This is a genomic window from Erwinia sp. S43 (assembly GCF_016624745.1).
Taxonomy (GTDB): Bacteria; Pseudomonadota; Gammaproteobacteria; order Enterobacterales; family Enterobacteriaceae; genus Erwinia; species Erwinia coffeiphila.
In genome coordinates this window covers 1-52,157 of the sequence record NZ_JACVTX010000034.1, presented here as the reverse complement: position 1 = coordinate 52,157, position 52,157 = coordinate 1, and the positions used below count along the sequence as shown (strand labels likewise).

Below are 52,157 nucleotides of genomic sequence, written 5' to 3'. Positions count from 1 at the left end.
GGCACGTCCTCTGCGGCGGCCGGGCAATCCGCAGCGCTGAGGTGCAGGCTGCGGGGCCGAAGAGACCAGCAGAGATAAACTCCCCACCACCACGATTCAATAAACTGGCACTACGGATATAAGATCCATCACAAAGTCTGAAACAGGCTTTAGAGTTTTTAGGGCAGCGAACAATTAGCCAAAAGGGGCACGTCCTCTGCGGCGGCCGGGCAATCCGCAGCGCTGAGGTGCAGGCTGTGGGGCCGGAGAGACCAGCAGGGATGCTGGGCTCAGGCGCGGCGCGGGCAGGACGCCCGCTCTGCGCCGATCCGTAAGACCCGCAGCTGTAACCGAAGGTATCGCGTAGCGACGTGAGGACCGCCCGGACGCCGCAGAGGACATGCCCCGATCGCCAATCCCAACGCAACGCAAACCAGCCGTAAGACCCGCAGCTGTAACCGAAGGTATCGCGCAGCGACGTGAGGACCGCCCGGCCGCCGCAGAGGACGCGCCCCGATCCCTAATCTCAACGCAAACCAGCCGCCAACACAAATCGCTAATCCCACAGCAAATAACACCGCGTACTCAGCAGCTAATCCAGCAGCCCCCCACCCCATTGCTATACTTATCAATCACCCGGAGCACATACCCTCTCAGCCCCTGGACAACAAGGAATACAAATGCTCGTGCTGTGGAACACCCTGATTGTCCTGGCGACCGTCGCCGCAATGGAAATTATCGCCGCGCTGACGCACAAATACATCATGCACGGCTGGGGATGGGGCTGGCACCTCTCGCACCATGAACCGCACAGCGGCAAATTCGAAGTGAATGACCTGTATGCCGTGGTTTTTGCCGCGCTGGCGATCGCGCTGATCGCCACCGGCGCGGCGGGTGTATGGCCATTACAGTGGATTGGTGCGGGAATGACGCTGTACGGCCTGCTCTACTTTATCGTTCACGATGGCCTGGTCCACCAGCGCTGGCCGTTTCGCTATATTCCGCGTAAGGGGTACTTAAAACGCCTGTACCTGGCCCATCGGCTTCATCATGCGGTGCGGGGTAAAGAGCACTGCGTGTCGTTCGGTTTTCTCTATGCGCCGCCGGTGGCAAAGCTACAGGCGACGCTGCGCAGCCGTAATAAACAGGCACACACCAGCAGCGACAGAACCGACAAAACAACAGCGGCTAGCGGGGACGCTGCCACAGATCGGGCGGGCGAGGCATCGGCTTCGCGAGGCGAGAACTGAGCGCCTGCGCAGCGCCCTTCGCCAGCAGCCCGAGCTTCTCCGGCCGAGTGGTCCCCTGACGAACATCCCAGGCGCGGGGACCAGCAGCGCTAACCTTCACGCCAATTTCGCGATAAACACCGTGCGCCGAGGCAATCGCCCACGCGCTGCGTAAAGGCAGGCCGGGCAGCCCCGCGCGGGCAGAGGCGTAGTAAGGTTCCGCTGCCGCCACCAGCCGCTGTGCCAGGCGCGCCAGTTTGTCTCGATAAACCGGATCGGCGATCTGAGCAGCGATTATCCCTTCCTCAGCCAGCCACTGCGCGGGCAGATAACAGCGCCCCACCTGCGCATCTTCCACGATATCGCGGGCGATGTTGGTCAACTGAAACGCCAGCCCAAGATCGCAGGCGCGATCCAGCACCGATTCGTCGCGCACGCCCATCACTCGCGCCATCATCAGACCCACCACGCCCGCCACGTGATAGCAGTAGCGCAGCGTATCCTCAAACGTGACGTAGTACGTTTCCCGCACGTCCATCGCGAAGCCTTCAAGATGTTCAAAGGCCAGGCGAGGGGGAATGCCGTGGCTTAGCGCCACCTCCTGCAACGCGGCGAAGGCCGGGTCGTCCATTTTTATGCCGTCAAAAGCACGCTGCGTCTGCATTTTCAGGCAGTCCAGCCGCTGTGCCGCACTGTCGACGTCTGCTGCGACCTGGTAAAAGCCCAGCACCTGGCCGTCAATCACGTCATCGCAGTGGCGGCACCAGGCGTAAAGCATCAGCGCACTGCGCCGGGTCGGAGCATCAAATAGCTTTGATGCGGTGGCAAAACTCTTTGATCCTGCCGCCATCGTTTCGGTAGCGTGATCCATCAGCGTGCTGTTCGTCATTGGAAATCCTCCAGCATCAGACGCGCGGTGGCTTTTGCCGAACCGATGACGCCGGGTATGCCCGCCCCCGGATGTGTGCCCGCGCCAACCAGATAGAGGTTGCTTATCCGGCTGTCGCGGTTATGCGGCCGGAACCAGGCGCTCTGCCGCAGGATCGGTTCGATGGAAAATGCCGATCCCTGCCAGGCACCCAGCCGATCGCGGAAATCGAAAGGGGTAAACATGCGGTGCGTCACCAGCTGCTCGCGCAGGCCGGGCATGTAGTGCTGCTCCAGATAGGCGAAAATGCGGTCGCGCAGGCGCGGGCCTTCCACCGTCCAGTCGAGATCCGCCGTGCCAAGATGAGGTACGGGCGCTAACACGTAGTAACTGCCGCAGCCCGGCGGAGCCAGGGACGGATCGGTCACGCAGGGCGCGTGCAGATAAAGGGAAAAGTCTTCCGACAGCGTGGGGGAGTGAAAGATCTCATCAATCAGCGCTTTATAGCGCGGGCCAAAACAGACGGTGTGGTGCGCCAGCTGGCTGTGATGCTTATTCAGCCCGAAATAGAGTACAAACAGCGAGTTGCTCAAGCGCTTACGCTTTAGCGATGCGCCGCGTGCCGCGCCGATGGGGTGGTGCCCCAGAAGTTTTGCATAAGTCTGTACCACATCGGCATTTGAAGCCACCGAAGCCGTTGCGATCCGCCGCCCGTCCTTCAGCTGCACCGCACAGATGCGCTCGCCTTCCGCCTCCAGCCTGGTCACTTCGGCGTTCAGCTCCAGCGTGCCGCCGAGATCCTCAAACAGCTTCACCAGCCCCTGCACCAGCGCCCCGGTGCCGCCACGCGCAAACCACACGCCCCATTCCCGCTCCAGCGCGTGGATCAGCGTGTAAATGGACGAGGTGGCGAAGGGATTGCCGCCGACCAGCAGCGAGTGGAAGGAGAATGCCTGGCGCAGCTGTTCGTTTTCAATAAACGCCGATACCCTGCCGTAGACGCTGCGCCACGCCTGAAGCCGTGCCAGCTGTGGCCCGGCGCGCAGCATATCGCGGAAGGATAAAAACGGTACGCTGCCCAGCTTCAGATACCCTTCTTTAAACACCGCTTTCGAGTAGGCCAGAAACTGGCGGTAGCCTTCCACATCGCGCGGGTTGAGGCGGTGGATCTGTGCTTCCAGCCTTGCCTGATCGTTGTCGTAATCGAAGACTTTACCATCTTCCCAGCAAAGCCGGTAAAACGGCGTGACCGGCAGCAGTTCGACGTAATCCTCAATACGCTTACCGGCCAGGCTGAACAGCTCTTCGATCGCCGTTGGATCGGTAATCACCGTCGGTCCGGCGTCAAAAGTGAATCCTTCGTCCTGATAAACATAGGCGCGGCCGCCCGGTTTATCTCGCTGCTCCAGCAGCAGCGTGGGGATACCTGCGGCCTGCAGGCGGATCGCCAGGGCAAGGCCGCCGAAGCCAGAACCGATAACGACTGTTTTATTCATCGTGAAAAACTCGCAGCCGGGGGGAGTAGTTCAGTGCGGCGCGCAGGGCCTCGCCAACCGGAACCGGTGGCTTACCTGCCAGAATCCGCACCCTGTCTTGCAGCGTTAGCTGACCCGCGTAGAAGCGGGCAATCAGTCCGTGGTTCAGTTGATAAAATCGCTGCATCACCTGCCAGCGCGCCTGCGGCGGCCCGGCGAGAAACAGCATGCGGTTAAGCAGGCGAAAGAAGCGCTGACGCCGCCACTGCGCCAGCGCGTAATTCTGAATCAGCCTGAACAGCGCAGCGGCGTTCAGATCGGGGGCTGCGGCGATTAAATCCGCCAGCGCCACCGCCTGCGGCAGTGAATAGCCGGTGGTGGCGTGAAACAGCCCGACGCGCAGCCCGCTGCCCGGCTGCCCCGTCTGTGCCTGCCAGAACGCGCGAACATCACCTGCCAGCGCGATTGGCAGATTGCCCTGCTCTTCTCGTTCCAGCCGTTCAAGCATCCAGCCCTGACGCGCCGCGTACTGGCGGATCTGCTGCCGTGCGAGATCGCCGCTCAGCGTAGCGCGATCGATGTAGTGCGTATCTTCAATCAGCAGCCGATGTTCGGAAAGCGGCAGAGTGTAAACAAAACGGTAGCCCGCCGACTGGTCAACGGTGGCATCCATCAGTATCGGCCGGGTCAGACCGTGCGGCTGGCTCAGGCTCCACTGCTGGCCTAAAAAAGCCTGGCAGCCGGTAATCAGATAGGGACTGGGACGGTAGCCGCGCCCGTCAATCACTGCCGCCGCGCTCAGCGTTTGTCCATTATCCAGTGTCACCGTTTCCGGCGTCAGGCTAACGGCTCGAGCCCCGGTCCACAGGTTGTCCCCCAGCGCCTGACGGATCGCGATGACAAAGTGTTCTGAGGTCACGCTGATATACTCGCCCGCCAGGGTGCGGTTCAGCGCCGGGAAGCGCACGTCGTAGCCCGCCCAGCGGTGTGCCACCAGCGGAGCCAGCCAGCGATGCTGTTCCGGCAGCAGATCGCGCTGGTGAAAGGACCAGGTATGATTACCGCCCGGTTCAGCATCCGACTCCAGCAACAGCACGCGCAGCCCTGGCTGCAATTGACGCAGCCGCCAGGCAATCAAACCATTCGCCAGCCCGGCACCCACCAGTATCAGATCCCAGCGAGGTGCACTCATTCAGCGGGGACCAGTTTAGCCTGACGGAGATCGCGAAGGCTGCCGCTGCCGGAGCAGAAGCAGGCTATGCGCAGTTGTTCAATCATCACCTGAAAATGGTCAACCACCGCCTCGCCGGAGACCGTTGCGCAGCTCAGTACACCTGCGGCCTGGCCGACTAAATTGGCTCCCAGGCGCAGCGCTTTCGCCGCATCTATGCCATCGGCGATACCGCCGGAAGCAATCAGCGGCACATGCGGCAGCGCCTGATGCAGCTCTGTCAGCGCCTGCGCGGTAGGGATACCCCAGTCGGAGAAAGCCATCGCCACCGCACGGGCCTGCGGCGATACGGCCCGCTCCCCCTCCACCGCTGCCCAGCTGGTGCCGCCCGCGCCGGCGACATCCAGCATCGCCACACCCACGTCAACCAGTTGACGCGCCACCGGTACGGACAGCCCCGCGCCAACTTCTTTGACAATCACCGGCACCGGCAATGCTTCAACCGTATGGGCAATGGCGGCCAGCACCCCGCGCCAGTCGCGGTCACCGCCGTGCTGCAGGGCTTCCTGCAGCGGATTAAGATGGATAATCAACGCATCGGCCTCAATCATCCCGACCGCCCGCCGGGCATATTCCGTACCGCTTTTTCCGGCGATTTGTGCCGCGCCAAGATTTGCCAGCAGCGGAATATCCGGAGCAAGCTGGCGCAGTTCGCGCGTCAGCCCCCAGTCCTGTTCGCTTTCCAGTGCCACGCGTTGGGAACCCACGCCCATTGCCAGCCCAAGCGCCTGAGCGGCCTCCCCCAGGTGACGATTAATACTTTTGGCGCGCCGGGTCCCGCCGGTCATCGAACTAATCAGCAGCGGAGCCCGCAGCGTTTTGCCGAACAGCGTCGTGTGAAGATCGATGCGATCGAGGCTCAGCTCCGGCAGCGCACAGTGCTCAAAGCGCCACCGTTCAAAACCGGTTGTACGGGTTTTCACCCTGCGCGAAGGGTCAAGAATGATATCGAGGTGATCGCTTTTTCGCTGGGTAAGATCGCTCATTAGCACCCCGGCTGCGTGCTGTTTTTGCCAAACTGCGCCATCTGCTTGTCAAACCAGGCATGCATAAAATGCCGGGTAGAAAGGCCGCGATGGCAGGCGCTGGCGATATGTTCATCCGCGCTGCGCAGATGTTCACGCAGCTTCTGATGGACGGCTTCAGCCCCCAGCAAGGCAACCAGCGTCGATTTGCCACTGTCCTGATTCGCATCTTTGCCGGTATTGCTGAGCCCGTCGGAGAGATCGTCCATCAGCTGGAATGCCTGCCCCAGATCCTGAGCGAAACAGCGCAGGCGCTGGCGCGTTTGCAGCGAGGACCCGGCAACAATCGCCGCCATCTGCAGTGAGGCATCAAATAAGCGACTGGTTTTAAGATCGTTGGCCAGCAGGATCGCTTCGCTGCTTCTCGCCCGGCTGCCTTCGCTGAGATCGAGATACTGGCCCTGCACCAGCCCCTGCGAACCCACCGCCAGCGAAAGTTCTGCAACGGCCTGGGTTTTGCAGGCGGGAGTCAACGATTGTGCTTCCACCACCACGCCAAAAGCGCGGCTAAGTAGCGCAACGGCGGCAAGGATAGCGACACTCTCGCCATACTGAGTGTGGATAGTCGGACGACCGCGGCGCAGTAACGCATTGTCCATACAGGGGATATCATCCAGCATCAGCGACGCGGCATGCACCATTTCAACCGCGCAGGCGAGGTCGAGCAGGCCGGGCTGTTCTACTGCACAGCCCAGATCGCGGGCGGCAAGGATCAGCAGCAGAGGGCGAACACGTTTACCGGACGCCAGCGTGCCTTCGCGCATGGCGGTAAACACCAAATCCTGCTGTTCTCCGGCGGGCAATAGCTGGTCCAGGCGGTTCTGCAGGGCTTCCCGTAGCCTTTTCAGTTCGTCTTCATGATTGTTCATCGTTGCAGGCTACCCCTGACATTTACATGGCTTTATTTGCAAAGCCTAGTGCAATATCCAGAAATTTCTCAGAGGATCGGGGGATGCGACAAACTTTTACAAAAAATAGATCATATGTACAGGTTTATGGTCGTTTTCACGCCGGATTGAACTCTGTAGTGGCAAGACTAAGTTGATAATCTGCCGGACCGGTGGGGATGCGCATTTTCGCTGTGTCGTCTGCAAGGTCTGGGATGGCGCTGGCGGGTTGTGCCCCCGGTCGGGCGTCCTCGCGCCGCTGCGCGGTTCCTTCACTTCGCTCGTCAGCCGGACGGATCGGCACAGTCGGTTGTTTGCAAAGTCTGAGTTGGCGCTGGCGGGTTGTGCCCCCGATCGGGCGTCCTCGCGCCGCTTCGCGGTTCCCTCTCTGCGTTCAGCGCTGTGGATTGCCCGCCCGGGGGCACAACCAGCCTGCTTTCTGACTTCAGTGTTGCCTGAAAAACCCATCAGCTCTTCCTTCTTTCACCATACTGGCGAGATTCCCACATTCGGTGCTAATTAACGTTCTTCAAACAGCGAACACTTAACCATACGGGGCACGTCCTCTGCGGCGGCCGTACAATCCGCAGCGCTGAGGTTCAGGCTGCGAGGCCGGAGAGACCAGCATGGCTCAATTCCCCGCCGTCACGCTTTAAAAAACTGGAACTACGATACTGGGCCAAATGCAAAGTCTGAAGCAGACTTTAAGATTCCAGGAGCAGCGAGCACTTAGCCAAAAGGGGCACGCCCTCTGCGGCGGCCGGGCAATCCGCAGCGCTGAGGTGCAGGCTGCGGGGCCGGAGAGACCAGCAGGGATGCTGGGCTCAGGTGCAGCGCGGGCAGGACGCCCGCTCTGCGCCGATCCGCAAGACCCGAAGCCGGAACCGAAGGGACCGCGCAGCGGCGCGAGGACCGCCCGGCCGCCGCAGAGGACGTGCCCCGATCGCCAATCCCAACGCAACCCAGCAGCAATCCCATCCCCACCCCGCATCTGCAACCCTCGTCTCTTTCTCCACCCGCCGATTAGTGTATGTTCTCAATCGTCATTTATTTTTAAGCGGTAAAGAGATGAAACGGATTGAAATCATACTTGGGGAGCTGGAACGGTTAACGCAGGGACTCAGCCTGACCGATCTGGCGGAGGAAAAAGCCTGCACCGCCGAAGCGATGGGATTTAACCTCGGACTGGCGCGCAACTCGGTGAGCAAGGACCTGAATCAGCTGTGGAATGATGGCCTGGCGATTAAAAGCCGCGGCCGTCCGGTGTTCTTTCTGCACCGCCGGGCGGCGGAAGCGCTGCTGGGCCGTTCGCTGGATGAGTCCGAGCGCGAAGTGCGATCGATCGCCGACCTGCTGCCGCGCCGGGAAAATCACGCTACCGACGATCCCTTCACCGCGCTGACCGGATTCGATCGCAGCCTGCGCGATGCCGTGGAAAAAGGCCGTGCCGCCGTGCTCTACCCGCACGGGCTGCACGTGTTGCTGACCGGCCCTTCCGGCGTGGGCAAAACCTTTTTCGCCGAGCTGATGCATCGCTTTGCCTGCAAGCACGCGGCCGGAACTCCGCCGCCGATGGTCTACTTTAACTGCGCGGAATACGCCCACAACCCGGAGCTGCTCTCTTCCCATCTGTTCGGGCATCGCCAGGGCGCGTTTACCGGTGCCAGCGAAAATAAAATCGGGCTGGTGGAGCAGGCGGACGGCGGCTATTTACTGCTGGATGAAGTGCATCGCCTGCCGTATGAAGGCCAGGAAAAACTGTTCTCTATCCTTGATAAGGGCGAGTATCGCCCGCTGGGAACCAGCAGCACGCCGCGCCCGATTGCCATCCGGCTGATTTGTGCCACGACCGAACCGGTCAGCTCCGCCCTGCTGCGCACCTTCCAGCGACGAATTCAGGTCTGCATCGATCTGCCGGGCATCCGTCAGCGATCGGTTGAGGAACAGATCGAGCTGATCGTTGGCTTCTTACAGCGGGAAAGCCGCAAGATCGAGCGCACCGTCAGCATTGATAAAACGCTGCTGCTCTGGCTGCTGAATAAGCCGCTGGAGGGCAATATCGGCCAGCTGAAAAGCGATATTCAGTTCCTGTGTGCGCAGGCCTGGGCGGCGGGGATGACGGAACATAATGATACGCTCCAGCTGGATAAGCAACTGGTGGAAATGCCGTTTCACGCCACGCCAGAACAGCGCCAACTGGTGGATGGTCTGTTTGCCGGCAGGGAACACCTGAACGTGGATGCACGCACCCTGCCCGCGTTAAAAAACTCGCTTGCCAGCGGGATGGAGGCGGAAGAGAGCGATTTGTTTTACAGCTTCCTGACCCGCGAATACGTCAACCTGCGCAACAGCAATGTGCCGCCCGCGGAAACGCTGGCGATCCTGAAAAACAAGCTCAGCTCGATTTTTGAATACGGACTCTACAGCCGCGACAGTACCGCGCATCCACCGCGCTACGGCGATCGGATCGAAGAGCGGGTCACGCTGCTGATCGGCTGCGTGGAACAGGTGCTGGGCTTTGCCCTGCCGGAAAACCTGCTGAACCCGCTGCGCAAACACTTCCTCGCGCTGATTGGTTACGTACAGCGTGGACTGATCCCGCAGCTTTATTCATCGAATCTGATCCTCGACCGCTGTAAGGATGAATACGAAAACGCCACCCTGCTGTGCCGCAAAATTAACGAGCTGCTGCACATTCATTGCCCGGCGACGGAGGTCGTCTGGCTGTGCCTGTTCCTCAAGGAGTGCCGCCATTACCGCCAGCGGATCGACGCCAGCCCCGACTGCGGGGTGATCCTCATTGCCCACGGCGCGACTACCGCCACCAGCATGGCGCAGTATGTGAACCGGGTGCTGGAACGCGAGCTGTTCAGCGCCATTGATATGCCGTTTGAGCAGTCGGTGCACGACACGCTGGAAACGCTGACGCAGATGATTGAGGCCCGCCAGTACAGGCGATTGATCCTGATGGTGGATATCGGTTCGCTGGTCCATTTTGGCAGCACCATCAGCAAACTGTTCCAGATCGATGTGCTGCTGATGCCGAATATCACTCTGACCAGCCTGCTGGAAGTGGGGCTGGATCTCAGCTATGAAACCAGCGATCTGCCGCAGCTGGCCCAGCTGATGCAGGATAAAGGCATTGCCAGCCAGTTCTGCACGCCGCAGCAGGAGCACGGCGGCAAGGTGCTGGCCATCTCCTGCATTACCGGCATGGGCACGGCAGAGAAAATCAAAAAGGTGCTGGAGGAAAGTTTCGGCGAGCTGATGTCGCAGGATACCCGGCTGGCGATCCTCGATTACAACGAGGTACGCAGCCTGGAACGCGTGCAGCAGGCGCTGAAGCCCGGTGAACGACTGGCGGGCATCGTCGGTACTTTCCAGCCGGGGCTGCCGGATATTCCCTTTATCTCGCTGGAGGAGCTGTTCTCCGAGCAGGGGCCGGAGCTGGTGCTGAGCCTGCTGACGCCGGATCTCTCCAGCGCCGAACGTCGGCTGGAAATGGAGCGCAGCGCGATGCGTTTTATCAGCGCGTTAACGATGGAAAGCATCATCAACCACATTTCGGTGCTCAATCCCCAGCGTATTCTGAAAGAGATGGAGAGCGTATTTGACCATCTCACCACCGCCCTTTCGCTTAAACCGAGCCGCCAGGTGACACTGCGCTTCCTGATCCACTGCTGCTGCATGGTCGAGCGTATCGTGATTAATCGAAAACCGTTACAGATGGCGCTGGAAAACCGGCCCGATCTCGACGTCCGCGCGCTTAGTGTCATCAAAACCGCGTTTCTGCCGATTGAAGAGGCCTACGCCATTAGAATGTCCGACGCGGAATATTTTTATATCTACGAACTGCTTTACGGTTAATCCCTTATCCGGCGGGGCCCTGCGCTCCGCCGTGCCTGCCCCCTCCCCCGCGTGACACAAACTCTGGCACAGCCCTTGCTCTATGTACGTCTGTAAACGTAATTGAGCCAGGAGGCCACTTTGACTACCGCTGTCCCTACTGAACCCTTGCCCCAGATCCTGCTGCTGACCCACGGCGGCTGGGGAGAACAGCTTTGCAACAGCCTGCGCATGGTGACCGGCGAAATCCAGGGCGTGATGGAAATCGCTCTGATGCCGGTGGATACGCTCGGCGAGTTTTATCAGCGGGTGGAAGCCGTGGTGAAAGCGATGCCGCACGGCTCGCTGATCCTCACCGATTTTATCGGCGGCACCACCTCTAACGTGGCGGCGCGGCTCAGCGCGGACTACCCGGTAGCGGTGATTTGCGGGCTGAACGCCTCCCTGCTGCTGGAAGCGCTGGACCGCCGCGATGCGGGCCCGCTGACCGACTGCGTGGCCGATCTGGTCGATGCCGGGCGCAGCAGCTGCCTGGACGTGGTCGCCCACGTTCGTCAATTACAACAACCACAATAAAAAGGAACACAGCATGGCAACGATCGTTTTATGCCGCATTGACAGCCGCCTGATTCACGGCCAGGTGGTCACCAAATGGGTTGGGCAGTCCCAGGCCAACCGCATCGCCGTAGTCAGCGATGAGCTGGACGCCGATCCGTTTATGAAAAACATCTACCTGATGGCCGCGCCGCCGAACATCAAAGTGGACTGCTACAGCAATCAAAGCTTTGCGGCATCGTGGAAAGAGAACCAGCTGGGCGACGGCAAAGTGCTGGTGCTGTTCCCGTCGCTGGCGGCGATCCAGGATGCGGTACAGCAGGGTTTTGATGTGACCAATGTGCAGGTCGGCGGGCTGGGCGGTGGACCTAACCGCAAAGCGGTCTTCCAGAACATCACCCTGGACGAGAAAGACGTCGGCATTTTGAAAGATCTGCGAGATCGCGGCGTGCAGGTGTTCTTCCAGACCATCCCGGAAGATAAGCCGCAGTCGCTGGACGATATCCTGAAAAAATTCTAACTCACTCACTGCACCCCTCTTTCAGGCGCAGCCCGCCTGAAGGATAAGGTGTAAAGGATAACATTATGGATACTCTACTCTTTGCAAGCCTGATGGGCCTGTACTACTGGTTTGCCCGTTTACGCCTCGGATATACCCTTTCCGCCATGCTGCTACAGCCGGTGGTGATCGCAGTGTTTGTCGGCCTGCTGCTGGGCAATATGCATACGGCGATGATTATCGGCGCGGGCATGCAGCTGGTGTACCTCGGCGTGACCTCCACGCCCGGCGGTAACGTGCCGTCGGACCCGGCGCTGGCCGCCTGTATCTCGCTCCCTATCGCCGTGAAGGCCGGGATGGACCCGAATCTGGCAATTGCCCTGGCGATTCCGTTTGGCGTGATCGGCGTGTTCCTCGATCAGCTGCGCCGCACGCTGAACGCCGCGTGGGTGCATATGGCCGATAAGCACGCCGAAACCGCCAATATGTCCGGCATTATGCGCTGCGCCTTTCTCTATCCGGCCCTGCTCGGGCTGGCGCTGCGCTTCCCGGTGGTGTTTGCCGCCAACTACTTCGGTCAGAACGTGGTGGAAAGCTTCCTCAAGCTGATGCCGCACTGGCTGACCCACTCCTTTGAAATCATGGGCGGTATCCTCCCGGCGCTCGGCTTCGCCATCACCATTATGGTGATTGGTAAAAAGAGCCTGCTGCCGTGGTTTATCGGCGGATTCTTTGCAGTGCTGTACCTCAAGTTAGGCATCATGGCGATGGCGATCTTCGGTACTTGTGTGGCCTTCCTGATTAAGGGCCTGGCGAAAAATGAAGGAGCAGCATGATGAGCAGCGACGTAATGCAGCATGAACTGGTGGAGCGCGCACGGGAGAGCCGGGCGCTGACCAAGGGCGATATCACCAAGGCCTGGTTTATTTACTGGCTGGGCGCGGAGGTTTCCAGCTCCTACGAGCGTTTGCAGAGCCTGATTTTCTGCGCCTCGATGACGCCGATTATCAAAAAGCTGTATCCGCAGAAAGAGGAACAGGTCGAAGCGCTGAAACGCCACCTGAACTTCTTTAACTCGGAGCAGACCTTCGGCGCGGTGATCCAGGGGATCGCCATCGCCATGGAAGAGCAAAAAACGCGGGGCGAACCGATCAGCGATGCGTCGATCACCGGGATCAAAACCGGCCTGATGGGGCCGCTGGCCGGGATGGGTGACTCGATCATCTGGGCGGCGGTGATGCCACTGCTGATCGCCATCTTTATCCCCTTCGCCGCCGGCGGCAGCGCGATGGGCGGGATTATTCCGCTGATCCTCTATCCGGCGATCACCCTGGCGGTGAGCTACGGCATGATCCACAAAGGCTACACCCTGGGCCGCGACTCGATAATCGGCCTGCTGCAGGGCGGGCGGATCAAAGAGCTGATCTACGGTGCCAACGTGCTGGGGCTGATTATGATGGGCGCGCTGTCCGCCAGCTACGTGAAGATCACGACCCCGCTGAAGATCAGCGCGCTGGAAGGATCGGAAGTGGTGGTACAGCAGATCCTGGATTCGATCGCCCCCGGCCTGCTGCCGCTGGCGGCGGTGTTCTCGGTCTACTTCTATCTGGTGAAAAAAGGGCCGCGCTACACCACCATTCTGCTGTCGATTGTCGCGCTGAGCGTGGTCTGCTCGCTGCTGGGGGTACTGTAAATCATGACGCAAAATATCTATCAACGTCTGGGGCTTAAACGGGTGATCAACGCCTGCGGCAAGATGACCATTCTGGGCGTATCCAGCGTGGCCCCGGAAGTGATGCAGGCCACGGCGCAGGCGGCCTCTGCCTTTGTGGAGATTGACCGGCTGGTGGACCGCAGCGGCGAGCTGGTTTCCCGCTATACCGGCGCGGAGGCCAGCTATATCACCTCCTGCGCCTCGGCGGGGATTGCCATCGCCGTTGCCGCGGCCATTACGCGGGGCGATCCGGCCCGCGTGGCGATGATGCCCGACAGTACGGGCATGGCGAACGAGGTGGTGATGCTGCGCGGGCACAACGTGGACTACGGCGCACCGATTACCAGCGCCATCCGCCTTGGCGGCGGACGGGTGGTGGAGGTCGGCTCCAGCAATCTGTCTGCCCGCTGGCAGCTGGAAAGCGCGGTTACCCCGCGCACCGCCGCGCTGCTGTATGTGAAATCGCACCACTGCGTACAGAAAGGCATGCTGAGCATTGCGGACTTTGTGGCGGTCGCCCGTCAGCACGAGCTGCCGCTGATTGTCGATGCCGCCGCCGAAGAGGATCTGCACGCCTGGGTCGCCAGCGGGGCCGATATGGTGATTTACAGCGGCGCGAAGGCGTTTAACGCGCCGACTTCCGGCTTTATTACCGGCACAGCGCGCTGGATCGACGCCTGCAAAGCCCAGCACGAGGGCATTGCCCGGGCGATGAAAATCGGCAAGGAGAATATGGTCGGGCTGGTATACGCGCTGGAGAACTACCACCAGGGGCAGACCGTGGTGACCGCCGAACAGCTCCAGCCCACCGCCGAGGCGATCTCCGCGATTCGCGGGCTGGCGGCCGATATCGAGCAGGATGAGGCGGGCCGCGCCATCTGGCGTATCTGCATCCGGGTGGAGGCCAGCGTGCTGGGGCTGGACGCTCGCGAGGTAGAGGCGCAGCTGCGCGGCGGGGAGATCGCAATTTACGCCCGCCGCTACAACCTGCACCAGGGCGTTTTCAGCCTCGATCCCCGTACGGTGGCAGAGGGAGAAATGGCGCTGATCGTGGCGCGTCTGAAGGAGATTGCCGAACATGCAGCAAATTAATTTTTATCGACAGCGCGTGGCGATTAACGTGCTGGCGAAAGATATCGCCAACGCCAGGGAAATCTATGACGCCGCCGAAGGCCATGCGGTTATCGGCGTGCTTTCCGCGCAGTTTGCCTCCGTTGAGGAGGGCGTGCGCGAAGTGAAACGCTGGACGGCCGCCGTGCCTTCCGTTTCCGTCGGGCTGGGCGCGGGCGATCCGGCGCAGTTTTATAAGGCGGCGATGATCGCCTCGGCCGTGCATCCGGCACACGTTAACCAGACCTTTACCGGCAGCGGTTTTGCCGCCGGTGCGCTGGCGGCAACCGGCGGCGAGCAGACGCATATCAACGCGCTGGTCAGCCCCACCGGCACGCCGGGCGAGGTGCTGATCTCTACCGGAGTCAGCAGCAGCCAGGGAACGCCTGCCCGCGTCTCCTGTGATGCGGCGGTACGGATGATGCAGGATATGGGCGCACACGCGGCGAAGTTTTTCCCGATGGGCGGTGAGCAATCGCTGGCGGAGCTGCACGCGCTGGCCACCGCCGCCGCACACAGCGGTATGACGCTGATTGAACCCACCGGCGGCATCGATCTGGATAACTTCGGCATCATCCTGCAAACCTGCCTGCAGGCGGGCGTACCGCGCGTAATGCCGCATATCTACAGCTCGATTATCGATCCAACAACGGGCTGCACGCGGCCTGAAGGTGTGGTGAAGCTGATAGATATGGTGAAGGGGCTGGTGTGATGAGTTATTGCGAATAGCGAATAGCGAATAGCGAATAGCGAATAGCGAATAGCGAAAGTATTAACGGGTGCCCTGCGCGAAGAAGTCAATATTGAGCTTTTTCGCCGGGCACCCGATTAGATCAGGTCAAAACAGAGAATCTCAATCACAGGCTCAGGCTTTTTATCGAAACTCAGAGAGCCTGTAATTTAGAGCGTACCTGATAACCCTCACGGCGGCCGATCGCACCAGTGCGACCAACCGCATTAAGTACATCAACCTGCCGATGCAGGCTGAAAAAGGTTACTCCAGCGCGGTCAGAATGCGGTAAGCCGCTTCTACCCTGAGCGGGTTCGGATAGCTTTTGTTCGCCAGCATCACGATGCCGATATCCTTCTGCGGGATAAACGCCGCGTAGCTGCCAAATCCGCCGGTAGACCCGGTTTTATGCACCCATGACGCCTGCTGACGCGGCGCGGGAGGTGCGATCTCCGTAGCTTTCATCGGGGCCAGCGCGACCTTATTATCGCTGCCGTCCACCACGCTTTTTTCCTGAAGCGGCCAGTTCAACATCTCCCAGCCCAGCCCCTGATACATATCCCCGACCTGCCAGTAGCGCGACTGCGCCAGCGCGATGCCTTTTTGCAGCGACGCATCGGTTACTTTCTCCGGCTGCATATTGGCCTGTACCCAGCGGGCCATATCCTCAATCGAGGTTTTCACGCCGTAGGCTTCCGCATCCAGCATGCCCGGAGAGACGTGTACTGCTTTCCCGTTGCGGTAGCCCCAGGCATAGTTTTTAGCCTCGCCTGCCGGCACCTGATACCAGGTATGCTTCAGCGCCAACGGCTGCAGTACGCGGCTGTTCATTGCCTGCACAAAGCCCATGCCCGAAGGCTTCACCGCCAGCGCGCCGAACAGACCGATGCTGGAATTGGCATACAGGCGCTTTTCCCCCGGCGCCCACTCCGGCTGCCAGGACTGGTAATACGTTTGCAGCGCGGCTGCGTCGGTGACGTTATCCGGCACCTGTAGCGGCAGGCCACCGGCGGTATAGGTCGCCAGATGCAGCAGCTTTATCCCCTGCCACTGCTTGCCGGACAGCGCAGGCCAGTATTTGCTGGCCGGATCGTTCAGGCTGATTTCCCCACGGGCAATCGCATCGCCGCCCAGCACGCCGGTAAAAGTTTTACTGAGCGATCCCAGTTCAAACAGAGTTTCCTGCGTGACCGGCTTCTTCGCCGCCACATCCGCCAGTCCCCAGGTAAAGTAATGGGGTTTGCCCTGATAAATCACCGCCACCGCCATCCCCGGGATCGCCTGTTCTTTGATTAACGGCGCGATGGTGCGGTTAACCACATCGGCCAGCTGTGCGTCAGTTGTGGGGGCGGCAAAAGCGGGAGTGGATGCGGCGAGGAGCAGCGTGCCGGTGAGGAGGGGTTTTAACATGGATATCTTCCTTAATGATGGAGCGAGTGTTTTGCCACAGATGTGGCTGAAAACGGCTGCCGATAGCGCCGTAAAGCATGCATTTTACCTCTCAGTATATGTCGATAAAACCGCTTTTCTTAAACATGTGACCCAAACATGTTTATGGCATCGACACATCTGGCCGATATGTCAATAAAACACGATTTTTTAAACATGACGACAGGCCGAGCAGAATAGGCATTTACCAATGCCATTTGATTGTGACTTTCTTCGTAATAAACCAATAGCAGAGAATGGTTAGTATCAGGTTTAACGTCAATATAGTCGTTGTAGTAATAGCTGAATACGTTTCGTCAGGGGGCAATAATGATTGATAAGGTAGAAACCGAAAAAGTGCACAAAATAGAAATATTAGAGTGAATAATTTCAAAAATCGTCGAAACGTAGACACTATTAATTCATTTATAACTTCATTTAGTTTCGCTCCTTTCTGGATGGAAATGTAAATTGAAATTGCTGCGCTGAAAACCGGAATGCTAATTAGTGCATTGAGTAATACATCAATGTAGAAAATGGCTGATTGATAAGGTTCAGGGTCGGGCTCTCCGGGGATAACTCCCCCTATAAAATTAACAATTTCATATCTGAGGTGCCTGCTGACAAAGCTGCTAACCATATCGTCGTAAGGGACTACTCTTGCAACAAGAAGCATAAGAAGAAAAAAAAGAACGATTTTCATCATCGTATGATGGACAAATTTTACCATTAGCGATCATCTCAACATTACCGTTTTCCTTTTAATTTTTTCATGTGTGCTACCTGCCCACAATAGCTGAATCAACGAAGTTAAAACTTAATCCCGGACTCTCCAAAAATATTAGCGCCCTGCTTAAACTCAATCGCAAAGCGCTAATGTCCTCTCCTGCGTTTTATAGCAACCGCTGCTCCAGACTGGATGCAATCGTTTCGATTTCACCTTTTAAACTGTTACCGCGGTACACCATTGACGTGTCATATCGCTGATACTTTTCTTCCCGCGTGGCGCTGAACCAGTTAAACGATCCGATGCACAGCAGCCCGTCATCGCCCATCACAATTTTACTGTGTACGCGATTCACCAGCTTCGTCGTGATGCCCATCTCATTCAGCTTGCTCATTGCGGCCTGAAGGCGCTCCCGCTTCTCCTTGCGCTGTGTGGGATCGGTGTGATCGGTATTAAAGCTTCTGTCCGTAACAACGGTGATATCGACACCCCGTGAACGTGCCTGAACCATCGATGCCAGGAAGCCAGTCTGTTCGAGTTTCTGCCAGGTCAGCCAGGGAGAAACGATGGTGATGTTCTTCCCGATATCATCAAATGTCTGATTTAAAAACTCATCGTGCTGCTCTACCCCGTGAAGCGTAGAGATTTGGGTTTGTGCCTGACTGAGGTCTTTACGGGCCCTGAACTCAAAATGCAGGGTATTGCCTGCCGATGCAAACAGGTATTTCGCCAACAATCCTCGGGGCGTTGAGCCCGGCTGGATCTCAAACAGATCCATATCGCCGAACACCAGGAAGCTGTCTTTAGCGCGAGAGACGGCGACATTCAGCATGCTGGTTTTGCTATCGATAAATCCGCCATCTTCATGCTTGGAGTACACCGAAGAGAAGATCACGATTGCCCTTTCTGCCCCCTGGAGCGAATGCACCGTACCTACCGTCAGCGAGTCTTCACCGCCGCCGCAGTTAACGTCGAGCGACGCTAATGCATTCTTGATGGCCTCAACCTGTGCTGAGAACGGGGTGACTACGCCCACCACCTGATGCAGCGGCTTCCCGTAATGACGCTCGATGTCCTCTTTATGCGCCACCAGCCAGGCCGCTATCGTTTCGGCCTCGAAGCGGTTATATCGGCTACCGCTGTGGGCCTTCATCCCTTTGCCGTCGATATGCAGATATCCCATCGCCGGGAAGAGCGTGTCCTTTTCAGCGCCGCGTTTCGGCTGTAGCTTTCCGTGGTAGCAGAGTGCGTTACAGTAGCCGATGATGTTATCGAAGCAGCGGCGATGCTCGTAAAGATACATACCGCGCGCCATTTCAGCGTCGTACTGATAGTGCGAGCTGAACTGGGCAATCTTCATTACGCTGCCCGATGCCGCACTTTTGCCGGAGTCACATACACGGGCATAGGCTTCGGCCAGCTCTTCCTGACTGCCGACGGGGAGGATATTTTCTTCAACCATATTCCCCATATCGATGCTGGATAAACTGCTCCAGATCGGTTCTATCTGCTCGGTATCACCGATCACTAAGGCCTTCTTCGCCAGCGCGAAGGAAGCCGCCGCGACCTCCGGTAGCACCTGGCCTGCTTCATCGACAATCAGCAGATCGACCAGATTATAAAAATAGCTGTCCTCGAAGCTTTTCGACTCGCCGTTATGCTCGCTGATTTTCATATGCCGGGGCAACATGTAGCAGGTCATCACCACGCAGGGCGTGAGCTTCATCCAGCGCTGCCAGCGGGCCTGAAGAGCTTTCGCTCCGTTGCGGCGTTTCTCCTGCTGCAGGTTGGGGATCGCAGCCATATCCATCAGCCAGCGCCCTTCCCAGTAGTGGGTGGCCAGCAGGAACGCGGGGAATCGGATATGGGTATCGGCAAGATCGTCGGCATCGGGCAGGCTCAACTCCTCTTCACCGGAATGTCCCAGTGAACGGGCCAGATCCTGCCAGTCGCCCAGCGCTTCACTCTCCCGCTGGCGAACCTCCTCGGCCAGATCGATTTGCTGCTGGTACTCGCCCTGCGCTTTCTCCGCCTGCGCAATCAGGCCAGCGATAAAGCCTTCAATCCCCTCCGGTACCGCGCCCTGAAACCCGACCATTCGGCTGCCAAAGGTCTTATCCAGGAAGAGATTCATCTGGTAGAGGCGTTTGGTTCGAACGGGCGAAAGCCAGGAGAAAAACGCATAGATCATGGATTCCCCGGCGCGGTACTGCTGCCACTGCTTTTTGCCCTGGTTCAACAGTGCGATTTCGTCCAGGCAGCCCTGCACTAACGCGCTTTTCTGCCGGATATACTCTTCAAGATCGTCCCCGATGGCTTGACGCTGCTGGCGGATGACGTTCAGTTTTTCCCAGGCTGGCTCGATTTTTTTAAGCTGCATGGCGGAGCGGATTAAACGCTCATGCAAGAGATCGACCACGCGCTCAGGGGTACTGCACTCTGCCGACGGGAACGCCGCCTGAGCTTTTGCGAGATAACAGGCTTGCGCGTCTTCCACGTAGTCGAGAGACTCAACGCGGGTGAAAAAATCTTCCGTTTGATACTTCTTCGCCGCTTCCGCCTGGCGTGTTTGAGACGGGAAGTAAGCACCATAGCTATGCAGATCGGGCAGCCAGCGCCCGGCCATGGCACCGGAACCCGTGGAGAAGTCCTTGCCGAAGGCTTCAATAATGTTGGTGACCGCCTGGTTATTGGTTGAGGTCGCCACCACGACCGGCGGCTCGGCTTTGTTTAGTGCCGCTTTCACCCATTCCGTCGCAATGATGGAGAGCAACAGCGTGGTTTTTCCGGTGCCCGGCGGGCCGTTAACGGCCAGGATATCGCCCGGCTGCTGAGTAAGATAATGGCTGAGGGCATCACGCTGCGCGGCGGCCAGCGGAAACGCATCCCCGGAATGCCCCAGCCGCTGGGTGAACTTTGCATTGGCGGCAAGAAGCGGTTTTAACGGAGGCGTGTCCGCGGCGGCAAAGCGCGACAGCAGCGGAACCTCTTTTTTACACATCACCAGGTGGTCGTACAGGGGAAGAATATGGAAGCTTGCCCCGTTGGCCTGACCCGCTTTAATCACGTAGCCATAGCCTGCGGGTTCGTACTGCTCGTGAGTCTTGCTCCACGACCCCGCCACTTCGTTTAAAAGCTTCTCAATATCTTCCCGGTATTTTTGCCACTGGTGATAGTGCTTAGTATGTCGCTCTTCACGCTGCTCTTCCGTCTCTTCACTTCGATCTTCTTCATCCTCTCCGAAGGTGTATGAGTCATGCGTGGTTTTGTACCTGTCGTACTGCTCCATTTCGCCAATCGAGAAGGTGCCGGAGGGAAGAGGCTCAAGGAGATCGCGGGGGATGGTGGTTTGCGCGACGGGGAATAATAGCCCTTCACGGTTCAGGAGAGCGGAAGTGACCAGCGGCGTGATGACTCCCGGTGCGCCTGCCGTCCGCTCTTTGCCGTGCTTCAGCAGACGGAGCCAGGCTTCTGGCCGTAGCAGCACCTCAACGGTTTTAACCGAGTCCGGCTCCCCCATAAAATATGCCTGGACGAGCTCGTTATTCAGCCGCCCCGAGGAGATATCATTCCACTGGGTAAATTTATCCGCATCTTTGCGCTCAAATGCCCCTTTACCCGACTCTGCATCCGCCAGGGCATTACGCCAGTAAGAGGTGAACGCCTGCGTGTTCCGGTCCATATTCCATCCCTTGATTTAAAATCATTGATTTCGCTGATATAGATTCAGTGCATGGCTAAGTATTGTCCACGATGTGAGAGGGATCGCAATAATTTGTTTGCCGCTATTGATTACGACTAATCTGAATAAGGTGTGCGACAGGTGTTAATTGTGAGAGATTGATTCGGTATGGAATGATGATGAAGATTTTTGATAGTTGATGAATACGTTTGGGGAAGAAGTTAATTTCGGGAATTAATCAGGTGAGTTTTAATATAGTAAGGTAAATAATATGATTCCTGTATAATCCAATTTTAGTTTCGGAAATAAGCTGCACGAGTTGGTGGATAAAATTAAGGATGGAATCTAACCATGGCAACAATCTGGGATGTGCTGGGCATTGAACCGACAACGAATGAAGGTGAGATACGCCGGGCCTATGCTCGAGAGTTAAAACACCGTCGGCCAGACCGTGACCCACAGGGGTTTCAGGAACTGAGAGAAGCATTTGATGGTGCGAAACGCTATGCCAGTTCGGCAGAAATTCTGCCGGATGAAGAGGCCATATCGACTCAAGAACCTCAGCCGACGTCGATGGTCGAATATGTCCAACAATTGATGCAGGAACCAACTGCGCTATCCAAAGCGGGCTGGAGCAGAGAGGTGCTTTGGCACAAAGCCCAAGAGCTTTCCACATTATTAATTCAGGATGAGCTTGAAGGACTGGGCGAACTTCATCGTTATCTTGATAACGACATTCCCGACTCCCTCGAAGCCAGGCAAGCCTTTAGCCAGATGCTGGCTGAAGCACTCAGCGAACAGCGTTGGCTTTACCGCTCGTTATTAAACGAAGTGTCTGCGGTGATGCACTGGCAGTTAGACAGCTACTTCTCATCCTATTTACCCGAAAGCGTTATTTGTGCCTTAGAACAGCAGATTACAAATACTGAGCAGGAAAACTACTGGCAGCAGCTTGCCATAGTTTATGCCAACAATCGTTACGGGCAGTTTAAATGGCGTTTGCTGGCGGAGAAAGGCACCGCAGTGCCATGGTGGGGAAGGCTTGCTCCCGATCTTTTGCGACAGCTGGCCCAGCAGGTCAACGAAATTCGTCAACGGTATCCCGCTCTTCAGGAGCGTCTTAATCCACTGCTGCTCGACGCTCTTAACAAGTCCGAGCGGGCACTCAGCTGGGAAGCGGTGATTGCCATTGTATTCTGGGGATACACAGCATGGTTGCCGGGCCAGGAATCACCCAAGTTGGCACTACAGTCTGGGTTGATGTTAGTCGTGGTAGCCATATTTCTCTGGGGTTATCCAATCCTCATCCGTCGGTTCCAAACTGATGGGATCGCCAAGAGCTGCGTTCACAGTGCTTTCTGGCTGGCCTCTATGCTAATTCTTTTGACGGTTTTTTATCGCGGGTGGCAGGGGGCCAGTGCATGGCAGGGTTCCGATATGATAACGATGCGGATACTGGTGATTGTGCTGTTTCTGATTCTTCCGGTTGGGTGGGTACTCTGGCAGCGGCGCACGGAGTGGAAAACCTTACCTGTTCAGATAGTTATCTTTTTCATGATGTTTCCCGTACTCCTTATCCGCCAGCTTCCCCCCATGGTTAATTTACTGGGTTTGATGCTGTTACCGATGTTGTACGGTTTTTTTATCGAAATGGTTTATTTCGTGAAATAGATAATCGCGCTTCGTTGATTCTGGATTTCAACCCAGAATTTCTAAAAGGTATACATACACATAAACTTTCAAATATCTCTTTGTATTTTTCATTCTATTAATAAAATTTTATCCTCACTAACTACTTATCACTTTGTTGCGACTGATTATTTACTCACCAACATGAAAAGGCTACAATTTTTGTATGGATTTTAAGCCAATTCAAGGACGAAAGAAAATGGCTATAGGTCACTACTTATTCAGGGGTGATAAGACGGTTTGCGGTGGTCGAATTATTGAAGGATGGACAGACCATCAGCACTTGGACAGAGACATGGCATGTGAAGGACATCAGGTGACCTGCGGTAAATATGCGGGTAGATTCCGCATCGTGGGTGGACTTGAAAACGACGACATACACGGCAAAAGGATTGCCGGAACACTGCACAGCCGTAGCTCCTGCCCCTGTAACTCACGTTTTATTCCATCAATCTACGACACCTACGAATTTTCTAAAGAGCCAGCAGAAACCAACTCGACACAATCCCACACGATTGAATTTCCAGTGCTTCCTGGCCCACTGGCCGATCCTGAAACCGATAATTTTGCTGAGACCTGCAAGCCAGAAGATAACCCGTTACTGAACGGGGTGTTTATCTGGACTGAAATCACCGATGCTGGGCATGCGTTCGTCTCCGTACATCAAGATAGTTCGATTTACGTTTACACCTACGGCCGTTTTGGTCGAAGAGGGCCAGCAAACTTAACGGGGGATGGAATACTAAACTTCTTTATTGAGGATGATGCTCGCAGCTACTACCGAGAAGAACTTTACAAAGTTAACGCGCGCCGCGAACCAATGGCCAGGCGTTACCGAGGCCCGCCAGAATGACAAATTGCTGTGCCGGAAGATCGACCGTACGCGCAATATATTCCGCAATTTTTTTTTGGCTCAGCGGGGCTGCCAGATGCTTTTTCAGTGTTTCAAGGCCAAGCTCAGGCTCTCGCTGGCAGATACGGTCAAAGAGCTTACGTTCTTCAAGCATATCGATGATGACCTGGAAGATATTCAGTGTTTTATAGGTGTATTTTTTATCCAGTTTTTTGAATAAAAAGTGTAAATACTCGCGGACCTGAAGCTCCTGCTTCGCCGGATAGTCAAAGATCCAGAAGCCAATCTCGTTGCCGGAACCTTGGTTTTTCAAAAAACGGTCGTCACCGATACGTTCTTCTAGCTGTTTTAAACGATATTCAAGGATCGGGTCATTCATACGTTACCCTCCAGAATAGGGAGCAGTTCGGCTTTGTTTAAACGATGCAAGGCCGTTGCAACATCTGGTAGAAGGAAAACGTTTTGTAAATTGCGGCGGCGTGGGCTATCCAGGTAACCAGCCTCTGCCAGAGCCTTAATCAGATTGTTACCCATTTTTTGGATAGATGAATCAGAGAAAGCAGCCAGCTCCGGGTGCAATCGCAGATTCTCATCCACAAATTCACTCCAGCAGTTCATACCAAGTTTTTCTTTAAACTGTTGACGAGCCGGATTTACGACATCAGCAACAAACTCCGCAACTATTGGAGACTGGAGCATCAATGCAACCAATAGCATTTGTAGACGCTCGCTTTCACTGCCATCAGCAATCAGTTTCCAGCACTCCCAATCCAGGGTCATTAATCGCAGCCTTGAGGTTCGGGCATAACGATTTGCAGTGCTTGTGGAGGAAGCCTGAAGAATATTTTCATTGATTATTTGCTGCTGCCAGGTCGTTTCATCTGGTTCAGAAAGCAACAGTTCAGCAATGGTTCGGCTCTCTCGGACCATCAACGAACCGCCCAGCAGATCGCCAATCCAGCGTTTGTCATTTTTTATCATAGCGTTTGTCATCAAAAATCCGGAATGCTGCTCGCAAAAATCAAGTAATGATTGTAATCGGCATGCAGGATAGATGCTATGACTATGGTGTGGACTGAGGAAGCTGAAAAAATCGAGGTATTCAGGACATCCTGATTGCCCACGTGGACTGCATGAAGGGCTTCGCGGATACGATAAACAGCGTTTACCCGCAGACCCATATTCAGTTGTGCATCATCCAAATGGTGCCTAACAGGCTGAAATACGTGGCTTGGAAGGACTATAAATCCGTCAGCAGCGGGATGAAGGCGGTTTACCAGGCTCCGACCGAAGAGGCGGCGCTGAAGGTGCTGGATACGTTCGCAGGAGTATTGGATGAAAGGTACCCGCAGATCAGAAAAAACTGGCGTGCGCACTGGGAAAATCTCAATACGTTCTTCGGTTATCCGCAAGGCCATCTACACCACGAATGCTATCCAATCGCTGAACAGCATGATCCGGGCCGCCATAAAAAAACGCAAAGTGTTCCCGACAGATAACTCGGTACGGAAGGTTATATATCTGGCGATCAATGATGCGTCGAAAGAATGGAGTATGCCTATCCAGAACTGGCGACTGGCGATGAGTCGTTCTATTATCGAGTTCGGTGACCACCTTAGCACTCACCTTTAACGACTGGGCGGTTACACAGAATTACTGACGGGCTCGTCCATACGGATACTGAATTTCACCCACAAAAAAAGCCACCTCACGGTAGCTTTAATTTTCATACTCAATCTATGGTGCCGAAGGCCGGAATCGAACCGGCACGCCTCGCGGCGGTTGATTTTGAATCAACTGCGTCTACCGATTTCGCCACTTCGGCACTGAAGGGTATGCGGAAAACGTTGGCGATTATACCGTTACCCCCTTTTTACGCAACTCAAATCCTTACCCATCGTTACCAAGTGCTGAAAAATCCAGCGAAGCCCGATGCGAATTCCCGTCCCACCCCAGATTACTCCCAATCCTTAACCATTAACTGCGGCTGCCGTTGCGCTTACGGAACTCGGCCGCGTTTTGGCAGTCGGAACAGTCAATTACCGCACGGCTATTTGCATGCGGCCAGTGAGATGACAGAACGTTAACAAGGCACAATCATGATGAAAGTTACCCACCTGGTAATGGCGCTTTCCCTTTCCGGCGCCCTTTTCTCCGCAGCAGCCGGTGCCACCAGCTGGCAGGATCAGTTAAGTTCCGCCGCTAATGCGCTGGGGCAAAGTTCAGAGAGCGGCAGCGGCACCGCTAAAGATACCACCGCGCAGAGCGGCACCTCGCTGGGGGCGCTGGCCGGGCTGCTGAACGGCGGCAGCCAGTCGCTGAGCGCAGGCACCATGACTAACGCCGCCGGTGTGTTGCAGTACTGCATGAAGAACAATCTGGTGGATAACAACGTCTCCTCCATGAAGGAACAGCTGCTCGGCAAGCTGGGCCTGCAGGATACGCAAAAGCAGCAGCAGTCCACCGACTATCAGCAGGGTCTGCTCGGCCTGCTGAACACCGGCAACAACCAGCAGGTGAACCTAAAATCGCTGGGCGAAACGCAGCTCGGCAAGCAGGTGAAAACCAAGGCCTGCGATTTAGTTTTAAAGCAGGGGTGGAAGTTTCTCTCTTAATGAACCACGCTTATTATGGCGGTGAGGCTGTCCCCTCCCCGCACTTTTTAGGGCTGCGCGATGCGGCCCTTTTTTATGGCTGCGGATCGCATCCGGCATTAATAGTCAAAGACAGCCGCATCGACAGTCGTCAGGATGGTCCCACCTACCTAAAATAATAAGGCTACCGTTATGTCTGATTATCGATTAAGTCATATCTCTGGTCATCTGGGCGATATCGCGCTGCATCACTGGCCGGTGCCGCAGCCGCGTTTTCTGGTGCTGCTGGTTCACGGCTACGGCGAGCATCTGGCCCGCTATCATCACGTTGCGGAGAAGCTGAATCAGCTGGGCGGCTATGTGTTCGGCCCGGATCATCTCGGCCACGGGCTGTCGCAGGGCGAGCGCGTGCTGATTGAGGATTACGAAGCGGTGGTGGACGATGTGCACCTGGCGGTGGCCTCGGTGCGTCAGCAGTTCCCCGATCTGCCGCTGGTGATTATCGGCCATTCGATGGGCGGGATGATCGCCACCCGTTACGTGCAGCGCTTCGCCGATGAGGTGCGCGCGCTGGTGCTCTCCGGTCCGCTGCTGGGAGAGCACACGCAGATTAGCGATATGTTTGGGCTGGCAGACATTCCCGATACGCCGCTGGATATCCGCACCCTGTCGCGCGATCCCGAGGTCGGCGCGAAATATCAGGCCGATCCACTGGTGTGGCACGGGCCGTTTAAGCGTGCCACGCTGGGGGCGATGTGCGACATGCTGAGCACTATCCATCACGGGCCGGGCTTCGGCAGTTTGCCAACGCTGTGGCTGCACGGTGAAGGAGATAAGCTGGTGCTGCCGAATGAGAGCCAGCAGACGCTGAATAAGCTGCGCGGCAGTGATTTTGACCGCGAGCTTTACAGCGGTGCGCAGCATGAGATTTTTAATGAGACCAATCAGGATGAAGTGCTGCGCCGCGTCAGCGGATTTATCGTGCGCGCGCTGGGCTGAATCACAGCGGAGAGGCGACAACTAACCTCCTCTCCGCCATCCATCACGACATAATCAACCGGATTCTGGGCAATGCCATGACTTCACAATCTGTCGGATCCCAGACAGCGCCATTACATCACTGTCAGCCGTATACCGGGCAGCACCATCACTTCACTGTCAGCCGTATACCGGACAGCACCATCACTTCACTGTCAGCCGTATACCGGGCAGCACCATCACTTCACAATCAGCCGGATACCGAGCAGCGCCATCACCCCACCGCCCAGGCGGTCGAGCGGGGCTTTAAAGCGCAGATAGGTATTACGCGGGCCGCGTGACGACAGCGCGAAAGCCACAAACAGATACCACAGCCCGTCGACCATCATCGCCACCAGCGGGATCGCCAGATACATGCTGAGGGAAATCTGCTGCGGCAGCAGTGCGGCAAACACGCCGCTGAATACCACGGCGGTTTTGGGGTTGCTGAGCTGAGTGGTCAGCGCGGTGAGGAAGGCCCGGCGGGCGGTTTTACCGTTGCTGCCCGGCAGATCCAGCGCCAGGGGCTGGCGCGCGCCGCGGAACATTTTATACGCCATCCACAGCAGGTAGAGGCCACCGGCGGTTTTCAGCACCAGCCACAGAGTCGGCACGGCGCTCAGCAGCGTGTGCAGCCCGGCGAGGGCGATAATGGCAAACAGGAAGCTCCCCGCCCCCATCCCTAATGCGGCACCAATGCCCGCACGGCGCGATGACGCCACGGCGGTCCGCGCCACCAGAATAAAGCTCGGGCCGGGGCTCATCGCACCCAGCCCAAGCGCTGCACCAATTGAGACTACCGATAATACCGCTGCATCCATCATTCACCTCCCTCATAGTTAGCCTTCTAACTTACTGAGAGAGGCGGACGGCTGGCAACCCTATCGCAAAGATAAAGTTGCCGACGGTTAAGAAAGGATTAACGGAATACCAGACCGCCGTCGATCAGCGGTGCCTGGCCGGTCATATAGTCAGAATCCGGGCCTGCCAGGTAAGAGACAAACGCGGCCACGTCGTCCGGGGTTTCAGCGCGGCCAAGGGCAATGCCGGAAACGTATTTATCGTAGGTGGCCCCCAGCGGCGCGCCGGTCTCTTCGGACATGCGTTTGTCGATCTCCACCCACATATCGGTGCCGACCACGCCCGGGCAGTAGGCGTTAACGGTGATACCAAACGCCGCCAGTTCTTTCGCCGCCGCCTGGGTCAGAGCGCGCACGCTGAATTTGGTGGCGGAGTAGATACCGAGCAGCGCAAAGCCTTCATGACCGGCAATGGAAGAGGCGTTGATAATTTTACCCTTCTGCTTGCGCTCTTTGAACTTGCTGGCCGCCGCCTGAATGCCCCACAGCGTGCCCTGCACGTTGATCTGGAAGATCTTTTCCACTTCCTGCTGAGTGACGGAGAGCAGGTTTTTGGTCTGGCTGATCCCGGCGTTATTGACGATCACGTCAAAGCCGCCGAGCTGTTTTTCCGCCTCATTCACCGCCGCGAACACCTCTTCGCGCACGCTGATGTCGGCTTTGATGGTGATCGCGCGGCGGCCCAGTGCTTTCACTTCTTCGGCCACCAGCTTAATTTTGTCGTCGTTCAGGTCTACCAGTGCAATATCTGCCCCGTCGCGTGCCAGTCGTAATGCAATTCCACGACCAATCCCCTGACCCGCGCCGGTTACCAGGACCACTTTTCCATTAATTGACATAGCGTTACCCTTATCAGATGAATAAACCAGCCCCAATCATTAGTCCGCTTATCATTTTATGCCTATGGTAATTTGTGCTATTGGATGTATTACGATTGATAATCTGGATTTACATAAGTCTACGCGTGTTGCGGCAGTGAAAACGTCTGCACGGACTTGCTTTACTCCTGCCGGGGGCTGCCTGCTATGCTTGAAGGATAATCACCCGCCTTTCAACCAGATGGATACCTGACTATGACCGAGCCGCTGCTGATTGCCCGAACCCCTGAACAACTGCTGCATCTGCTGCCCGCCTTTGCCAACCGCCACGGGCTGATCACCGGCGCAACCGGCACCGGAAAAACCGTCACGCTGCAAAAAATTGCCGAAAGCTTCTCCGCCATCGGCGTGCCGGTGTTTTTAGCGGACGTGAAGGGTGACCTGACCGGAGTAGCGAAAGAAGGCGTCAGCTCGGAAAAGCTCAGCGCGCGGCTGGCCAAAATCGGCGTCACCGACTGGGAGCCACAGAGCAATCCGGCGGTGCTGTGGGATATTTTCGGCGAGCGCGGCCATCCGGTGCGGGCCACGGTCAGCGATCTCGGCCCGCTGCTGCTGGCGCGCCTGCTGAATCTCAACGAAGTGCAGAGCGGCGTGCTGCAAATCATCTTCCGCGTGGCCGATGATCAGGGGCTGCTGCTGCTCGATTTTAAAGATCTGCGGGCGATGACCCAGTACATCGGCGAGAACGCCAAAGCCTTCCAGAGCCAGTACGGCAATATCAACAGCGCCTCGGTCGGGGCCATCCAGCGCGGGCTGCTGGCGCTGGAGCAGCAGGGAGCGGAATACTTCTTCGGCGAGCCGATGCTGGATATCCGCGACTGGATGCGCACCGACGACGCCGGGCGCGGCATCATCAATATTTTAGCCGCCGAAAAGCTCTATCAGATGCCCAAGCTGTACGCCACCACCCTGCTGTGGCTGCTGTCCGAGCTGTACGAGCAGCTGCCGGAAGCGGGCGATCTCGATAAGCCGAAGCTGGTGTTCTTCTTCGATGAGGCGCACCTGCTGTTCAGCGACGCGCCCCAGGTGCTGCTGGATAAAATTGAGCAGGTGATCCGCCTGATCCGTTCGAAGGGCGTCGGCGTGTGGTTTGTGTCGCAGAACCCGGCGGACATACCCGATATGGTGCTCGGCCAGCTCGGTAACCGCGTGCAGCACGCCCTGCGCGCCTTTACGCCGAAGGATCAGAAGGCGGTTAAGGCCGCGGCAGACACCATGCGCGCCAACCCCGCCTTCGATACCGTTACCGCCATTCAGGAGCTGGGCACCGGTGAAGCGCTGATCTCGTTCCTTGATGAGAAAGGCAGCCCGTCGATGGTGCAGCGTGCGATGGTGATTGCCCCCGGATCGCGGATGGGCCCGGTCACCGACGATGAACGCAACGGTCTGATCAATCACTCACCGCTCTCCGGCAAGTATGATGAAGTGCTGGACCGAGAATCCGCTTGGGAAAAACTGCAGCAGGGCGCGCAGGAGGCCAGCGATCGGGCGAGCGCCCCACCGGCCAAAGGCAACAGCGTGGCGGTGGATGACGGCATTCTCGGCGGGCTGAAGGATATTCTGTTCGGCAGCACCGGGCCGCGCGGCGGCAAACGCGACGGCGTGGTGCAGAGCGTGGCGAAAAGCGCCGCACGGCAGATCACCAACCAGATTATTCGCGGCGTGCTGGGCAGCATTATGGGTGGCAGGAAGAAGTAAGGAGCTTATGGATAAAGAACGTGAACTGAGGCAGGCAAAACGCCTGCCGCTGCTGTTACTGGGCGGCGCGGCGCTGCTGTTTATCGGCACGCTGATCTGGCCGCTGTACTACCCATCGAACCTGTGGATTAGCGGACTGAAGGCGGTGGCCGAGGCGTCGATGGTGGGCGCGCTGGCGGACTGGTTCGCTGTCAGCGCGCTGTTTCGCCGGGTGCCGATCCCGCTGGTCGGCCGCCACACGGCGATCATTCCGCGCAACAAGGATCGCATCGCCGATAATCTTGCGCTGTTCGTGCAGGATAAATTCCTCAACACCGGATCGCTGCTTGAGCTGATCCGCCGCCACGATCCGGCACGGATCGTGGCCGAATGGCTGAGCAAAGCGGAAAACGCCGCGCGACTCAGCGGCTATCTGCTCAAGCTGGTGCGCGGCTTTCTCGATCTGGCCGACGATCGACGGATTCAGCAGTTTATGCGCCAGGCGATCCACAAGGCGATCGACAAGGTGGATCTCAGCCAGTCGTCGGCGCTGATCCTGGAAAGCCTGACCAAAAATAACCGCCACCAGCAGCTGCTGGATGACGCCCTCGCCCAGGTGTTACAGCTGATCAACCGCCCCGGCACCCACGAGTTTATCGCCCTGCAGGTGGTGCGCTGGCTGAAGCGCGAGCATCCGCTGAAGGAAAAAGTGCTGCCCAGCGAGTGGCTGGGGGAAAAGAGTGCCGATCTGGCGGCCAGCGCGGTGCAGTCGATTCTCAACGAGATCGAAAACGATCCCACCCACGCGCTGCGCCAGGGTTTTAACCGCGCGGTGCAGCGGCTGATCGTGCGGCTGAAAACCGATCCGGAAATGGCGCAGAAGGCCGAAGAGGTGAAGCGCTATCTGAAAGAGGACGAGGCGCTGAACGGCTATATCGCCCAGCTGTTGGGCGATCTGCGCGGCTGGCTGAAGGAAGATCTCAGCCGTGAGGATTCCCGACTGCATGCGAAGGTCAGCGCCGCCGGGCAGTGGTTCGGCGACACGCTGATGCAGGATGCCACCCTGCGAAGCTCCCTGAACCAGCATCTGGAAGAGGCGGCGGCGGGCGTGGCACCGGAGTTCTCCGACTTCCTCAGCCGCCATATCAGCGATACGGTCAAAAGCTGGGACGCGGCCGATATGTCGCACCAGGTGGAGCTGAATATCGGCCGCGATTTACAGCGCATCCGCATTAACGGCACGCTGGTCGGCGGCGCAATCGGGCTGCTGCTCTATCTGCTGTCGCTGATCCCGATGCTGATTTAGCCCGCGCATAATGCAGCGCCGGGTTCGCTGGCGGCGCTCATTCGCCTGTCAGCAAAATAGCAGGCTTAACAGGACCACGCTGCTTCAATCCACGCTTCCACCGGGTCTTTTTCGCAACGGCAGGCGTGGCCGGTGCACGCCGCTATGTGCCATTCAGCTGTGCCGGGCGATCTGCTGCTGGCTGTACTCGGCGCTGTAAAGGAACGGGGTATGCAGCCCGCCGTCCAGGTGGGTGAACGGCACCAGCGCCCCGTTATCGTCAAACAGATGGATCTGCGCGGGGTCGATGGACAGCTCGACGAAATCCCCCGGCTGGCTGACGCGCCCCGGCGTCAGGCGCGCGGTCAGTTCCTGCTCTTCCACTCGGCACAGCGCCAGCGTATCCGAGCCCAGCGGCTCAATCACATCGGCCAGCGCCGGTAGTGGAATGCGCTCGCTGCGTACGCCAAAGCGCGGTGGCTCCAGATGTTCCGGGCGAATGCCCATCAGCAGCCGGGTGCCGTGCTCCGCCTCAACCGAGCGCAGCGGGATCTCGCAGCGGCCAAACTTCAGCACCGGCCCGCCGGTCAGCTGCTGCACTTCCACCTCCAGCATGTTCATCTGCGGCGATCCGATAAATTCGGCGACAAACTTGTTCACCGGGTGGTTATACACCTCCATCGGCGTGCCCACCTGTTCGATGCGCCCCTCGCGCAGGATCACCACCCGGTCCGCCAGCGTCATCGCCTCCACCTGATCGTGGGTCACGTAGATGGTGGTGGTTTTCAGCAGCGCGTGCAGCCGCTTGATCTGAATACGCATATCCACGCGCAGCTTGGCGTCCAGGTTGGAAAGCGGCTCATCGAACAGGAAGGCGCGCGGGCGGCGGATAATCGCCCTGCCCATCGCCACGCGCTGCCGCTGGCCGCCGGAGAGCTGCCCGGGTTTACGCGCCAGCAGATGGCTCAGCTGCAGCATTTTAGCGATCTCTTCCACCCGCTGGCGGGTATCCTCGCGATCGTTGTTTTTCATTTTCAGGCCGAAAGCGATGTTCTCCGCGATGGTCATATGCGGATAGAGCGCGTAGTCCTGGAACACCATCGCAATCTCCCTTTCGCTCGGTTCCAGGTGGTTCACCACCTCATCGCCGATGCGCAGCAGGCCGCCGGAGATCTCCTCCAGCCCGGCGATCATCCGCAGCAGGGTGCTTTTGCCGCAGCCGGACGGGCCGACAAAGGCGACGAATTCACCGTCTTCGATATGCAGATCGATACCGTGGATGGCCTGAATATGCTCGTAACGCTTGATAATTTTTTCCAGTGAAATCACTGCCATGGTTGTTGCCTCATCGTTCCAGGTCATGGCCGGGATACCGCAGACTTCCAGACGACCATGCAGAGTTTAGGTAAGTCATCTCCCGATTTTTATTTTTCCGGGTCGATCACATTTTCAGAACCGTACATTGCATGTTTTTTGTTCGTAAGTATAAATATCGTTATCGATAACGTTAAACAAGTGTTAATAAAAAATGGCGATTGAAACTTTTAACCTGAGCACACTTCCTGGAAAAATCAGCGATATCGGCCGCCGCAGCAGCGCGCTGTTCGAGCTGTTGCAGCAGCAGATCGTACTCGGCATCCTGCCGCCGATGTCGGTGGTGCTGGAGCTGGATCTGGCGCAGCGCTTTGGCTACAGCCAGAGCACGGTGCGCGAGGCGCTGCTGGCGCTCCAGCAGGAAGGTCTGGTTCATCGTCAGCCGCACCGGGGAACCCAAATCTCGCCCTGCACCGAACAGGAAGCGATAGAAATGATCCACATTCGCCACGATATTGAGTGCCGCGCCGTATCGCGCGTGCTGGAGCTGACGGCGGACGCCCGCGCCCAGCTGCGCACCCTGCTGCTGAAGGATATCGAGGCGATGATCGCCGCCGCCCGCGCCGGGGATGAATACCTGCTCTCCTGCTACGACCGCGCCTTCCACCTGCGGCTTTACAGCTGCGCGCAGCTGCCCAACGTTGAGCCGATCCTCAAGCGCTGCCTGGTGCACAACCATCGTTATAAAATTCTGCACTGCGGCGGCGGCGACACCTCGCGGCTGCTGGACAGCGCCGAACGCCATCACCTGCTGATCGACGCTATAGACGGCGGGGACAGCGCGGCGCTGGTCGCCTGCCTGTCGCACCATATCCGTACCGCCGTTGATTTCGGGCCGGACCTGACCCAGCCGGACGCGGGGAAAATGCTATGAGCCTGAGCGGTGTACCTTCGGTGGAAATGGCCGCGCTGCTGCGTGAACTTCAGCAGGAAGACGCCGGGCTGCCGGACCCGACCACGCTCTCCCCCGCAGAGGGACGGGCGCAGGCGGAGCGCGGCAACCGGCGCTGGAATCAGCAGCTGCCGCCGATGGCGCAAGTGACGCCGTTTACGCTGCAGGAAGCCGGGCAGCCGACGATCACCGGAACGCTGTACACCCCGGAAAACGCCGGGCCGGGCGCGATCGTCTACGTTCACGGCGGCGGCTGGGCGTTTTGCAGCGCCGCCAGCCACCAGCGCAGCGCGCGGGTACTGGCCGCCGAGAGCGGCGTGCCGGTGCTGCTGTTTGATTATCGCCTGGCCCCGGAACATCCCTATCCCGCCGGGCTGGAGGACACGCAGCGCCTGTGGCAGCAGCTCAGCAGCGGCAAGCTGTTCCCGCATCTGGACCGCCAGCGCCTGGGGCTGGCCGGAGACAGCGCCGGAGCCAATCTGGCCGTGGCGCTGATGCTCTCCCTGCCGGAAGACGCCGTTCGCCCCTGCTGCGGCCTGCTGTTTTACGGCGTGTACGGCGCGGATTTTACCACCGCTTCTTACCAGCAATTCGCCAGCGGCCCCGGTCTGACCCGCGAGAAAATGCAGCGCTACTGGCACTGGTATCAACCGGATACGGAGGCGCGCCAGCAGCCGCTGATTGCCCCGCTGCACGCCAGCGATGCGGCGCTGAAGGCGCTGCCGCCGCTGTGGCTGAATGCGGCAGAAATCGATCCGCTGTGTAGCGACAGCGAGCTGTTCGCCGCCCGCCTGCACGCGCTGGGACGAGACGATCGCCTGAGCATCGTCCCCGGCGTGGTCCACGGTTTTATGCAGATGACCCTGCGCCTGCCTGCGGCAGTGACGGCACACAAGGAGGCGGCCCATGCCTGGCATCACCTGACGCGATAAATCGCGACTGAACCCTACAGCTATCCTGCAAACTTATAAAATAATCAGGAGCACAAGAAATGAAACGAGTAATGTCATCGCTGACGTTAGCGGCCTCCCTTTGCCTGTCGGCTACCGCCAGCCAGGCCGCTACCGTCCACTACTGGTATCACCTGGATAATGCCGACAACACCATGTCGGATTTAATTAGCAAATTCGAAAAAGCCAACCCGGGAATTAAGATCGACGCGGAGAATATTCCGTGGAACAGCTATTACGATAATCTTTATACCTCGCTGGTGGGCGGCAACGCACCGGATGCCGCGATGGTGAAAAGCTTCGCCCTGCCGCGCCTGCACGAGATGGAAGCCCTGGAGCCGCTGGATGGTTACATCAATCAATGGTCCGGCAAAGGCGACCTGCTGGAAAATACGGTGGATATCGCCCGCGGCGGTATGGATAAACAGTATTACCTGCCGGTGCAATATATCGTCTCCTACCTCTATTACCGCACCGACTATTTCGAAAAGGCCGGACTGACCCCGCCAAAAACCTGCGATGAATTTTACACCGATATTAAGAAACTCACTCAGGATACCAACGGCGACGGCAAAACCGATATTTACGGATTCGGATTCCGCGGCGGCGTCGGCGGCCAGGATATGTGGGCACCGCTGGTGATGCCCGCCGGCGGTGAATTCAGCAAGGGTGGGTTGACCAAACCGGCCGTGCTGCAGGCCAGCCAGCGCATCGTCGATGCCTACAAGGCCGGTGAGTTCCCCCCTTCCGCCACCACCGACGGCTTCAAGGACGTGATCGGCGCGTTTAAAGCGGGCAAAACCGCGATGACCATCCACCATATCGGCTCGGCCAACGATCTGGTGGCGGTGCTGGGCGATAAGGTTTCCGCCGTGCCGCTGCCTGCGTGTAATGAAAAACGCTGGGCGCCGATCGCCGTGGAATCTAACGCCATCTTCGCCAACGCCGCCGATAAAGAGGCGACGTGGAAGTGGATCGCCTTCCTCTCCAGCCACGAAAACAACGCGCAGTTTAACCGCGCCACCGGGCAGTTGCCGGTGACCAAAAGCGACACCAAAACGTGGAAAACCCATCCGCAGCGCTTTATCGACGCCACCGTCAACTCGCTGCCGGACGCCCACGACTACCCGAATACGCCGCAGCTCTCTGACTTCATCAACACCGTCTGGCCGGTCAACATGCAGCAGGCGATGCTGGGGCAGATCACCGTTGAGCAGATGAACCGCAAAATCGAATCCCTGTTCAGCCCACAGTAACAAGGGCCGAACTGCCACTTTGAGGTGTGATTATGGTGATGGAAAATTCTCTCGCCCCGCCCCGGCTGCGCCGTACCGGGCTGGCCAGGCGCGTGCTGCCCTATGCGCTGCTCTCTCCCGCTGTGCTGGTGACGCTGGCGATTGTCTTCCTGCCGATGGTGCAGGCCGCGTGGATGAGCTTTCATGATTACGTGCTGTGGAAGCCAAAGGCGTTTACGTTCAGCGGGTTGAATAACTGGTACAAGATGTTTGCCGACGAGGTGTTCTGGACCTCGCTGAAACACACGGCAATCTGGATCGGCGTGACCATTCCCGCCCAGCTGCTGCTGGGGCTGGTTACCGCGCTGCTGCTTAACCAGCAGTTTTTCTGGCGGCCGCTGGCCCGCGCGCTGATCATCATTCCGTGGGCGCTGCCCAGCGTGGTGATCGCGCTGATGTGGGCGTGGATCTACGATCCGAACTACGGCGTGCTGAACGACTTCCTGCTGCGCATGAAGCTGATCACCACGTCGATCGGCTGGCTGTCGAACCCGGATACCGCGCTGTATGCGGTGATCCTGACGCTGACCTGGCAGGGCTTCCCGTTCTTCACGGTGATGATCCTCGCCGCGCTACAGTCGATTCCGCAGAGCTATTATGAAGCCGCTTCGCTGGACGGGGCCGGGCGCTGGAAGCAGTTCTGGCACATCACCCTGCCGGGGATCTCCGGCGTGCTGCTGACCGCCGTGCTGCTGCGCATTATCTGGGTGGCTAACTCGATCGATGTGATCTTCGTGATGACCGGCGGCGGCCCCGGCTATTCCACCTATACCCTGCCGCTCTATTCGTTTATCAAAGCGCGCACCAATCTGGACTTCGGCTACGGCTCGGCGCTGGCGGTCAGCTTCACCCTGATGCTGCTGGTTCTGGTCGTGATCTACCTGCGCCGCACCATGCGGAGGGTTGCATAATGGTCATTAACAAATCTCTGCCCAGGCGTCTGCTGACAATACATCTGCCGATGCTGGCGATCCTCGCCTTCACACTCGGTCCCTATATCTGGATGTTTTTCACCGCCATCACGCCGAAAGAGCGGCTGTTTACCACCGGGCCGGGCATCAGTCATCCGACGTTCGAGAACTTCACCAACCTGTTTGCCCGCGTCGGTTTTCTGGAAAATATGATGCACAGCGCCATCGTGGCGGGCGGCACCGTGGTGCTCGGCCTGCTGTTGAGTATCCCGGCGGCGTATGCCTTCTCGCGCTTTAACTTTCGCGGCAAGCGGGTGCTGCTGATGCAGTTCCTGGTGATCAATATGTTTCCGGTGGTGCTGCTGATCCTGCCGCTGTTTGTGCTGATGAAGCAGATAGGCCTGCTGGACTCGCATCTGGGGCTGATTATCGCCAACTCCACCGTCGCCATCCCGTTCTCTATCTGGATGATGACCAGCTACATCAACGGCATTCCGAAATCGGTGGATGAAGCAGCGATGACCGACGGCTGTAGCCGCCTGCAGGCGATGTGGAAGGTAGTGCTGCCGCTCTGCACGCCGGGGGTGGTCGCCACCGGCATCTACATCTTTATCACCGCCTGGAACGAGTATCTCTACGCCCTGACCCTCGGCGGGCGCAACGTCAAAACCATCACTGTCGCCATTCAAAAGCTGATTGGCGAATACCAGATCGAATGGGGACTGCTCAGCGCGGGCGGCATTATCGGTGCCCTGCCCGCCACCGTGCTGTTCCTTATCGTACAAAAACGTTTAATCAGTGGCATGACACAAGGCGCAGTCAAAGGCTGACGGCGCAGGAGGATGTAATGAATAACCCGGTTGGCATTATTTCAATGCAGTTTGTTCGTCCGTTTTTAAGCAAGGATCTGTCGCTGTTCAGCCATATCCGCGAGCTGGGCTTCGATTTTATCGAGCTGCTGGTTCCCGAGCCGGAAGACCAGCTTAATCTGCACGAGGTGCGCCAGGCGCTGGCTGACAGCGGGCTGGGCGTGGTGCTGGCGGCCAGGGTCAATATGCAGCGCAGCATCGCCAGTGAAAACGCCGCCGCGCGCCAGGGCGGTATCGACTACCTGCGCTACTGCATCGACAGCGCCGCGCAGCTGGGGGCGACCATCGTTGGCGGCCCGCTGTACGGTGAACCGCTGGTGTTCGCCGGGCGTGCGCCCACCCCGGCCGATGATGCGCAGATTGCCCGCCGCCTTGAGGCCACCGTCAGCGCCCTGCGCCAGGTAGCCCCGCAGGCCGCCGACGGCGGCGTCGCGCTGGCGCTGGAGCCGCTGAACCGTTTTGAAACCGATATCGTCTGCTCCGTGGCGCAGGGGATTGAGGTGGTGGACGCCGTTGACCATCCGGCGCTGGGGCTGCTGCTGGATACCTTCCATATGAATATGGAAGAGAGCAGCCTGCCGGGGGCGATCCGCGCCGCCGGTTCGCGCATCGTCCACTTCCAGGCCAATGAAAATCATCGCGGCTTCCCCGGAACCGGGCACGTCAACTGGGCCGAAGTGATGCGCGCTCTGCACGACGTTGACTATCGCGGCCCGGTGTCGCTGGAGCCGTTCCGCCGCGACGACTGGCGGGTCGGTCTGCCGATCGCCCACTGGCGCGCGCCGCATGAAGATGAATCAGAAAAATTACGCGCCGGGCTGGCGCTGGTGAAATCCTCTTTAACCTTTGCAGGAGTGGCCGGATGAGTTTAACCATTGGCTGGGTCGGCTGCGGCCGACACGCAACGCAGATGCTGCTGCCGCAGCTGGCACCGAACAACGTGACTCTGGGCGCGGTCTGCGACCTGAATCCACAGGCCGCGCAGGACGTGGCCCGGCACTACGGCGTCTCGGCGGTTTACAGCGATTTTCAACAGCTGCTGGCGCACCCGGGGCTGGATGCTATCGGCATGGCGGTGGGGCCGCAGCAGCATGAGGAGTTTGCCATTGCGGCGCTGAAGCGCGGGCTGCCGGTGTTTATTGAGAAGCCGCCGGGCGGCAGCGCCGAGGGCGCGCAGGCGATTGCCGCTGCCTCCCGCAGTACCGGCGTGGCGGCTTACGTCGGCTTTATGAAGCGCTATTCTACTGGCAACAAGATTGCCGGAAACGTACTGCGCAGCGGCGACTTCGGCGATGTGCTCGGCTTCCAGGGCAACTATATGACCGCGCCGGGCTACTTTACCGGTGCGGTGGACTACACCAGTTTCTACCTGCATCACTGCGTGCATTATATGGATCTGATGCCGTGGCTGGTCGGCGCGGAAATCGTTGATTTGCAGGCAAGAGCGCTGGAGCATCGCCCCGGCCATCTGCTGGCGCATCTGAATATGGCCTTTGCCAACGGCGCGATCGGTACGCTGGTGATGGGCACCGTGCAGTCGCGCGGCACGCCGATGGAAAACATCACCGTAATGGGCAACCACCAGCGGATTGAGGTGGATAACGTGATTAACGTTGCCTGGCACCGCGATCCGCCGTTTAAGGCCGAGGATGAGCTGGCGCGGCTGGATAACGCCAGCGATACCCTGTGCTGGACGCCAAACTTTACCGCCGCCGCGAATGAGGATCATAAGGGTTACCACGCGCTGCTGCGCGATGTGTTCCGTGGGATGAAGGGCGAGAGCAGCCAGGCACCGACCATTGAGGACGGCGTGCGCGCGATGCAGAATCTGGAGCGGATGATCGCCGCGATTAATCAGCAGCTGCGGCAGAAATAGCGGGGGCTGAGACTGGATCAAAAGCGGACGATCGCCGCCATAATCAGCCGTTGCGGCAGAGTTAGCCGGGGCTGGAGCTGAGGCCGGAAGCTGGAACTGGAACTGGAACTGGAACTGGAACAGTCAGTAAACGAGAAACGAGAAGGGCCGGAAATACCGGCCCTTCTTTGTCACGCAATATCTACGCCAGCACTATCGCCGCTTCAGCAGCAGATACACGCTGACCGCAAAGAACGCAGCACTTGGCAGCAGCGCGCCCAGCAGCGGCGGAATATGGTAAACCAGGCTTAACGGACCAAAAATCTGGTCCAGCACGTAGAACAGGAAGCCGAAGCTGATCCCCACCACCACGCGGAAGCCCATCGACACGCTGCGCAGCGGGCCGAAGATAAACGACAGCGCCATCAGCATCATCACCGCCACCGACAGCGGCTGGAAGATTTTGCTCCACATATTCAGCTGATAGCGGCCGGGCGTCTGCCCGCTCTGCTCAAGGTATTTGGTGTAGTTATACAGGCCACGGATCGACAGCGCTTCCGGGTCCAGCGCCACCACGCCCAGCTTGTCCGGCGTCAGCGAGGTTTTCCACTCGCCGCTCAGCGTCTGGCTGCCCTTCACCTGTTCCGGATCGGTCAGGTCCGACTGGTCAACCTGCGCCAGCTCCCACACCTTTTTCTCGGCGTTGTATTTCGCCGAGGCCGCATAGCGCACCGACTGCAGGCGACGATCGTGGTTAAAGCTGTAAATACTGATCCCGGCCAGCTGGTTATCATCGCGAATGCGCTCGATAAAGATAAAGTTATCGCCGTCTTTCGCCCACAGCCCGCCCTGCGTGGAGAGCAGCGAGCCGCCCACCAGCTGCTGAGCGCGGTAGTTACGCGCCATCTGCTCGCCCTGCGGCGCAACAAATTCACCGATGGCCATAGTCAGCAGCACCAGCGGAATCGCCGTTTTCATGACCGAAGCGGCAATTTGCAGGCGGGTAAAGCCGGATGCCTGCATCACCACCAGCTCGCTGCGCTGGGCCAGCGTTCCCAGGCCCAGCAGCGCGCCAAGCAGCGCCGCCATCGGGAAGAAGATTTCGATATCTTTCGGCACGCTGAGCACGGTATACAGCCAGGCCCCGGCGGCGGTGTATTCGCCCTGCCCGGTTTTGCGCAGCTGATCGACAAACTTGATGATGCCGGAGAGCGACACCAGCATAAACAGCGTCGCCATGATGGTGTTGAATATCGTTTTACCGATATAGCGGTCAAGAACGCCAAACATCAGACTGTGCCTCTCTTGTTAAACCGCGCGCGCAGACGACGCATCGGCACCGTATCCCACATATTCAGCAGTACCGCTAACCCCAGATAGCCAAGGTTGACCGCCCACATCCAGACAGCCGGATCGATGCGGCCTTTACCACCGCTGGAGCGCAGGGAGCTTTGCAGCAGGAAGAACACCAGATACAGCAGCATAGCGGGCAGCATCGACAGCACGCGCCCCTGACGCGGGTTGACCACGCTGAGCGGCACCACCATCAGCGCCATCACCAGCACCGAGAAGATCAGCGTCAGACGCCAGTGCAGCTCGCTGCGGAAATCGGCTTTATCCGACTGCCACAGGGCTAACAGCGACGCCTGTTCGGAATCGTTCGGGTCCAGCGTGACGGTCTGATGGCCGACGATGGCCTGATAGTTTTTGAAATCGGTAATGCGGAAATCACGCAGCATGGCGGTGCCCTCAAAGCGGGTACCGTTGTCCAGCGTCACCACCTGGGAGCCGTCCGCGCGCTGATTCATATGACCATGATCGGCCACCACCACCGACGGGCGGGCATTGCCTTTCGGCCGCAGCTGCGCGAGAAAAACGCTGTCAAAGCTGTTGCCTTTCACGTTTTCAATAAACAGCACCGACTGGCCGTCGGAGGACTGCTGGAACTGCCCCGCCGCCAGGGCTGCCGCACCGGGGTTGGCCTTGGCGTTCTGCATCACTTCGCTCTGATGGCGCGATGACCAGGGGCCAAGCCAGCCGACGTTTACCGCCGCCAGTAGCGCAGTAAACAGCATCAGCACCATCGCCGCTTTGACCAGCACGTTTTTGCCCAAACCGCAGGCGTGCATCACGGTGATTTCACTCTCGGTGTATAACCGGCCAAGCGTCATCAAAATGGCTAAAAACAGGCTCAGTGGCAGGATAAGTTGTGCCATTTCCGGCACGCCAAGGCCCAATAATGTCAGTACTAAATTTGTTGGGATTTCGCCATCAACCGCGGCTCCTAAAATCCTGACTAACTTCTGGCAAAAGAAGATCAGCAGCAGGATGAACAGGATTGCCAGCTGGCTTTTGAGCATTTCCCGAACCAGATATCTAATGATGATCACGCTGAATACGCCTGTGAAAACTTGTCTTTTTGCAGGAAAATCGCTAGTTTCATCGCTTATACGCCATTTTTTCTCATCAATGGCCCTGTCATAGCTAAAATAGTATGGCAATAAATCGCGTTCTGGTGATGAAAAAACAAAAAATTATCACCGAAACTCAATCTGACGTTCGTGACTAAACGACGTTTACGCAACGGCACATTTCGTTACGCAAGCGACATATACTAGCCGCAGCAAGCGCCGTTGTCTTTAAGATTCAGGAGAGTGCATGGAGTTCAGTGTAAAAAGCGGTAGCCCGGAAAAACAGCGCAGTGCCTGTATTGTGGTGGGCGTATTTGAACCGCGCCGGCTGTCACCGATTGCTGAACAGCTGGATAAAATCAGCGATGGCTACATCAGCGCCCTGCTGCGCCGTGGTGAACTGGAAGGGAAAGTGGGGCAGACGTTGCTGCTGCACCATGTGCCAAACATTCTCTCTGAGCGTATTTTGCTGATTGGCTGCGGCAAAGAGCGGGAGCTCGACGAGCGCCAGTACAAGCAGGTCATTCAGAAAACCATCAACACCCTGAACGACACCGGTTCAATGGAAGCCGTTTGCTTCCTCACCGAGCTGCACGTTAAAGGGCGCAACACCTACTGGAAAGTGCGCCAGGCGGTTGAAACCTCGAAAGAGACGCTCTACAGCTTCGATCAACTGAAAAGCAATAAGGTTGAACCGCGTCGCCCGCTGCGCAAGCTGGTGTTCAATGTGCCAACCCGCCGCGAGCTGACCAGCGGCGAGCGCGCAATCCAGCACGGTCTGGCGGTTGCTGCCGGCGTGAAGGCAGCGAAAGACCTCGGTAATATGCCACCGAATATCTGTAACGCGGCTTACCTCGCTTCGCAGGCGCGTCAGCTGGCGGATGCCTACAGCAAAAACATCACCACCCGCGTCATCGGCGAACAGCAGATGAAAGAGCTGGGGATGAATGCCTACCTTGCCGTCGGTGCCGGGTCGCAGAATGAATCGCTGATGTCGGTTATCGAGTACAAAGGCAACCCGGATGCGGAAGCGCGCCCGATCGTGCTGGTCGGTAAAGGCGTTACCTTCGATACCGGCGGCATCTCGCTGAAGCCGGGCGAAGCGATGGATGAAATGAAGTACGATATGTGCGGCGCGGCCTCGGTGTACGGCGTGATGCGCATGGTCGCTGAACTGAATCTGCCGCTGAACGTGGTGGGTGTGCTGGCGGGCTGTGAAAACATGCCCGGTGGCCGCGCCTATCGTCCGGGCGACGTGCTGACCACCATGTCCGGCCAGACGGTAGAAGTGCTGAATACCGATGCCGAAGGCCGTCTGGTGCTGTGCGATGCGCTGACCTACGTTGAGCGCTTCGAGCCGGAAGTGGTGATCGACGTGGCGACGCTGACCGGGGCCTGCGTCATTGCGCTGGGCCACCATATCAGCGGCCTGCTGTCGAACCACAATCCGCTGGCGCACGAGCTGATCAGCGCGTCTGAACAGGCCGGTGACCGCGCGTGGCGCCTGCCGATGGCCGACGAGTATCAGGAGCAGCTGGACTCCAACTTTGCCGACATGGCAAACATTGGTGGCCGTCCAGGCGGAGCGATTACCGCCGCCTGCTTCCTGGCGCGCTTTGCCCGTAAGTACAACTGGGCGCACCTCGACGTTGCCGGAACCGCATGGCGCTCCGGTAAAGCGAAAGGCGCAACCGGTCGCCCTGTCGCGCTGCTGTCTCAGTTCCTGCTTAACCGCGCCGGTCTGAACGGCGACGATTAACAGCATCGAGCGGGAAGCGATACGGCTTCTCGCCGGGGCGGAGACACACTTCGCCCGCGGCTGATGACATAACCCTGCAATGGCGGACTCCAATCCGCCGTTGCTGTTTTTTCTCCAACCAGGCCTGATGCATGAAAAACGCAACGTTCTATCTGCTGGAAACCGATACGCCGGTCGGCGGGCTGAGCGCGCAGGAAGCGCTGGTCTGCGATCTGGCGGAGGCCCGCTGGCGTGACGGCAAACGCGTGCTGATAGCCTGTGAAGACGAAGCGCAGGCTATCCGGCTGGACGAGGCCCTGTGGCAACGCCCCGCCAGCGCCTTTGTGCCGCATAATCTGGCCGGTGAAGGCCCGAAATACGGCGCGCCGGTCGAACTGGCATGGCCGCAGCGCCGGGGCAATGCACCGCGCGATCTGCTGATCAGCCTGCTGCCGCAGTTTGCAGATTTTGCCACCGCTTTCTATGAAGTGATAGACTTCGTACCCTATGAAGAATCTTTGAAACAGCTGGCGCGCGATCGCTACAAAGTGTATCGCAGCGTTGGATTCCACTTGAATACGGCAACGCCGCCCTTGCCACCAACGACATAGCAGAACATGGAAAAGACATATAACCCGCAAGATATCGAGCAGCCGCTTTACGAGCACTGGGAAAAGCAGGGCTACTTCAAACCAAATGGCGATACCAGCCAGGAAAGCTTCTGCATCATGATCCCGCCGCCGAACGTCACCGGTAGCTTGCATATGGGTCACGCCTTCCAGCAGACCATTATGGACACCATGATCCGCTACCAGCGTATGCAGGGGAAAAACACCCTGTGGCAGGCGGGGACCGACCATGCCGGTATCGCTACTCAGATGGTAGTTGAGCGCAAAATCGCTGCCGAAGAAGGTAAAACCCGTCAGGACTACGGCCGTGACGCGTTTATCGAAAAAATCTGGCAGTGGAAGGAAGAGTCCGGCGGCACCATCACCCGCCAGATGCGCCGCCTCGGCAACTCGGTTGACTGGGAGCGCGAGCGCTTCACCATGGATGAAGGCCTGTCCAACGCGGTGAAAGAAGTGTTTGTGCGCCTGCATAAAGAGAACCTGATCTACCGCGGCAAGCGCCTGGTCAACTGGGATCCTAAACTGCGTACCGCCATCTCCGATCTGGAAGTGGAGAACCGCGAATCCAAAGGGTCAATGTGGCACCTGCGCTACCCGCTGGCCGACGGGGTGAAAACCGCCGACGGTAAAGACTATCTGGTCGTCGCTACCACCCGCCCGGAAACCGTGCTCGGTGATACCGGCGTGGCCGTGAACCCGGAAGATCCGCGCTATAAAGATCTGATCGGCAAGTTCCTGGTGCTGCCGCTGGTTAACCGCCGTATTCCAATCGTTGGCGATGAACACGCCGATATGGAAAAAGGCACCGGCTGCGTGAAGATCACCCCGGCGCACGACTTTAACGACTACGAAGTGGGCCGCCGCCACAAGTTGCCGATGATCAACATCCTGACCTTCGACGGTGATATCCGCGAATCCGCTCAGGTGTTTGATACCAACGGCGAAGAGTGCGACGACCACGGCACAGAGATCCCGCAGGCGTTCCAGAAGCTGGAGCGCTTTGCCGCGCGTAAAGCCATTGTGGCCGCCATGGACGAGCTGGGCCTGCTGGATGAAATCAAACCTCACGATCTGACCGTACCTTACGGCGATCGCGGCGGCGTGGTCATCGAGCCAATGCTGACCGACCAGTGGTACGTGCGTACCGCACCGCTGGCGAAAGTCGCGGTAGAAGCGGTAGAAAACGGCGATATCCAGTTCGTACCTAAGCAGTATGAAAACATGTACTTCTCGTGGATGCGTGATATCCAGGACTGGTGCATCTCCCGTCAGCTGTGGTGGGGCCACCGCATTCCGGCCTGGTACGATGCTGAAGGCAACGTCTATGTGGCACGTAACGAAGCGGAAGCGCGCGCGGAAAACAACATCGCCGACGACGTGGTGCTGACCCAGGACGAAGACGTACTGGATACCTGGTTCTCTTCCGGTCTGTGGACCTTCTCTACCCTCGGCTGGCCGGAGAATACCGAAGCGCTGCGCACCTTCCACCCGACCAGCGTGCTGGTCAGCGGCTTCGACATTATCTTCTTCTGGATTGCGCGCATGATCATGCTGACCATGCACTTCATCAAAGACGAAGACGGCAAGCCGCAGGTTCCATTCAAAACCGTGTATATGACCGGCCTGATCCGCGATGACGAAGGGCAGAAGATGTCCAAGTCGAAGGGTAACGTTATCGATCCGCTGGATATGGTTGACGGTATTTCGCTGGAAGACCTGCTGGAAAAACGTACCGGCAATATGATGCAGCCGCAGCTGGCGGAGAAAATCCGCAAGCGCACCGAGAAGCAGTTCCCGAACGGCATTGAGCCACACGGCACCGATGCCCTGCGCTTTACTCTGGCGGCGCTGGCCTCGACCGGTCGCGACATCAACTGGGATATGAAGCGCCTGGAAGGCTACCGCAACTTCTGTAACAAGCTGTGGAACGCCAGCCGCTTTGTACTGATGAACACCGAAGAGCACGATTGCGGCTTCAACGGCGGCGAACTGGAGCTGTCGCTGGCGGATCGCTGGATACTGGCTGAGTTTAATCAGACGGTGAAAGCCTACCGTGACGCGCTGGACAGCTATCGCTTTGATATCGCTGCCGGTATTCTGTACGAGTTCACCTGGAACCAGTTCTGCGACTGGTATCTGGAGCTGGCTAAGCCGGTGATGAACGGCGGTACTGAAGCCCAGCTGCGCGGCACGCGTAATACGCTGGTGACGGTGCTGGAAGCCCTGCTGCGCCTGGCGCATCCGATTATTCCATTCATTACCGAAACCATCTGGCAGCGTGTGAAAGTGCTGAAGAACATCAGCGACGACACCATTATGCTGCAGCCGATGCCGGAGTTTGACGCGGCTCGCGTGGATGAGGTGGCGATGGCGGATACCGAGTGGCTGAAGCAGGCGATTGTCGCGGTGCGTAATATTCGCAACGAGATGAACATCTCTCCGGCCAAGCCGCTGGATGTGCTGCTGCGCGGTGCCAGCGATGATGCGGCTCGCCGCGTGAACGAAAACCACAACTTCCTGAAGACGCTGGCGCGTCTGGATAAGCTGGAGCTGCTGGCAGCCGGTGATAAAGGTCCGGTGTCGGTGACCAAGCTGGTTGACGGTGCCGAGCTGCTGATCCCGATGGCCGAACTGGTGGATAAAAACGCCGAGCTGGAGCGTCTGGCGAAGGAAGTGGGCAAGATTGACGTTGAGATGGAGAAGATTACCGCCAAGCTGGGTAACGAAGGTTTTGTTGCCCGCGCGCCGGAAGCGGTTGTCGCCAAGGAGCGCGAGCGTCTGGCTGACTTCGAGCAGGCTAAGATCAAGCTGATCGAACAGCAGGGCGTGATTGCCGCACTGTAAGTTTTCTCAGCGAGTCTGATGATGAAAAACCGCCGTCTTTTGATGGCGGTTTTTTTTTGGCGTTTTACGGCTGCCGGAAGAGTGGTGATGCAGGCACGATTTTGGCAGCAAATGAGGCTGTGCGTTGAGGGAACACTCTCGGTTTAGCGGATGTGCTGGGTTTAGGAAGCTGCTGCAGGTTTGGGGAATGTGCGCCCGTCCCGGCGGTCTGCGGGCGGTCCTCGCGCCGTGCTTCGCACGATGCCTTCGGTTACGGCATCCGGCCTTTCGGACCGGACAGGAGCGGGCGTCCTGCCCGCGCCTGGCCTGGCGCCCGCATCCATGCTGTCGCCTCCGGGCCTGCTGCCTGCACCTCAGCGCTGCGGATTGCCCACCGGCCGCCGGGACGGGCCCACTTCATCCATCCTGCTGGCTTTTAAAGTACCGTTTAATAGCAAAAAACGGTTACCCCTCTACGCTTTCACTTCCGTAGTTGGAACATGGCCACTGAGTGTGAAAAGAAGTCTCATCACTCATCTCTTAGAATCTGAAAACGACAATGAAGTCACTCAGCGGTCGGGCAATCCGCAGCGCTGAGTACAGGGAGGAAGCCAGGATTCGCCAGCACGGACGCACACGCAAGCAGCCAGAGCCGCAATAATCGTTCCTGCAGCCTGCTCCTGAGCGACTAAGCGGGCGGGCTGTGCTCACGATCGGGCAATCCACAGCGCTGAGTGCAGAGAGGAAGCCAGGATTCGCCTGCATGGACGCAGGCGAAAGGCACAGCCGCGCAGGACGCGCGTCTGTGCCGATCCGTCCGGCTGACGAACGAAGCGAGGGGACCGCAAAGCGGCGCGAGGACCGACCCGACCGGGAGTACAGCCCGCCAGCCAGACACCGGAGCCTGTACCCTATTCCGCCGCCCGAATCACCTTAATTCGCTCCGGCATATCCGGGTGAGTGCTCATCCATTCTGGTAAACTCAGCCCGCGACTCTCCTTCTCGCCCGACTGCTGAAGCTGACCGTAAATTTCCGCCATCGCCGACAGCGACCGCCCCTGAGCCTTCATCTGCGCAATCGCATACGCATCCGCTTCCCGCTCCATGCCGCGCGAAAACTGCATCTGATGCACGAAAGCAGCCGACTGTAACAGCGTATCACCAATGCCGCTGACGTCACCGGTCAGCCACATATAGCTCAGCGATATCAGCGACGAACGCACCAGCATCCGCATCGGGTGGCGGTAATGATGATGGCCAATCTCATGCAGCATCACCGCCGCCAGCGCATCGTCGCTTTTCGCCATGCGCACCAGATCGTCACTGACCACCAGCGTACCGTCCGCCAGCATAAAGGCGTTCGCGCCGCCGTCGAAATGCATAACCTTCAACCGCAGCGGAACCGCGTCCTGCTTCATCTCACCGGGAATAACACGGCTAAACAGACGATCCATGCGCTGCTGCTGCTCCGGCGTCAGTTTGCCGTCGCTAAAGCCGCTGCTCTGCAACAGCGTCAGAGTTTGCTGCCCCACCTGCCGCTCCACGTAAGCCGGCATATTTGAAGCCAGCGCGCTGCTGGCGGCAGGCAGGATGACCCAGACATACAGAGCGATAGCGGCCAGCGTCGCCAGCAGGGTCAGCCCGACGCCGCGACGATGACGCTCCAGACGATGAACCAGGCCAGGACGATGGCGCTGCTGCCACCACTGACGAAACGCCGCATCATCATCCGGCACAAAGCGCCCGCCGTCGGAAAAGCTCAGCGTCAGGGGGATGCTACCCAGCGCATCGGATACCGAAATCGCATTGAGTAACATAATCTGCTGCTGCCCGTTGCGGTCCAGTACCAGGTGCCGCTCATACAACGTGAGACGGGCAGCCTCGCGAGCTGCCCGTCCGGGAGATTGATAGTAGCCGTTAAGCTGCAAAATCAGATTCCCGCATTCAGATCGAAAGCAGAAACCACCTCTTCCGCCACCGCAGTACGGGCCGAATCGTGGTGGGCCATCACTTCATCCAGCGAAATATCGCCCTCCAGCTCGGTGCTGTTAGCCAGATAGCGCGCCAGGCGGATTTCAGCAATCGGGGCACCCAGTCCAAGGGTGAAGATCACGATCAGCGTGTTAGTCAGCGTCAGAGCCAGGAAAGCGCCCGTCGACAGCGTTGACTTCAGGCGCAGCTTATCGCCCAGCCGGGTCTGGCCGAAAACATAATTGCGTTGAGCCACCACTAAATAAGCTGAGGAGACTAAACCACCGAACAGAATGACCAGGAAGGTCAGGAAAATATTCAGCACGTTGCCGGCCATCATATTACCCAGCATCTCCGGATCGTTAACGCCCATTGCCGAAGCATAGATAATTGAGGCAAACAGAGAACCAATCAGCAGGCCACCGATAATCAGGAATGGCAGCATAATCAGGAAGCTGATCAATACCATTTTAATAAATGTCTTTTTGCTCAGATCGGCTTTAAACGGTAGCTGACCAAACGCCATATTATTGATATACAGATCGTGATTCAGCGCAGCAACGGTCCCCTGTATTGCAGCCAGTCCCACCAAATAGAGCACGAAGCAAATCACACCGACGGTCATCGTGGTGCTGATATTACCGCTGGTCGCACCTGCCGCGCCGATCATGCCGACCACCAGTAACAGTGCAAAAACCATCAGCACCGGTGCCAGATACATCGTCCAGTATGCTCGACCAATACGGCAGTGGTAGTTAAAGCGTACACCGCGGAAGCTGCTCATCAGCGCGTTGTAGCGCCAGCTGCGGATTATGATCCACGGGATGAGCGCAAAGAAGGCCAGCATCGCTACCAGAGTCAGGGTCGGGGAGATAGAGGAAATAATAAAGAACAGTACCAGACCGATAAAAACAATAATACGGCCAATAAGCAGGTTGATTGGCCGGGCGTGATAATCAAAACGATCGCCAGCAATTTCAGTATTACCATAGAAATAGCGACGGCGGCGTACGGTGGCCCAGGCAGAATATATCCCTAACGTCACCATGGTCAGTAATGCATTGACTAACCAGATTGAGAAATATTCGCCTGCGCGGCCGTGAAACAGCACCGGATGGCGCTGAGAATGCGAGGTATTGTTTTCCATTAGATTTTCTTCCTGAAAATAAGAGAGCTAAATAATAATTCAGAATATGAAAGCGGTATAACTGCCTGCTATTTAAGCATGGCACTGATAGTCAAACAATGGAATAGTTATCATTCAGATTAACCCTGGCTTAGTGGTGATATCACTCATCCGCACATTGCATCATCGCCTCAGCAATGTTATTACACTAACCTGCCGCCGAACTGCTATGAGCCTGATTTATGACAACCGCGATTCACTCTACTCTGACAGTGCAAGTACGCCCGATTACGCTTGCTGATAATTCCCATATTGCCGCGGTGATCCGCACGGTTTCTGCTGAATTTGGTTTAACGGCGGATAAAGGCTATACGGTTTCCGACCCGAACCTCGATCGTTTGTATGAGCTGTACAGTGAGGCGAACAGCGCCTACTGGGTGGTAGAAGTGGAAGGTAAAGTGGTTGGCGGTGGCGGTTTGGCTCCGTTGCAGGGCGGTGATGCGGACGTTTGCGAATTGCAGAAGATGTATTTCCTGCCGGAGGCTCGCGGTCTTGGCGTGGCACGAAATCTGGCATTGCAGGCGCTGGAGTTTGGCCGTGAGCGTGGGTTTAAACGTTGCTATCTGGAAACCACCGCGTCACTGACGCGCGCGATTCGTCTGTATGAGCATCTTGGTTTTCAGCATATTGATGGCCCGATGGGCTATACCGGGCATGTGGATTGTGAAGTCACGATGCTGAAGGCGCTTTAATTTTGCTTGAGTCGCCTGAACGCTGGTGCTTTCGCTGAATGGTGTTGATTAAGATTTGATGTTATTTGCCTGAGTCGCCTGAACTTTAGTGCTCTCGCTGACTGGTGGTGGCTTCGGTCGGGCGGGTCCTCGCGCCGCGTTGCGGTCCCTTCTCTTCGTTCGTCAGCCTGTCGGACCGCCACAGACTGGGCTTCCTGCCCAAACCGTGCCTTTCGCCCACATCCGTGTGGGCGAATCCTGGCTTCCTCTCTCCGTTCAGCGCTGCGGATGCACCGACCGAAGCCACCGCCAGTCCGCTGATAACGTCTGTGTTGCATGAAAAAACGGACACACCAACCAACAGCCCATCAGCAAATAAAGTCTGTGTTACCCGGAAAAGCGGACAAACCGACCAACAGTCCGTCGGCAATTAAGGCCTGTTTTACCAGGAAAAACGCGCACCCTGTGTGAAGGGAGAGCGGCCTCTGCGGCTGACGGACAATCCGCAGCGCTGAGGAGCAGGCTGTGGGGCCGGAGAGACCAGCAGGGATGCTGGGCTCAGGCGCAGCGCGGGCAGGACGCCCGCTCTGCGCCGATCCGAAAGGCCCGCAGCCGAAGCCGAAGGCACCGCGAAGCGGCGCGAGGACCGTCCGGCAGCCGCAGAGGCCGCTCTCCGTACTCCCAGGCTAACCAGCTAACCAGCTAACCAGCTAACCAGCTAACCAGCTAACCAGCTAACCAGCT

General features: G+C 58.0%; 40 protein-coding genes, 1 tRNA gene and 2 pseudogenes. 26 read left to right on the top strand and 17 right to left on the bottom strand.

What is annotated here, in order from left to right; translation table 11 throughout:
• Positions 1-659: 659 nt before the first annotated feature.
• Positions 660-1,229 carry a sterol desaturase family protein gene (locus tag IBT47_RS24575; protein WP_200563679.1) on the top strand — a complete coding sequence of 190 codons (570 nt, stop codon included), beginning with the start codon at positions 660-662 and terminating at the stop codon, positions 1,227-1,229.
• Here the strand turns inward: IBT47_RS24575 and crtB are convergent.
• Genes crtB through IBT47_RS24550 form a run of 5 tightly spaced genes read right to left on the bottom strand, consistent with a single transcriptional unit; the run spans position 1,168 to position 6,676 of the window.
• Positions 1,168-2,097 (bottom strand): 15-cis-phytoene synthase CrtB, encoded by a 930-nt coding sequence (crtB, locus tag IBT47_RS24570; protein WP_200563677.1) that lies wholly within the window; start codon positions 2,095-2,097, stop codon positions 1,168-1,170. The two genes, IBT47_RS24575 and crtB, sit on opposite strands and share 62 nt — an antisense overlap.
• On the bottom strand, positions 2,094-3,572 hold the full coding sequence (locus tag IBT47_RS24565; RefSeq protein WP_200563675.1) for a phytoene desaturase: 1,479 nt from the start codon (positions 3,570-3,572) through the stop codon (positions 2,094-2,096). Before IBT47_RS24565 ends, crtB begins: the two co-directional genes overlap by 4 nt.
• Positions 3,565-4,743, bottom strand: coding sequence for a lycopene beta-cyclase CrtY (gene crtY / locus IBT47_RS24560; RefSeq protein ID WP_200563673.1), 1,179 nt, complete (start codon positions 4,741-4,743; stop codon positions 3,565-3,567). Before crtY ends, IBT47_RS24565 begins: the two co-directional genes overlap by 8 nt.
• Positions 4,740-5,768: a type 2 isopentenyl-diphosphate Delta-isomerase gene (gene fni, locus IBT47_RS24555; protein ID WP_200563671.1), complete on the bottom strand. Its 1,029-nt coding sequence runs from the start codon at positions 5,766-5,768 to the stop codon at positions 4,740-4,742. The genes crtY and fni overlap by 4 nt, the downstream gene beginning before the upstream one ends.
• Positions 5,768-6,676 carry a polyprenyl synthetase family protein gene (locus IBT47_RS24550; protein WP_200563669.1) on the bottom strand — a complete coding sequence of 303 codons (909 nt, stop codon included), beginning with the start codon at positions 6,674-6,676 and terminating at the stop codon, positions 5,768-5,770. The genes fni and IBT47_RS24550 overlap by 1 nt, the downstream gene beginning before the upstream one ends.
• Positions 6,677-7,762: 1,086 nt before the next feature.
• On the opposite strand from IBT47_RS24550, the gene dagR reads away from it, so the two are divergent.
• From dagR to IBT47_RS24515, 7 genes are all read left to right on the top strand, one after another.
• Positions 7,763-10,561, top strand: a complete 2,799-nt coding sequence (dagR, locus tag IBT47_RS24545; RefSeq protein WP_200563667.1) for a transcriptional regulator DagR — start codon at positions 7,763-7,765, stop codon at positions 10,559-10,561.
• Between the two features lie 120 nt (positions 10,562-10,681).
• Positions 10,682-11,116, top strand: a complete 435-nt coding sequence (locus IBT47_RS24540; RefSeq protein ID WP_200547104.1) for a PTS sugar transporter subunit IIA — start codon at positions 10,682-10,684, stop codon at positions 11,114-11,116.
• A 13-nt stretch (positions 11,117-11,129) separates the two neighbouring features.
• The gene (locus tag IBT47_RS24535; protein ID WP_105593016.1) at positions 11,130-11,615 is read left to right on the top strand and encodes a PTS system mannose/fructose/N-acetylgalactosamine-transporter subunit IIB; all 486 of its coding nucleotides are present in this window, start codon (positions 11,130-11,132) and stop codon (positions 11,613-11,615) included.
• A gap of 65 nt (positions 11,616-11,680) precedes the next feature.
• Complete coding sequence (locus IBT47_RS24530) at positions 11,681-12,430, top strand: PTS sugar transporter subunit IIC (protein ID WP_200563665.1); 750 nt, start codon at positions 11,681-11,683, stop codon at positions 12,428-12,430.
• Positions 12,427-13,287, top strand: coding sequence for a PTS system mannose/fructose/sorbose family transporter subunit IID (locus IBT47_RS24525; protein WP_200547103.1), 861 nt, complete (start codon positions 12,427-12,429; stop codon positions 13,285-13,287). The genes IBT47_RS24530 and IBT47_RS24525 overlap by 4 nt, the downstream gene beginning before the upstream one ends.
• Positions 13,288-13,290: 3 nt before the next feature.
• Positions 13,291-14,400: a D-glucosaminate-6-phosphate ammonia lyase gene (dgaE, locus tag IBT47_RS24520; RefSeq protein WP_200563663.1), complete on the top strand. Its 1,110-nt coding sequence runs from the start codon at positions 13,291-13,293 to the stop codon at positions 14,398-14,400.
• Positions 14,387-15,130, top strand: a complete 744-nt coding sequence (locus IBT47_RS24515; RefSeq protein ID WP_200563661.1) for a 2-dehydro-3-deoxy-phosphogluconate aldolase — start codon at positions 14,387-14,389, stop codon at positions 15,128-15,130. Before dgaE ends, IBT47_RS24515 begins: the two co-directional genes overlap by 14 nt.
• A 282-nt stretch (positions 15,131-15,412) precedes the next feature.
• On the opposite strand, the gene ampC is transcribed toward IBT47_RS24515, so the two are convergent.
• Both ampC and IBT47_RS24505 read right to left on the bottom strand, forming a co-directional pair.
• Positions 15,413-16,558: a CMY2/MIR/ACT/EC family class C beta-lactamase gene (ampC, locus tag IBT47_RS24510; protein ID WP_200563659.1), complete on the bottom strand. Its 1,146-nt coding sequence runs from the start codon at positions 16,556-16,558 to the stop codon at positions 15,413-15,415.
• Between the two features lie 911 nt (positions 16,559-17,469).
• Positions 17,470-20,985, bottom strand: coding sequence for an AAA domain-containing protein (locus tag IBT47_RS24505; protein WP_200563657.1), 3,516 nt, complete (start codon positions 20,983-20,985; stop codon positions 17,470-17,472).
• A gap of 351 nt (positions 20,986-21,336) precedes the next feature.
• Here IBT47_RS24505 and IBT47_RS24500 point away from each other — a divergent pair, with 351 nt between their 5' ends.
• Positions 21,337-22,656 (top strand): molecular chaperone DnaJ, encoded by a 1,320-nt coding sequence (locus tag IBT47_RS24500; protein WP_200563655.1) that lies wholly within the window; start codon positions 21,337-21,339, stop codon positions 22,654-22,656.
• Between the two features lie 184 nt (positions 22,657-22,840).
• The gene (locus tag IBT47_RS24495; protein WP_370569947.1) at positions 22,841-23,527 is read left to right on the top strand and encodes a PAAR domain-containing protein; all 687 of its coding nucleotides are present in this window, start codon (positions 22,841-22,843) and stop codon (positions 23,525-23,527) included.
• On the opposite strand, the pseudogene IBT47_RS24490 reads toward IBT47_RS24495, so the two are convergent.
• Positions 23,484-23,906 (bottom strand): annotated as a pseudogene (locus IBT47_RS24490) (BREX protein BrxB domain-containing protein); the annotation flags it as partial. The gene IBT47_RS24495 and the pseudogene IBT47_RS24490 sit on opposite strands and share 44 nt — an antisense overlap.
• Positions 23,903-24,520, bottom strand: coding sequence for a DUF1819 family protein (locus IBT47_RS24485; RefSeq protein ID WP_200563653.1), 618 nt, complete (start codon positions 24,518-24,520; stop codon positions 23,903-23,905). The gene IBT47_RS24485 and the pseudogene IBT47_RS24490, both read right to left, overlap by 4 nt.
• Positions 24,521-24,660: 140 nt before the next feature.
• On the opposite strand from IBT47_RS24485, the pseudogene IBT47_RS24480 reads away from it, so the two are divergent.
• A pseudogene (locus IBT47_RS24480) lies at positions 24,661-25,159 on the top strand (transposase).
• 108 nt (positions 25,160-25,267) lie between these two features.
• Here IBT47_RS24480 and IBT47_RS24475 read toward each other — a convergent pair.
• Positions 25,268-25,352 (bottom strand) — tRNA-Leu (locus IBT47_RS24475).
• Between the two features lie 274 nt (positions 25,353-25,626).
• Between IBT47_RS24475 and IBT47_RS24470 the strand changes: the two genes are divergently transcribed.
• Together IBT47_RS24470 and IBT47_RS24465 are read left to right on the top strand one after the other, a co-directional pair.
• Complete coding sequence (locus IBT47_RS24470; protein WP_200563651.1) at positions 25,627-26,142, top strand: DUF2501 domain-containing protein; 516 nt, start codon at positions 25,627-25,629, stop codon at positions 26,140-26,142.
• A gap of 171 nt (positions 26,143-26,313) precedes the next feature.
• Positions 26,314-27,120 carry an alpha/beta hydrolase gene (locus tag IBT47_RS24465; RefSeq protein ID WP_200563649.1) on the top strand — a complete coding sequence of 269 codons (807 nt, stop codon included), beginning with the start codon at positions 26,314-26,316 and terminating at the stop codon, positions 27,118-27,120.
• 218 nt (positions 27,121-27,338) lie between these two features.
• Here the strand turns inward: IBT47_RS24465 and IBT47_RS24460 are convergent, their stop codons facing one another.
• Together IBT47_RS24460 and IBT47_RS24455 are read right to left on the bottom strand one after the other, a co-directional pair.
• Positions 27,339-27,959, bottom strand: a complete 621-nt coding sequence (locus IBT47_RS24460) for a LysE family translocator (RefSeq protein ID WP_200563683.1) — start codon at positions 27,957-27,959, stop codon at positions 27,339-27,341.
• Positions 27,960-28,057: 98 nt separating this feature from the next.
• A complete protein-coding gene (locus IBT47_RS24455; protein ID WP_105592991.1) occupies positions 28,058-28,837 on the bottom strand; it encodes an acetoin reductase in 780 nt (259 codons plus the stop codon).
• Positions 28,838-29,071: 234 nt separating this feature from the next.
• Between IBT47_RS24455 and IBT47_RS24450 the strand changes: the two genes are divergently transcribed.
• Together IBT47_RS24450 and IBT47_RS24445 are read left to right on the top strand one after the other, a co-directional pair.
• On the top strand, positions 29,072-30,574 hold the full coding sequence (locus IBT47_RS24450; RefSeq protein WP_200546588.1) for a helicase HerA-like C-terminal domain-containing protein: 1,503 nt from the start codon (positions 29,072-29,074) through the stop codon (positions 30,572-30,574).
• Positions 30,575-30,581: 7 nt separating this feature from the next.
• Positions 30,582-31,859 carry a DUF445 domain-containing protein gene (locus IBT47_RS24445; protein ID WP_200563647.1) on the top strand — a complete coding sequence of 426 codons (1,278 nt, stop codon included), beginning with the start codon at positions 30,582-30,584 and terminating at the stop codon, positions 31,857-31,859.
• Positions 31,860-32,012: 153 nt separating this feature from the next.
• On the opposite strand, the gene IBT47_RS24440 is transcribed toward IBT47_RS24445, so the two are convergent.
• A complete protein-coding gene (locus IBT47_RS24440) occupies positions 32,013-33,173 on the bottom strand; it encodes a sn-glycerol-3-phosphate ABC transporter ATP-binding protein UgpC (RefSeq protein ID WP_200563681.1) in 1,161 nt (386 codons plus the stop codon).
• A 193-nt stretch (positions 33,174-33,366) separates the two neighbouring features.
• On the opposite strand from IBT47_RS24440, the gene IBT47_RS24435 reads away from it, so the two are divergent.
• Genes IBT47_RS24435 through IBT47_RS24405 form a run of 7 tightly spaced genes read left to right on the top strand, consistent with a single transcriptional unit; the run spans position 33,367 to position 40,005 of the window.
• A complete protein-coding gene (locus IBT47_RS24435) occupies positions 33,367-34,086 on the top strand; it encodes a GntR family transcriptional regulator (protein WP_200563645.1) in 720 nt (239 codons plus the stop codon).
• Positions 34,083-35,036: an alpha/beta hydrolase gene (locus IBT47_RS24430; protein ID WP_200563643.1), complete on the top strand. Its 954-nt coding sequence runs from the start codon at positions 34,083-34,085 to the stop codon at positions 35,034-35,036. Before IBT47_RS24435 ends, IBT47_RS24430 begins: the two co-directional genes overlap by 4 nt.
• Before the next feature lie 59 nt (positions 35,037-35,095).
• The gene (locus IBT47_RS24425; protein ID WP_200563641.1) at positions 35,096-36,310 is read left to right on the top strand and encodes an ABC transporter substrate-binding protein; all 1,215 of its coding nucleotides are present in this window, start codon (positions 35,096-35,098) and stop codon (positions 36,308-36,310) included.
• Between the two features lie 32 nt (positions 36,311-36,342).
• A complete protein-coding gene (locus IBT47_RS24420) occupies positions 36,343-37,260 on the top strand; it encodes a carbohydrate ABC transporter permease (RefSeq protein WP_200546584.1) in 918 nt (305 codons plus the stop codon).
• Positions 37,260-38,090: a carbohydrate ABC transporter permease gene (locus IBT47_RS24415; protein ID WP_200546583.1), complete on the top strand. Its 831-nt coding sequence runs from the start codon at positions 37,260-37,262 to the stop codon at positions 38,088-38,090. The genes IBT47_RS24420 and IBT47_RS24415 overlap by 1 nt, the downstream gene beginning before the upstream one ends.
• Before the next feature lie 17 nt (positions 38,091-38,107).
• Positions 38,108-38,995, top strand: a complete 888-nt coding sequence (locus tag IBT47_RS24410; RefSeq protein ID WP_200546582.1) for a sugar phosphate isomerase/epimerase — start codon at positions 38,108-38,110, stop codon at positions 38,993-38,995.
• Positions 38,992-40,005: a Gfo/Idh/MocA family protein gene (locus IBT47_RS24405; protein ID WP_200563639.1), complete on the top strand. Its 1,014-nt coding sequence runs from the start codon at positions 38,992-38,994 to the stop codon at positions 40,003-40,005. Before IBT47_RS24410 ends, IBT47_RS24405 begins: the two co-directional genes overlap by 4 nt.
• 192 nt (positions 40,006-40,197) lie before the next feature.
• Here IBT47_RS24405 and lptG read toward each other — a convergent pair whose 3' ends face one another.
• The gene (lptG, locus tag IBT47_RS24400; RefSeq protein WP_200563637.1) at positions 40,198-41,274 is read right to left on the bottom strand and encodes an LPS export ABC transporter permease LptG; all 1,077 of its coding nucleotides are present in this window, start codon (positions 41,272-41,274) and stop codon (positions 40,198-40,200) included.
• Positions 41,274-42,374 carry an LPS export ABC transporter permease LptF gene (gene lptF / locus IBT47_RS24395; RefSeq protein ID WP_200563635.1) on the bottom strand — a complete coding sequence of 367 codons (1,101 nt, stop codon included), beginning with the start codon at positions 42,372-42,374 and terminating at the stop codon, positions 41,274-41,276. Before lptF ends, lptG begins: the two co-directional genes overlap by 1 nt.
• A 268-nt stretch (positions 42,375-42,642) precedes the next feature.
• On the opposite strand from lptF, the gene pepA reads away from it, so the two are divergent.
• The 3 genes from pepA (at position 42,643) to IBT47_RS24380 (ending at position 47,606) form a co-directional block, all read left to right on the top strand.
• The gene (pepA, locus tag IBT47_RS24390; RefSeq protein WP_105592980.1) at positions 42,643-44,154 is read left to right on the top strand and encodes a leucyl aminopeptidase; all 1,512 of its coding nucleotides are present in this window, start codon (positions 42,643-42,645) and stop codon (positions 44,152-44,154) included.
• Positions 44,155-44,285: 131 nt separating this feature from the next.
• Entirely contained in the window at positions 44,286-44,744 is a 459-nt protein-coding gene (locus IBT47_RS24385) for a DNA polymerase III subunit chi (protein ID WP_105592979.1), read from the top strand.
• Positions 44,745-44,750: 6 nt separating this feature from the next.
• Complete coding sequence (locus IBT47_RS24380; RefSeq protein ID WP_105592978.1) at positions 44,751-47,606, top strand: valine--tRNA ligase; 2,856 nt, start codon at positions 44,751-44,753, stop codon at positions 47,604-47,606.
• An 890-nt stretch (positions 47,607-48,496) separates the two neighbouring features.
• On the opposite strand, the gene IBT47_RS24375 is transcribed toward IBT47_RS24380, so the two are convergent.
• Entirely contained in the window at positions 48,497-49,513 is a 1,017-nt protein-coding gene (locus IBT47_RS24375) for a M48 family metallopeptidase (RefSeq protein ID WP_200563633.1), read from the bottom strand.
• Positions 49,514-49,515: 2 nt separating this feature from the next.
• Positions 49,516-50,703, bottom strand: coding sequence for a YjgN family protein (locus tag IBT47_RS24370; RefSeq protein ID WP_200563631.1), 1,188 nt, complete (start codon positions 50,701-50,703; stop codon positions 49,516-49,518).
• A 221-nt stretch (positions 50,704-50,924) separates the two neighbouring features.
• Here IBT47_RS24370 and IBT47_RS24365 point away from each other — a divergent pair, with 221 nt between their 5' ends.
• Positions 50,925-51,434, top strand: coding sequence for a GNAT family N-acetyltransferase (locus tag IBT47_RS24365; RefSeq protein ID WP_200563629.1), 510 nt, complete (start codon positions 50,925-50,927; stop codon positions 51,432-51,434).
• Positions 51,435-52,157 lie beyond the last annotated feature (723 nt).

Excerpts from the sequence above, each read along its gene's own strand:
- IBT47_RS24575 (WP_200563679.1), top strand. The coding sequence starts at position 660 with ATGCTCGTGCTGTGGAACACCCTGATTGTCCTGGCGACCGTCGCCGCA.
- crtB (WP_200563677.1), bottom strand. The coding sequence starts at position 2,097 with ATGACGAACAGCACGCTGATGGATCACGCTACCGAAACGATGGCGGCA.
- IBT47_RS24565 (WP_200563675.1), bottom strand. The coding sequence starts at position 3,572 with ATGAATAAAACAGTCGTTATCGGTTCTGGCTTCGGCGGCCTTGCCCTG.
- crtY (WP_200563673.1), bottom strand. The coding sequence starts at position 4,743 with ATGAGTGCACCTCGCTGGGATCTGATACTGGTGGGTGCCGGGCTGGCG.
- fni (WP_200563671.1), bottom strand. The coding sequence starts at position 5,768 with ATGAGCGATCTTACCCAGCGAAAAAGCGATCACCTCGATATCATTCTT.
- IBT47_RS24550 (WP_200563669.1), bottom strand. The coding sequence starts at position 6,676 with ATGAACAATCATGAAGACGAACTGAAAAGGCTACGGGAAGCCCTGCAG.
- dagR (WP_200563667.1), top strand. The coding sequence starts at position 7,763 with ATGAAACGGATTGAAATCATACTTGGGGAGCTGGAACGGTTAACGCAG.
- IBT47_RS24535 (WP_105593016.1), top strand. The coding sequence starts at position 11,130 with ATGGCAACGATCGTTTTATGCCGCATTGACAGCCGCCTGATTCACGGC.
- IBT47_RS24530 (WP_200563665.1), top strand. The coding sequence starts at position 11,681 with ATGGATACTCTACTCTTTGCAAGCCTGATGGGCCTGTACTACTGGTTT.
- IBT47_RS24525 (WP_200547103.1), top strand. The coding sequence starts at position 12,427 with ATGATGAGCAGCGACGTAATGCAGCATGAACTGGTGGAGCGCGCACGG.
- dgaE (WP_200563663.1), top strand. The coding sequence starts at position 13,291 with ATGACGCAAAATATCTATCAACGTCTGGGGCTTAAACGGGTGATCAAC.
- IBT47_RS24515 (WP_200563661.1), top strand. The coding sequence starts at position 14,387 with ATGCAGCAAATTAATTTTTATCGACAGCGCGTGGCGATTAACGTGCTG.
- ampC (WP_200563659.1), bottom strand. The coding sequence starts at position 16,558 with ATGTTAAAACCCCTCCTCACCGGCACGCTGCTCCTCGCCGCATCCACT.
- IBT47_RS24505 (WP_200563657.1), bottom strand. The coding sequence starts at position 20,985 with ATGGACCGGAACACGCAGGCGTTCACCTCTTACTGGCGTAATGCCCTG.
- IBT47_RS24500 (WP_200563655.1), top strand. The coding sequence starts at position 21,337 with ATGGCAACAATCTGGGATGTGCTGGGCATTGAACCGACAACGAATGAA.
- IBT47_RS24495 (WP_370569947.1), top strand. The coding sequence starts at position 22,841 with ATGGATTTTAAGCCAATTCAAGGACGAAAGAAAATGGCTATAGGTCAC.
- IBT47_RS24485 (WP_200563653.1), bottom strand. The coding sequence starts at position 24,520 with ATGACAAACGCTATGATAAAAAATGACAAACGCTGGATTGGCGATCTG.
- IBT47_RS24470 (WP_200563651.1), top strand. The coding sequence starts at position 25,627 with ATGATGAAAGTTACCCACCTGGTAATGGCGCTTTCCCTTTCCGGCGCC.
- IBT47_RS24465 (WP_200563649.1), top strand. The coding sequence starts at position 26,314 with ATGTCTGATTATCGATTAAGTCATATCTCTGGTCATCTGGGCGATATC.
- IBT47_RS24460 (WP_200563683.1), bottom strand. The coding sequence starts at position 27,959 with ATGGATGCAGCGGTATTATCGGTAGTCTCAATTGGTGCAGCGCTTGGG.
- IBT47_RS24455 (WP_105592991.1), bottom strand. The coding sequence starts at position 28,837 with ATGTCAATTAATGGAAAAGTGGTCCTGGTAACCGGCGCGGGTCAGGGG.
- IBT47_RS24450 (WP_200546588.1), top strand. The coding sequence starts at position 29,072 with ATGACCGAGCCGCTGCTGATTGCCCGAACCCCTGAACAACTGCTGCAT.
- IBT47_RS24445 (WP_200563647.1), top strand. The coding sequence starts at position 30,582 with ATGGATAAAGAACGTGAACTGAGGCAGGCAAAACGCCTGCCGCTGCTG.
- IBT47_RS24440 (WP_200563681.1), bottom strand. The coding sequence starts at position 33,173 with ATGGCAGTGATTTCACTGGAAAAAATTATCAAGCGTTACGAGCATATT.
- IBT47_RS24435 (WP_200563645.1), top strand. The coding sequence starts at position 33,367 with ATGGCGATTGAAACTTTTAACCTGAGCACACTTCCTGGAAAAATCAGC.
- IBT47_RS24430 (WP_200563643.1), top strand. The coding sequence starts at position 34,083 with ATGAGCCTGAGCGGTGTACCTTCGGTGGAAATGGCCGCGCTGCTGCGT.
- IBT47_RS24425 (WP_200563641.1), top strand. The coding sequence starts at position 35,096 with ATGAAACGAGTAATGTCATCGCTGACGTTAGCGGCCTCCCTTTGCCTG.
- IBT47_RS24420 (WP_200546584.1), top strand. The coding sequence starts at position 36,343 with ATGGTGATGGAAAATTCTCTCGCCCCGCCCCGGCTGCGCCGTACCGGG.
- IBT47_RS24415 (WP_200546583.1), top strand. The coding sequence starts at position 37,260 with ATGGTCATTAACAAATCTCTGCCCAGGCGTCTGCTGACAATACATCTG.
- IBT47_RS24410 (WP_200546582.1), top strand. The coding sequence starts at position 38,108 with ATGAATAACCCGGTTGGCATTATTTCAATGCAGTTTGTTCGTCCGTTT.
- IBT47_RS24405 (WP_200563639.1), top strand. The coding sequence starts at position 38,992 with ATGAGTTTAACCATTGGCTGGGTCGGCTGCGGCCGACACGCAACGCAG.
- lptG (WP_200563637.1), bottom strand. The coding sequence starts at position 41,274 with ATGTTTGGCGTTCTTGACCGCTATATCGGTAAAACGATATTCAACACC.
- pepA (WP_105592980.1), top strand. The coding sequence starts at position 42,643 with ATGGAGTTCAGTGTAAAAAGCGGTAGCCCGGAAAAACAGCGCAGTGCC.
- IBT47_RS24385 (WP_105592979.1), top strand. The coding sequence starts at position 44,286 with ATGAAAAACGCAACGTTCTATCTGCTGGAAACCGATACGCCGGTCGGC.
- IBT47_RS24380 (WP_105592978.1), top strand. The coding sequence starts at position 44,751 with ATGGAAAAGACATATAACCCGCAAGATATCGAGCAGCCGCTTTACGAG.
- IBT47_RS24370 (WP_200563631.1), bottom strand. The coding sequence starts at position 50,703 with ATGGAAAACAATACCTCGCATTCTCAGCGCCATCCGGTGCTGTTTCAC.
- IBT47_RS24365 (WP_200563629.1), top strand. The coding sequence starts at position 50,925 with ATGACAACCGCGATTCACTCTACTCTGACAGTGCAAGTACGCCCGATT.